Source organism: Pectobacterium quasiaquaticum, assembly GCF_014946775.2.
Taxonomy (GTDB): Bacteria; Pseudomonadota; Gammaproteobacteria; order Enterobacterales; family Enterobacteriaceae; genus Pectobacterium; species Pectobacterium aquaticum.
Genome location: NZ_CP065177.1, coordinates 1,669,116 through 1,726,613 on the forward strand (window position 1 = coordinate 1,669,116; position 57,498 = coordinate 1,726,613).

Here is a 57,498-nt window from a genome sequence, read left to right on the forward strand (position 1 = left end):
GATAATTCCACCTACGGCAACCGAGGGCTCCGCAGTGTGTTGATTTGCAGAAAACGATGACGACTCGATGTTGTGAGAGCCGATTGATTGCGTACGCATAATGAGTTCTACCCATAGTGTTACTGTATGAACATACAGTATCTGCTGTGTGCGTGAAAATCAACCTGATTTTTTGAAAGCGCTTCGCATATTCCTTATGCAAGAGACAGTAAACACATTTACTGTTTGAAGCTATATCGGAGCTGTGGTTAATTATTTGTTCCTGCTACAGATATTTTTAATCGTTCAGGAAGAGATCATTTCAATACTAAGGATTATGGCAATGAAGCAATTATGCAAAAAAAGGATTTTGCAATCTCAACAGTCTTTTTCATCTCTGGGGGACATCACGTCGCGTTCCCAATTTGGTGGCTACAGCATCGCAGCAAATAAAACGATTTTTGGACTGGTGTCTGAAGGAGAACTTTATCTTCGCGCCAGCAAGAAAGATGAAAAATATTTTCAACAGCGTGATATGCCTAATCTGATTTATACCAAGCGTGGCATGCCTGTTCCTTTGAATTACTTCCTTGTCGATGAAGCATTATGGCAAGAATCTGAGCAGCTACTGTATTTCGCCCGTTTGGCGCTGGGAGGTGCGCAGTATGATAGAGCAGTCAGAAGTACCAACGGTCGGTTAAAGGATCTTCCGAATCTTAACCATGATATCGAACGGCTGCTGTGGAAAGCGGGGATCAAGAATGTTGATGAGTTACAGCATTACGGTGCAAAAAACAGCTACCTCAAGTTGCGGAAGGTTCGCGCTAATCTGAGTGTCAATGTGCTATTGGCGCTTGCTGGTGCAATTTGTGGTACGCATCAAGCGGCACTCCCTCGCGGTATCCGCAACGAACTGTTGGAATGGTATAAAAATAATGCGGTATCCAAAGGGCCAAAGCACTAAGAAACGCACCTATTTTCACTGTGTCATCATGTCATTTTTTAGCTGTACGAGTTCAGGTAAGAGGCCGATCAGCAGGCCGATTTGCTGAATAATTAATGATTCTTTGCTGTCTGACTCGGGTGAAAGGGATTGAAGGCTGGCGGTAATGGTTTTCAATCCCTGATTGATACGCAAACTTTCCTCTTCGTCACAGTGTAGCGCATCATCAACATGGCAAACGGCATCATCCAGCAATTGCAGCGTTTCCGTTGAGGTAATTTTCCCTCGATGTGCGCCGAGCGTCGAAATATAGCTTAGCAACGTATGATTCAGGCACATGAAGCGGAATGCGCTGTCCAGCTTACCTCTGGTCGCATGAGGTTCTGAAGACATATTCGACACGACGGACGCCAGTTCTGCATCGCAGTTATGCGCATCGCGGCGGGCAATGCGATAAGGCAGGCTATTATCTTTCCCCTGATAATATTGAACCATGATCGCATCAAGATAACGGCAGTTGGCGTCCAATGTTTTATTGATGATGGTTGGCAGACCGCGGAAATTCCAGTCTGGCCAAATAAAGCTCACCGCCGCCCATGCGATGGCACACCCGAGTAGCGTATCAATAATGCGTGGCACCGCAACGTCAAAGCCTTCACCCAACAGGTTGAAACAAAGCAGGACAAGCAGCGTAATAAACATGGTTGCGTGGGCGTACTGCACGTTGCGAAAGGCGAAAAATAGTACGCCGCTAATAACGATCAACGTGAGCTGTCCTTCCAACGAAGGAACGAAGTACAGGATGGGCAGGCCGATCAAAATGCCAGTCAATGTCCCGATAATTCTCAACGTCAGCCGCCGCCGAGTGGCGTTATAGTTGGGCTGACAAACAAACAGGCTGGTGAGCAGAATCCAATAACCGTGTTGCAAGCCCGTGACCTGAATCAACGCGTATCCGCTACAGAGCAGCACGGACATACGGATGGCATGACGAAACAGTGCTGACTGCGGCGTCAGGTGGCGGCTAATACGTAAGTGGATGTCACTCCAGCCCGTGATTTTGTCGTCTGCCAGCGTGTTTTCTGGGTTGTTCTCTTGCTCAATGGCCTGTTCGGATTCGATAGTCGCCAACTGGGCATCAATGGCGCGTAAGTTATTTAAGAGATAGGTGAGCGCCTTAATTTGTGAGGCGTCCGCCATGTTGTTGGCCGCGATACGCGCAATAGCAGATTCGAGATGCACGAAAGCCCGTTCAATGCGGCTGTCATGCTGATATTTTTGGTGCAGCAGAATGGATTGCGACAACTGCTGACAGGCTTTGGCCTGCATACTCAGCAGGCGCTGAAAGCGAAATAGGACGTCGCTATAACGCAGTTTCTCACGCAATTGCGGATAGTAAACATGCGATGAACTGGCTCGTTCGTGAATATCCTGCGCGACGAAATAGTAGTGCAGTGTTTGACGCGTTCCACGCTGGCCGCGATCGCCCCGCAGGCGCGTTAACAGCGATGACTTGGTCTGATTGAGTGTCGTAACCAGTTGGCTGTTTGCCATCGCGACGTCAATCAAAGGCTTATCGGTTTCTTCTTCAATATCAGGATCGAAGAGGTTGGCTTTGGCATCCAGATAGTGGGCCAACTGCTGATAACACTGCGCGAGGTTGTCCTGTAACGGGCGGATGGGGAAGAGCAGATGGCCGAATAGCGTCAGCAGATTGTACCAGGAGGCCCCGATCAACAGCATGATGGGCTGCTGATACCAGTTGTCGTAAAGGGATATGCCCAGCATGGTGTAAATCGCGATCAGCAGTGCACCAAACGCGATGGTTGCATAGCGTTGCCCTAATGCGCCGAGCAGAATAAAACCGCACGTCGATACCGCCAGACCGATGCCAAACAGCCAAGGGTGTGGGAAAAGCAACTCGATTGAAACGGAAGCGACAAAAAAACAGGCTAGCGTAATGAACAAATTACGTAGACGCCCAGTGAGGCGATCGTCAAGGTCGGTGAGGGCGGCCGCGACGACGCCAAGCGTGACGGGGATTGTCGATGTTGGCTGACCCAGCCACCAGGGAACTGCTGCCGCACCACTCAGTGCAATGAGGATGCGAATGGTATACAGCCAACTGCTGTTATATACATAGCGGCGAATTCCCTGGGCGAAGGTGAACAACGTAATATCCTTAGATGCCGTTAGCGAAAGTGGCGGCGGGCATTATTTTCCCTTGCTGCCTGCGCCAGCTCGACGGAAACCACGCGACGCCCTACAGGCCACAGCGCGATGGCGGCAATTTTAAAATTGGCGATGCCAACAGGAATGCCAATGATCGTAATGCACTGTGCGATGCCGGTAATAATGTGCGACAGGCAAAGCCACCAGCCAAAGAAAATGAACCAGAAGATATTCAGCAGCGATCCGCCAGCGCTGAGAATTGTACTCTTTTCATCTGGGCGTAGCTCATCAACATGGATAGCCTCATTACCATAAGGTAAGAGCGACAACTTGGTTATTTCCCAGCATGAGCGTGTCAGCGGTAAGGTAAAAATCAGCAGCACACTGACGACTGTCGCCAGAAGCCAGGCTAACGTGGTGAAAAAACCACCTAATACGAAATTAAGGATGTTCAACACAGTACGCATAGTTTCTCCTGCACTTGTAAGGTCACCAGATAACGTCCCAAACTCGCTGATGGTAAAAGAATTATCACATTAAGCATCAGGATATCCTAACCTGTTTTTAAGGCTAGAGCGTGAAGTCCGATAACGGATAAACTAAGAATCAGATAAACGACAAAAAATGGATGAATATCCTCTCACATAGTCATGGCGCGAACATCATGGAACTGAAATCTACTTCGTTAGGTAAACATCTGGCCCAGCATCCTTACAACCGGGTGCGGTTACTGAATGCCGGTGTCGAAGTGAGTGGCGATAAACATCAATACCTGATCCCCTTTAATCAGTTGCTGAGTATTCACTGTAAAAGAGGGCTGGTGTGGGGAGAGCTGGAATTTGAATTGCCAGCCGGAAAAGTGGTGCGTCTGCACGGAACAGAGTGGCAGGAAACGCAGGCTTTTTACCGCCATCTTCTTAAATCCTGGCTCGACTGGAGCGAGGAGATGAGCCTGATTAGCGCTGAAGTTTTACAGCGCCAAACGGACAGCATTCAAACGCTGACGCAGCAGGATAAATGGTTTAGCCGTCAGACTCTGGCAACGTTGCAGAATGCCATTCGCGATTCGCTGGGAGCTTTGCCTCTTCCTGTGTCTCGTCTTGAAGCCTTTGATAACTGCCGTGATCACTACCAGCATTGCTTGCGCTGGCTTGAGCAGGGCGAGGAGACGCGCACTGCGGTGAATCAGGCATGGATGGATCGCACGCTGGCGGCAGAGCAGCCTTTCTTTGAAACGGTGGAGAACTCGCCATTAAATGTGTCGCAGAGTAAAGCGGTGATCAATGGCGAAGAAGGCGTACTGGTACTGGCGGGTGCAGGCAGCGGAAAAACCTCCGTGCTGGTGGCCAGAGCGGCGTGGTTAATTCACCGACAGGAGGCTGCGCCCGATCAGATTTTACTGCTGGCATTTGGTCGTAAAGCGGCAGAAGAGATGAACGAGCGCATCCGAGAGCGGCTCAACACGGATGAGATTCAGGCTAAGACGTTCCATGCGTTGGCATTGCACATTATTCAGCAGGCTAGCCGCAAGGCCCCGATGATAAGCCAACTGGAAAGTGATGCGAAACAGCGTCGCGAACTGCTGGTTTCTCACTGGCAACAGCAGTGTGCAGAGAAAAAAACGCACGCTAACGGGTGGCGACGCTGGTTAACGGAAGAGCTGGAATGGGATGTACCAGAAGGCGATTTCTGGAACGACCCGAAGCTGGCAGGGCGATTGGCCGGGCGACTTGAGCGCTGGTTAGGATTGATGCGTATGCACGGCGGCAGCCAGAGTGAAATGATTGAGCAGGCACCAGAATCCATTCGGGCAGAGTTTCAGCAACGCATTCGCCTGATGGCACCGCTGTTGAAAGCCTGGAAAAAAGCGCTTAAGGACGAGAACGCCGTCGACTTCTCTGGCCTTATCCATCAGGCCGTGAACTTGCTGGATAAAGGGCGCTTTGTCAGCCCTTGGAAGCACATTCTGGTGGACGAATTTCAGGATATTTCGCCACAGCGTGCGAGCTTACTTGCAGCACTGCGTCGACAAAATAGCCGTACTTGTCTTTTTGCCGTCGGGGATGACTGGCAGGCAATTTACCGTTTTAGCGGTGCTGAGCTGGCGTTGACGACGGCATTTGAACAGTATTTCGGCGTAGGTGAACAGTGCGCGCTGGATACCACCTATCGCTTTAATGAACGTATTGGTGAAATTGCGAATACGTTCATACAGCAAAATCCGTATCAGTTGAAGAAACCGCTTAATAGCCTGAGTAAAGGGGATAAAAAAGCGGTGACGATTCTACCTCAGGATCAGCTTGAGCCACTTCTGGATAAACTGAGCGGCTTTGTGAAAGCTGATGAGCGCATTCTTGTGCTGGCGCGTTATCACTATTTACGCCCAGCGATTTTGGAGAAGGCGGCAACCAAATGGCCGAATTTGCACATTGATTTCATGACGGTGCATGCCAGTAAAGGGCAGCAGGCGGCATATGTCATTATCGTAGGCATGCATGAAGGGAAGGACGGCTTCCCAGCGCCGACAAGAGAGTCAGTGATTGAGGCGGTGCTGTTACCTGAACCTGATGATTTCCCCGATGCGGAAGAACGTCGCTTACTATATGTGGCATTGACGAGAGCGAAACATCGCGTCTGGTTGCTACAGGATATAGCGAATCCATCGGTGTTTATTGAACATCTTCATCGTTTAGGTGTACCAATGGCGCGTAAGCCAGGATAACGAAAAGAGAGAAATATAACAGAAGAGACCAGCGTCGGTGTGTCACACGCCGCTGGTCCAGTATGATGTAGGGATATTATTTCAGACGATCTTGCAGGTAGCGCTGATAATCAGGAATGGCGATTGGAACCTGCTCGTTAAATAGCGCTGAATTAATCAGGAAATCCGCCGTTGCCCTGTTGGTAGCAACAGGAATGTTCCAAACCGTAGCCAGTCTCAGCAGCGCCTTCACATCGGGATCGTGTGGTACGGCATTCAGTGGATCCCAAAAGAAGATCATTAAATCGATTTTCCCTTCAGAAATGAGTGCGCCAACCTGCTGGTCACCCCCCATCGGTCCACTTAGCATGCTTTTTACGGGCAAGCCCGTGTTCAACTGAATCAGGTTGCCAGTGGTTCCAGTAGCGTAAAGCGTGTGCTCTGTGAGCTGTTGTTTATTCGTACCAACCCAATCCAGCAAAGATTGTTTACAGTGGTCGTGTGCGACCAGCGCGATATGTTTTTGCGCGGGGATGGTACGGGTGGTGAACTCCATGGTTACGTCCTTCAATCTGGTGTAATAAAGCTGACGCTAGGGTACAGACAGATTACGGAAACGTAGTTTCAGTGCAAAGCGATAAAAGCAGGAAAAGGCGAACGGGTATCAAAAATCAGATGTGACTGCGCGTAAAATCACCAGCTTACGGATTCATTCAGTGCGGTAGCAAAGCCCGCAACTGAAGCCCCGTTCGCCGCCGCGTTGTACTCGGACATTTTTCGCTCTATATCGAGTTGATCATTGTCTGCGAGCACAATCGCATCGGTACGCACGGAAATTGCCTGATTTTTTTCATCAAGCAACTGATACTGAGGTTGGGCAGTGAAGTTCTTGCGATCTTGCAGGGTTTGCAACGGTGGTAGCTTAAATGACACGGATGTCATTTTTTCTGTATTAAAGGCCGCAATAAATGTTGAGGGAAAATAGGTCGCTGGCGCTCCTGTTTGGGTGTCGACAGTATCGACCACCTTGAACAGAATCTGGTGTTGCCCACGGCTCAGTTCGAGACTATCGGCACCTTTCAGCAACGAGCCTGACATCCTCTGCCCATCAACCATAAGGAGATCGATTTTCCGATCTAATTTCAACGTTGTTGCCGCCATTGCAGAAGCACTTAAACCTGCAATAAAAAGGCAGACAGTGATGAAGCCGAATTTCATAATTTTCCCAGATGGCACGTAATCTGAGTATTGTTGAGGAATTGTCTGAATGTGTCAAAGGTTTCAATTTGAAACAGGGTGTTATGGCATTTTTCGCGCTATAAGGCACAGATGGCGGCGGTTTTAAGCCATTTCCTGCTATTCGTAAAATGTACGATACACTGTAATAAATCACGTAAGAGAGGTTGAATAGCATGAATGACAGAGATATTGAGTCTGTACTGAAAACGGTAAAAACCATTGCGGTAGTGGGAGCCAGTGATAATCCGTCCCGCCCGAGTTATGGTGTGATGGCGTATTTGCTTAAACAGGGCTACGAGGTTATCCCCATTAGTCCCAAACTATCTGGCCAGACACTTTTAGGTCAAAAAGCGTATGCCAGCTTAGCGGATATTCCTAAACCAGTTGATATGGTCGATGTCTTTCGCCAGCCGGAAGCGGCCTATGAGATAGCTAAAGAGGCCATCGCCATCGGTGCTACCGTTTTGTGGCTACAGATTGGTGTCATTAATGAGCAAGCGGCAATTTTGGCTCACGATGCCGGGCTGAAAGTCGTAATGGATCGCTGTCCGAAAATTGAAATCCCGCGGCTGGGGTTGGAAAAATAAGTTGCAGATAGTAGGCGATGCTGAATACCACAACATCGCCAATACTTGTCTTTGGTCGTCAGTATTTGCAAATTAATGGCGCAACTGTGGCGCACGGCGTCGAATGACCTCGGCTAATTCGTTTAGCGAAGGGTGCCCATGCTCAGAAAGCTCTTCTTTCATCAACTGCGCTTCTGCTAGATAAGTATGAATCGGTTGGCCTTCGTCATCTTCCATCACAACGTGATACCACGGCTCGGCGCGCGGCGTGTCATTGCCGCTAATTTCTTCCCAGGTGGGTGTGTCTAATGAATATTCGGGGTCGATATCAATCACAACCCCTGGAAATCCCAGCTGTCTATGACGAATCTGTTGTCCAATACCAAATTTACAGATGATCATATAATCCCCCCTTGGAAATAGATTATATTTTCTACTTATTGCGGATGGCGTGAAGGAAAAATGACCGCATCCGATAACGCCTTTTAGCGAACAGCGTTTTTCAAGTCATGTGCTTGTTGATGAGTCGCTGGCTAAACACATTATTAACAGTATGGTGTAAATTTTTAGAAGATACAGGTCTGCTAATGAAATGTTGTGTGGTTGCAGGGTAGGAAAAGGGGGAAAAGATGGCAAAGATAGCGACGGTCGCCTATGTCTATGGTGTGGTTCAGGGCGTCGGGTTTCGTTACAGCACGCAGCATCAGGCTAGGCAGCTTGGGCTCAATGGGTATGCACGCAATTGTGATGATGGCAGCGTGGAGGTGGTAGCAAGCGGTGAAGCTCATGCGGTAGACGCGTTGATTGAGTGGCTGAAGCAAGGGGGCCCACGAAGCGCCAGAGTGGATAAGGTGCTTATTGAGCCACATGGCAAGACGGACTATGAAGGATTTACGATCCGCTATTGAACTTGGGTGACGCTAGATGCATTTCACCGGTTTGGGTAAGCCGGCGATTTTAGTTGCCTGCTTGGCTGGCCCTTTTGGGAACAGCTTGTACAGGTAGCGACTATTTCCTTTCTCCTGACCATACTTTTTCTCCATCGCCTTAACCAACATGCGTATCGCGGGTGACGTATTGAACTCCTGATAAAAATTCCGCACAAACCGGACGACTTCCCAATGCGGTTCAGTCAATATGATGCCTTCATATTCCGCTAACACGGGAGCCAATGCTTCGCTCCATGCGGTGCTATCCATCAGGTAACCCTGCGCGTCAGTTGCGATTGTTCGCCCTTCAAACTCCAACATCTTCTCTCCGACTGCGATATCTCAGCCCGCAGTTTACCAAATTTTTCTGTTTGCGCCGGAATAAAAAAGGTTCATCTGGGGCTTTCTCGGTCTGGTGATGAACGAGACTTAGTCGTTACGCATGATGCCCAGAATGCTCAACAGGCTAACGAAGATATTGTATATCGCGACATACAGGCTAACCGTTGCCCGTATGTAGTTAGTTTCGCCACCGTGGATGATGTTGCTGGTTTCCCACAGGATGGCACCCGCAGAGAACAGAATAAACAAGGCGCTGATTGCCAGATGCAGGGCTGGAATCTGCAAGAACAGATTGGCGATGACGGCAACAAGCAGAACAACAAATCCTGCCATCATCATGCCAGACAGGAAGGACATATCCTTACGTGTCGTTAAGACATAGGCCGAACAACAGAAGAACACCACCGCCGTGCCGCCCAGAGCCAGCATGACAATGTCGCCTGCGCCGGAGGAAATCAGTGAACTTAACATCGGGCCCAGCGTATAACCCATGAATCCGGTCAGAGCGAAAGCTGCGAGAATACCCGCAGGGCTGTTAGCCAACTTGTGCGTCAGAAACATCAGACCATAAAACCCAACCAGCATCAGAATTAAGCCAGGGGCTGGCAGGTTAAGTAAGGTACTTGCCGTTGCGGTAACGGCGGAAAAACCCAGTGTCAGCGACAGTAGGAAATAAGTATTACGCAGCACTTTGTGAGTGCTGAGTAGCGAGCTTTCACGGGTAGAGGAAACAACAATACGATCCATAGTCAGCGACTCTCTCTTTAGAGTGGTATTATCCAATGCTAAAGAATAAATAGTTGCGCGACGTTATTAAAGACGGTTTACCCTTCTTTACGCTGAAAGTTTTTATCTTTCGGACCAGTGCTCATATTTTGCCCTGCATGTCGTGTGATGTTGGAGATAAATTGCACTATGTTATTTGTTGTGTGGCGGTTTTGCGTCCAGTTGCGTTGCGTTAGACTGTTTTTCAAGCAATTGAGCGCTGTGATGCTTTACAAGATCTCCTGCACTGTTTATAGTGCGCGTCATTGCGGAGGAGTGGCCGAGTGGTTGAAGGCACCGGTCTTGAAAACCGGCGACGCGAAAGTGTTCTAGAGTTCGAATCTCTACTCCTCCGCCAACAAACTAATAAAATCAATGACTAAAGTATAGTTTTTGATTTTGCACTACATGAAATACAGCAAAAAAGCTTCCTTAAACGGGAGCTTTTTTGTTTCTAGCTACCTGTTTTTCCTTTTGTTACCCCCCAATATTACCCACCCACCCACCCACCCACCCACACTCATCGATATCAGCTTCGCGCCGGCCAATGGCACGGTCTCCAGTGATACTGAACGGTGCGGGGAATTGGTCGTTTTCCCATTGGTTTTACCTATCGGAGCGCCTGCACCGGTACGTTTCCCGCCCTAGTCGGACGATCTTGATTGTTGGTTATGTTTTTGGTCGTCTGTCATGGCTGTGTAGCGGTTAGTCGGGATGTACGTTTGTTAAAGGTTATCCACCATCTTTAGGGTAAACGTCTGTGCGTATGAAAGACGCGCAGAATCTGGAGCATATTATCTTTCACACGGTAGGGGATGATGTAGGGATAGTGCGTTAACACCAGCTCACGCGTTCCTGGCACACGGCCTGGCCTTCCCATGGCTGGCTGTTGCGGTAGTAATTCCGTTAATCTTTGGACTTCATCTACGAAATGGCTGGCAGCCTGTGGATCGTCTTGCGCGATATAGAGGTATTCTGCTTCCAAATTGGCCGCGGCTTTACGCAGCCATTTAATTTCCATGTCTTGCCGTACCTAATTTCCTAAACAGGTTATTCATTTCATCGGATGAGACAACATCACTCGCATCGGCTTCTTTAATGGCCTGCTCAATCTCTGCTATCTGCCAGGCTTCCCGTGCAAGATAATCTTCAATGGCTTGTCCGGCCAGAAAAGAGCGGGTACGTCCTGTGGCTTTAGCCAGCGCATCAAGTTGCGCGGTTGTTTCATCATTTAAGCGAACGGACATGACGCCCATACAGTTGCCTCACTACATTGTGTGTTTTGTATACATTGTAATGATGTGAGAAGAGAGAGGCAAGTGGTTACTTAATGGTCGGTGGGATGTCGTTCTCTGGGCTGGTGTGAGTTAATCGCTGATCGTCTGTTAAGAGCGAACTATAGTCATTCGCACCCTGAGAATTACACTTTGAAGTGGTTCAGGGCATGCGCTTACTGGTTACGAATATCGAGCGAGAATCATGCGATGATCGCCGCTTTTCTTTCGAGCCAGCAGGTGCTCCACGTTCGCTAACGAATACTCAGGGCATGCAGACTAACTGCTCGGTGGATGTCAAAGGTGTTGAAGAGTTTCACGGATTAGTACAGGACGTATGTGATCATCAAGGGGCTTTGGTCTGCCCTGCTGGTTTTACCAAAGCTGCTTTACGGCGTGCTCAGAAATTACAGATTGCGCTTTACCGCTTTACTTATCAGCGCTTTTGCCGCTTCACGCCGTTGTCGGGCTTCTGCCAAAGAAACCGCAGGGAATGAACCAAAACTGATTAATGCACGTTTCTTTGTATCGGGGCGGTAATAGTTAAATCGCCAGATTTTAGAACTACTAGGTTTCACCAGCAGATACAACCCATCTCCGTCCTGTAGCGTGTATTCCTTCTCGGCAGGTTTGGCGGCTTTGATCTCGGTATTGGTCAGTGGTGTAGTCATGCGAGCCATCGTAGTTATACGCTTTTGTAGTTATATGGGGCGGTATAACTAAGCGTATGCCCAAACTTTCCGGCTGTAAACGGGGTATCCCGATAGATAACAGGCAACAAAAAACCCGCAAACTCAGTGAGGATGCGGGTTTCTGTGGGGTTTCCGGTAGTAAACGAAACTAACCGAATATGTATTTGGTCGGCACGAGAGGATTTGAACCTCCGACCCCCGACACCCCATGACGGTGCGCTACCAGGCTGCGCTACGTGCCGATGCTATGGGCATTTATACTACTGTTTCCTGACCTTATTGCAATAGCCGGATGAAACGACTGCTTTAGATTTAGGCAGTTAGTTGGCAATAAAGCGCCTTTCGTTCGTTAGTACCTGCAAGAGCAGGGCAAGTTGCGGTTTTTCATCATTCAGCCGATTTCCCGCCATGTCGTAAGCTCGGTAGTTGCCGTTGCTTTCCAACACGATAAGCTGATCCTGTGTGGTGATGAGCAGTGTGCCACCGTTGCCGTTAATCAACCACGGGTAGCGTCGTTGGGCTGAGAACAGGTCTTCACCTTGCGAATAATCATCCGTGCTGTTTTTAACGTGGAGCAGGCGCTGCATCAGCGTGGTCATGACGTCTTTGTTATCCGTCATTTTCGTAATAGTCTGCGCAGGCGTGTTCGGCCAGTGAACAATGAGCGGTGTTTGCCACTGAGTTCGGGCAAAACGTGCCGCGTTGCTGGCATTAGCATCCTGGTTTTGTGCCGTGGTCACGATGACGACCGTGTTATTCAGAATGTTTTTTTCCTGCAGGATATGAATGATTTGCCCAATCTGGCGATCGACGTCCTGAATATTCATGCGGCCGTTAGGCCCAGCATCTTTGCCATCTGAGGTTTTCGGTGCGCTGCTCAGTTCAACGTAAGAGAACCAGGGGGCTGGATTATTATCGCGGCTGAGCCATTCCTGCCATTGCGTGATGATGGCATCGCCGCTTTGCTGCTGCGGTGCAGGTAAGGAGAAATCAGAAAGCAGTGCCTGACGATAAAGCGGGCTGTTGAAGCCGTTCGCCGAAAATAGCCCGAACTGATAGCCCTGCTGGCTTAACGCGGTGATCAAGGCAGAAGGTTTGCGCGCGCTCAGAATGCCGTCCATATAGGTCGTCGAGAGGCCGTAAAACAGGTTAAACAAGGCGGCGTCTGGCTGAGATCCTGAATCGTAATGATCGCTAAAACGCACGTTTTCTGCGGCGAAACGTGACAGGTTTGGCATCCGGTTTTGTATAGCGTCGGGCTGCGTATCGTCGATCATCACCATCAGCAGGTTGTAGCTGCTGCCGCCATCGCGGAAAGTAATGCTACTGAGCGGATACTCCACCGTCATGGCTTCAGGATTACCCTGCTGCATCAGCCGACGCTGATATTCCTGTGCATCCAGCAGTCCATGTTTTTCCAGAAAACGACGTGCCGTCATCGGATAAGACAGTGGCAGGTTGGCGCGCTGCATGGTAATCGGGCGATAGAAGTTCGCATCGGCCCAGATATACATCAGATGTGACGCGAAGAACGCTGAGATAAAAACGCCCGCTAACGGTTTGCCAAAATGGCGACGGTTCAGGCTGCGGAGTTTTTGCCAGCACCATGTGCCGAACAGCATTTCTGCCATGAAAATCAATGGAATGCCGATAAACATCCACTGCCAGTCGCGGGCGATTTCACCCTGTCCCGGATTGACGACAAGTTCCCAAACGGTGCTATTAAGGTGCAAGTGAAAGCGTGTAAAGACTTCCACATCAACGAGCAGTATCGTTAGCCCAGCCGTTGCCAGCGCTGCAGACAGGAACCGTAGCAGGCGCTGTGACATCACAATAAATGTGAGCGGGAAGATAACCAGCAGATAGGCAGCAAAGACGATAAAGCTAAAATGACCAAGCCAGCTAACCAGCGCATAAAGTCGACCAAACAGGGAGGTCGGCCAATCGGCAACAAACAGGTAGCGGCTACCCAGCCCCAAAGTGAGCAAAATGTTGAATAAGGCGAACCAGTGTCCCCAACTGATCATCTGGGAGACTTTTTCGCGGTAGCGCTGACGGTTGGTTACCATACGTTGGTCAAGACTTAGTGAGCTTTATCGGCTTTTTTAATCGAAGCCTGTAGGGCTTCAGCGAAAGAACGTGCCAGAACCTGACGTTGTGCAGGTGCGATGCTGGTGTTAATCAGGTTCGTCACCATATTACCGAGCACCATCAAAGCAAGATCGGTTGGGGCGTGGTGCTTTTCCAGAACATTGACCATCTCAGAAAGCAGTTGTTCAACGTGTTCGTCACTATAACGGGATGATTGTGGCATAAAATGGCGTATCTCAAGCTGGTAAAGTCGCTTATCTTACCGTATAGGCTTATGCTTTTCTGCACTTTTATCATTAACGTACTTTTATCACTGACGTACTGTTATCAATAAGTAGTGTAGACGCCTAGCGCGCGTACAGATGTAAAGGGCCAGCTTTAATGTGTTGCGGGCCGTTCGTATCAGTGTTTGAATACGCGCCTTGCCAAAAGGAGAGTTTATCATGAGTCTGGATATCGCCCAGATTGCCCTGCATCAGCTAATTAAACGTGACGAACAAACGCTGGAAATGGTGTTACGTGATTCCCTATTGCCAACCAATGCGGCAGTAGAAGAGATGATGGCTGAACTGCATCGCGTCTACAGCGCCAAGAGTAAGGCCTATGGGCTGTTTAATGAGCAAAGCGAGCTAGCGGATGCACTGCGGGCTTGTCGCAAAGGGGATGAGGATTTTCTAAGTTTCTCACGCGCCGCGACCGGACGCTTGCGTGACGAGCTGGCGAAGTACCCGTTTGCTGAAGGCGGTATCGTGTTGTTCTGCCAGTATCGTTATCTGGCTGTCGAGTATTTGTTGATATCGGTGCTTAATAGCTGCAACAGTATGCGAGTTAATGAACAGTTGGATATCAGCACCACGCACTATCTGGATATCACTCATGCCGATATCGTTGCGCGTATCGATTTGACGGAATGGGAAGTTAATCCGGAATCCACCCGCTATCTGACGTTCCTTAAAGGCCGTGTTGGGCGCAAAGTCTCTGACTTCTTCATGGATTTTCTGGCCGCATCAGAAGGGCTGGACACCAAAGCACAAAACCGTGGCTTGCTGAAAGCCGTTGATGAGTATTGTGAAGAAGCCCAGTTAGATAAAAACGAGCGACAGAATTATCGCCAGCAGGTATATAGCTACTGCAATGAACAGTTGCAGTCCGGTGAGGAAATCGAGCTGGCGTCGCTGTCGCAGGAACTGCCACCGCTGGGCGAGAAAACCTTTCAGCAGTTTTCAACCGAGCAGGGCTATGAGTTGGAAGAGAGCTTCCCTGCCGATCGTGGAACACTGCGCCAGTTAACCAAATTTGCGGGCAGCGGTGGTGGCATCAGCCTGAATTTTGATGCGCTATTGCTCGGCGAGCGAATTTTCTGGGATCCGGCGACGGATACATTGACGATTAAAGGCACGCCACCGAACCTGCGCGATCAGCTACAGCGTCGGACAAGCAGCGGTAAGTCGTAGACATCGCACCAGAAGACGACTCTGCCCTTTTTCTGACTTCAGGAAAAGGGCAGCGGCTGATAGCGGGTTGAAACGATAGAGATTAGAAGTATTTAAGCCAGCGGATGTCTCTGCGGCGGGCTTTTAAGCGGGCAAACGCGCGAACGGGCGAAAATAACACGACCATCAGCACCAGAGTACACACCCACAATTGCCAGACGGCGGAAAAGCCGAACCATTCTCCCTGATTTTTCCCCCAGATCGCGACAGCGGTTAAATACATACCTTTTAAAACATACAGATGCAGTAGGTAGAAAAACATCGGTGCGGCACCGAAGCTCGCCAGTATAACGAGCCAGCGCCGTTTCTGCTGGCGTTCAAACACGGCAAGCAGGCAAAGTCCGATGCTAAGCGTCAGGCAGAGGAACAGCAGCGATGGCGGGTATTTCGTGATGTTGAAATAACTCATGAGCGTTTGCGTGATGACATCACCCTGCTGCCAGGGTTTTTCGCCATACAGATTGATGCTACGCAGAACGAAGAACAGCACTAGCGTGATCCCAGCCAGCGTGAGCAGGACTTTCTGGCGCTGAAGCGGAAATACCTCTTTTCGATATAGTGCTCCAGCGACGTAGCCAAGTGAAATGACGCCAATCCATGGCAATACTGGGTATGAAGTGCGCATACGGAATGTGTCGCCGATGTCTATCCAACCGCGATCGTGCAAAATCGCCCAGGGAATAGACCAGATGGAGCCTGCGGAAGCCTGCAAAGGGTCCAGCAGGTTATGTCCACCCACGATAACGATGCCCAGAATGAAAACCAGCCTAGCAGGAAGCCAGATCAGCGCGCTGAGAGCCAGCATGCTCATACCGATTGCCCAGATTACTTGTAAATAGATGACCTGTGGCGGGAACTGGAACGTCCACGCGAAGTTGATTAGCGTGAGTTCAAGAAGAATGAGAATGAAGCCGCGCTGGAACAAGAAGAGGGCGGTTTGTCGGCGATCTTGCACTTTCTGATGATAAAGCGCGGCAGAAAGCCCAGTTAAAAAGACAAACACGGGAGCACACAGATGTGCCAGCGTACGGTTGATGAATAGCAGGGGATCGGTACTGGTTACATCAATCGGATCGGCGAGTTGCAGGTGCAGATAAAAGGTTTCCCGCACATGGTCCAGTAGCATAAGTACCATAACCAGACCGCGCAGGGCATCGATAGCGATAAGTCGCTGTGAGATATCACGAGACATGTTCACATTCCTTTGTGAATGAATAAGTTGTTATAAAAAAAACGCCGCATAAGCGGCGTTCTTCTTTTCCGGCGTCCCGGAAAACGACTTCAGCGCAAACTAAACGCGAACGAAGTCGATGTGAGTCAGTTTTGGCTTGTAAACGTGACGTTGTACAGCCTGAACTTTAACTTTAACTTCTTTGCCATCGATAGACAGGATAACGGTTTCACCGTAGAAGCCTTCTTTCACTTCTTGGTTTTTTACTGAGTCGTGATCCAGTTCGATAGATACTGGTGCTTCTGAACCACCGTAAACGATGGCTGGGAATTTACCAGCTGAACGCAGGCGGCGGCTCGCACCCTTACCCTGACCTTGACGTGCTTCTGCTTTGATAGTAATCATTTTCTTCTCTACTTATATAAAGTAATCCTGCTACAGGCGACCCAGCAGCAGGTTGGGTTATTCAGCTTTTGCGAACAAAAGCGGGCTAAATTCTAGCGGAATATGGCTCTGCGGGCAAATGAATCCCAAAATTACTCGTCATACTTCAAGTTTCATGTGCGTTGGCTACGTTCATTCACCCGAATCACTTACTCAAGTAAGCTCATCGGGATTCCTTCTCTTGCCGCCTGCCTGAAACTCGAATTATTTAGAGTATACTTTAGCCGCGGAGCTCGTTGGCGCGGCGAAAGCGTCCCTGATAATCAAAGAGCTTTTCGCGTATTTGCCAGAATTTTCCGTGTTTGCGGGCGACGACAAAATCAGGCGCGCGTAATAAAGGTTGCTGTGAGATGACGTCAGCGGCATTTTGCCAGTTAAACGGCGTTCCCGGCGCGCGTTGGTGAACACGCAAAAATTGTTGCAGGAAAACGTGGCGCTGGGCGGTAGTGTGCAGGCGAAAACGTTCACTCACTTCGGCGCCTTCCTCATCGTGGTAGGTGATTTTTAGCCATTCACCTTTTGCATCCTGCCCCTGCTCGAAACTCATGCCGCTACAGCGCAGAACCAGCGCATCTTTCAGTTTCAACGCCGCTTTCAGCATATCGTCAGGATCGACCAATACCTCGTCACACTGGTGGCAGCGCCGCGCGGCAATATCATTTTCCGCGCCGCAGTGCGGACAGACTTTAAACCGAAACCGGAAATCACACTGCTTGCGTTGGCCACTTTCCGCCATTTCCCAGCCCTGACAGCGGCGGCCATAATGTTCGATGATGTCGCCGTCCGGGGTGGTTTTTCCCCAGAATAGATTGGCAAAGCCACATTCGGGGCAGAAGACCTGTACTGGCTGGCTGCCAGCATGCGGTTTGCTGTTGCCGACTTCTGGCGTATAGAGATCGTGCGGGTTGCCAGCGTAATCCAGAATCAGGCAGTCCGTTTTCCCTGGATACAACCGTAAACCGCGCCCGACGATTTGCTGATACAGGCTGACGGATTCTGTTGGTCGAAGGATAGCAATAAGGTCGACATGCGGGGCGTCAAACCCGGTCGTCAGCACCGCCACGTTGACCAGATACCGCAGCGACTGCTGTTTAAAGGCGTCAATCAGCGCATCACGCTCGGCCGCTGGCGTATCGGCGCTAACCAGTGCAGCCTGACCGTTTGGTAGCAAGGCCGTAATTTCTTTGGCATGTTCGACGGTGGACGCAAAAATCATCACGCCGCGCCGCGTTTGCGCATAATCGATGACCTGACTGATGATATGCGGCGTAATACGCTGCTGACGTTTGAGTTCGAGGTTCAGGTCGGCTTCGCTGAATAACCCGTTGCTGCGGGCGACGAGCTTACTGAAATCATATTGCACCACTGGCATATCCAATCGGTCAGGCGGCACCAGAAAGCCATGCTTGATCATATAACGCAGCGGCAGCTCGTAGATGCAGTCGCGGAACAAACTGCGTTCGTCGCCACGGATCATGCCGTGATAGTGATACTGATATATCCAGCCTTTGCCAAGCCGATAGGGCGTCGCCGTTAAGCCGAGCAGCCGCAGCTGTGGGTTAGTCTTTTGCAGATGCTGGATGATTTGTTGATATTGGCTGTTATCGTCGTCGCTAATACGGTGGCATTCATCAATGATCAGCAGAGAGAAGGCACTATCGAACTGGTCGAGATTACGCGCGACGGACTGTACGCTGCCAAAGACCACCTTTCCCTGACTCTCTCGCTGCTGTAGCCCTGCCGCGAAGATATCCGCTTCCAAATTCAAGGCGCAGTATTTGGCATGGTTTTGTGCGACCAGTTCCTTGACGTGTGCGAGCACCAATACTCGACCACGAGCAAGCCGCGCCAGTTCGGCAATGACCAGACTTTTCCCCGCACCGGTAGGCAAAACGATGACGGCCGGTTGGGTGTGACGGCGAAAATAGTCGAGTGTGGCGGAAACAGCCTCACGCTGGTAAGGCCGTAGCGTGAACGACATAACTAGTGCTGGCAGATTTTACTGGCGCTGGTGGTAAAGCCCGCATCGTGTGGGATGAATTTCCCGCGTTCAGACAGAAACTGTACCAGCATTGAGGCCGTCATATTTTCGGCGGAACAGGTGTGAAAACGCGCCTCGTTGCCGAAGCGAGTTTCTATCGTGCTAATCAGCTGTTCGGTGGTAAATGACTCACCGGATGTGAGCATCATTTGCAACACTTCATGACCGTGAATAGATGACATGGGGCTGTCCTTAAAATGTAAAAAATTGCCCTTATTATGCCTGTTGATAATACCTGGCGCGAGGGATAAGCAAGAGGCGTTGAAATTCAAGGTCGGCTAAAAAGAGCAACATATGAGCCGTGAATTGCAGGACGAGTAAACAAACCCCCGTTATACTACCCTCTCATAATTTAGGGTCTCACGATTTTGAGATATGCAGTTATTTGAGATAGGTAGTGAGTTTTAATGCGATTGGACAAATTTTTATCCCAGCAATTGGAAATTAGTCGTTCACTGGTGGCGCGCGAGCTCCACGCACAGCGTGTTACCGTCGATGGTGAAGTGGTAAAAAGCGGCGCGTTCAAGTTATCCCCTGAGCATAATGTCGAGTTTGATGGCGAACCGCTGAAACAACAGAGCGGTCCGCGCTATTTCATGTTGAATAAGCCTCAGGGCTACGTCTGTTCAACGGACGATCCCGATCATCCCACCATTCTGTATTTCATGGATGTCCCAGTGGCGTACAAACTGCACGCGGCGGGGCGTCTGGATATCGATACCACTGGACTGGTACTGCTAACTGATGACGGGCAATGGTCGCATCGCATTACTTCGCCTAAGCACCAGTGTGAAAAAACGTATCTGGTGACGCTGGAACAGCCGCTGGCCGAGGACACCGCCGCGCAATTTACGGCGGGCGTGCAACTGCATAACGAGAAGAACCTCACCAAACCCGCTACGCTTGAGAAGATAACGGATTATGTCGTTCGACTGACGATTAGCGAAGGCCGCTATCATCAGGTCAAAAGGATGTTCGCGGCAGTGGGGAATCGGGTCGTTGAGCTGCATCGCGAACGTATCGGTGGTATCTATCTGGATAGCGAACTGGAACCGGGGGAATACCGGGAGTTAAGTGCTGAGGAGATCGCCAGCGTAAAATAATGCTGCATAGCATGACCTTTTTTCTAATCTGGAGTTATTAGTGCAATTACGCCGCTCTTCTCATTTTGGGCTGATCTTTATTCTCGGCCTGATTTCGATGCTAATGCCGTTAGCTATCGATATGTATTTACCTGCGTTGCCGACCATTGCTAACGAATTTGGCGTGGGGGACGGGCATGTCCAAATGACGCTCAGCACCTATGTGCTGGGCTTTGCAATTGGCCAGATGTTTTACGGGCCAATGGCAGACAGCCTGGGACGTAAGCCTGTGATTCTCGGCGGTACGCTGGTTTTTGCGTTTGCAGGCGTGGCCTGTGCACTGGCACAAACGGTAGAGCAACTGATCTACATGCGTTTTCTGCACGGCGTCTCCGCTGCGGCGGCTGCGGTGGTGATTAATGCCCTGATGCGCGATATGTTCTCGCGGGATGATTTTTCTCGCATGATGTCGTTCGTCGTGTTGGTGATGACCGTCGCGCCGCTCATTGCGCCCATTGCCGGTGGCTGGCTGCTGCTGTGGTTTAGTTGGCATTCTATTTTCTGGACGATCTCTGGTGCGGCTTTTCTGGCGTCAGCGCTGATTTTCTTTTTTATCAAAGAAACCTTACAGCCTGCTAAGCGGCAGAAATTTCATCTGCGCACCACCATCGGGAATTTTGCCATCCTGTTCCGCCACAAGCGGGTGTTCAGCTATATGGTGGCAAGCGGGCTTTCGTTTTGCGGCATGTTCTCCTTCCTGAGTGCTGGGCCGTTTGTGTATATCAATCTGTATGGCGTTTCTCCTCAGAATTTTGGCTACTACTTTGCTCTGAACGTCGTCTTTCTCTTTGTGGTCACGTTGTTTAACAGCCGCAATGTGCGACGGTTGGGCGCAATGGCGATGTTCCGCACGGGGCTGGTCATTCAGTTTGTGATGGGAATATGGCTGGTGGTCGTCTGCCTGTTCGATCTCGGATTCTTGCCGCTGGTGTTTGGCGTGGCACTGTTTGTCGGCTGTATTGCGATGGTGGCGTCGAATGCGATGGCGGTGATTCTCGATGATTTCCCGCATATGGCAGGGACGGCCTCGTCGTTGGCTGGCACACTACGCTTCGGCCTGGGGGCGATTGTGGGGGGGATCCTCTCTCTGGCTTCATTCAACAGCGCCTGGCCGATGGTGCTATCAATGGCACTTTGTTCGATTGGTGGCTTTCTGCTGTATCTGTACGCAACCCGTTCTCCCGCATCCTGATTTTTCCTTCTTCTCAGATGCAGGAAAGATGTTCCTGCATCTGAGTCTGTTCTCTCTTATTCCTCATTTTCCTTCTTACGGCGATCCACATGCGTGGATTTTGTTTTATTAATGTAAAATATTTGACTAAAAAGTGAATGGATGAGCTGAAAAGGGTTGAGATATTAAATGGAAAAGGTTAAATATAGCCAGAAAAGAAGAAAGATTCGTGATCAATTTGGCATTAATAGTCCTTGCAATCAGTTCTGTTAACCACTATCGCGATATGAAAAAGCGAGTTTGTTGTTTTTTTGTTCATTAAAAGTGGCAAAAAATAGTGTGAACACGCTACTATGATAAATATGTTACTATTTTGTGAATTATTACCTGAGGAAAACAGTAGTGGACAGTTTCCAACTTTCGGTAGTTCATCGTTTGCCGCAAAGTTATCGCTGGTTATCGGGTTTTGCAGGTATCAATGTTGAACCGATTCCGCTGAGCGGCAGAGAAGAAGACAACAACCTGATTGGCCTCAAACTGTTGAGCCACGATGGCGATATCGCATGGAACATCATGCGCCAACTGAATCAATCCCTGTCTGAAATACAGGTTGAATGCGCCGTTCTGGAATGGGAAGGCGAGCCGTGTCTGTTTTTGCATCGTAATGATGAAAGCACAGCAATGTGCCGTCTGAAGAATGTCGGTGTCGCTATCGCTGAGTCCGTATCGGCACAATATCCCTTTTAAACCGCAGCGTCAGCAGATCGGCGCTGCGGTATTCTCTCATTTTATGCCGACTGCGTTTCTGCCGTGTAGGATGAGAACTGTAGCAGTTCCCGTGTGTAATGTTCGGCAGGGTGCGCGAATACCTGTTTGCATTCGCCCTGTTCGACCACTTCGCCTTGTCGCAACACAATAACCTGATGGCACAGAGAACGGATAACCTGTAAGTCATGGCTGATAAATAGGTAAGCGATTTGGTGCTTTTCCTGTAATGATTTCAGCAGCGCCAGAATTTGCGCCTGAACCGTTCTGTCCAGCGATGAGGTGGGCTCATCGAGGATCAGTAGCTCGGGTTGCAGTATCAGCGCACGAGCGATAGCGATACGCTGACGCTGGCCGCCGGAAAACTCGGAGGGATAGCGGTAGCGGGTCGTGGGATCCAGCCCGACTTCCTGCATCGCCTCAACCACACGCTGGTCGAGCGCCTCTTTGCTTAACTTATGATGGACGGTCAACCCCTCAGCAATGATTTGTTCCACATTCAGCCGTGGGTTCAGCGCAGAGTTCGGATCCTGAAAGACAACCTGAATCCGGTGGCGGAAAGGCAGCATTTGCTTACGGGTTAGCCCTTGCAAGGGCTGGCCGTCGAACCAGATATCGCCGCGTGATTGAATCAGGCGCAGCAACGCTAATCCGGTCGTACTTTTTCCTGAGCCGGATTCTCCCACCAGACCCAGACTTTCGCCGCGCCGTAAGGTGAAGTTGATATTGTTCACTACCTGCTTTTCGTCAACAGTACGGCGCAAAAGGCCACGTTTGATGGGAAACGAAACGTGCAATTTTTCCACCCGTAAAAGAGGGTCGCCGTCATCTGTTACCGGAAGTGGCTCGCCCGACGGTTCTGCATCCAGTAACTGGCGGGTGTAGGGATGCTGCGGTGTACTGAAAAGCTGCTGACAGCTATTATGCTCCACAGCCTGACCGGCTTTCATGACCGACACGTTATCTGCCAACTGACGGACAATATTCAGGTTGTGGGTGATGAATAGTAAACTCATCCCCAGTTCTTGCTTCAGCTCGTTCAGCAATTTTAATATTTGCGCCTGAACGGTCACGTCCAGTGCCGTTGTGGGTTCATCGGCAATCAGTAAATCCGGCTGTGTCAGCAGTGCCATCGCAATCATGACGCGCTGGCGTTCCCCGCCGGAAAGCTGGTGCGGGAAATCATTCAATCGACTCTTAGCTTGCCGAATACCCACGCGATCCAGACAGGTGATGACTTCGCTGCGGGCTGCCTCGGTGCGCATGCCACGGTGGAGCGAAAGCACTTCAATCAGCTGTTTCTCAATGCTTTGCAAAGGGTTAAGCGACACCATCGGTTCTTGAAAGATCATCGCGATCCGATTGCCACGTATCTGACGCAGTGTTTTTTCATCGGAATGCAGCAGCGACTGCCCTGCGAAGCGAATATCCCCTTGCGGATAAACCACGGGCGGGGAGGGGAGCAAACGCAACACCGACAGTGCGGTGACGCTTTTTCCGGAGCCTGATTCACCGACCAGCGCCAGCGTCTCACCCGCGTTCACCGCCAATGAAAGCTGGTCGACAACGCGTTGCTCCTGACCGCCTTTGCGGAAGGCAATGCTGAGATTATCTATCTGCAATAAAGGTGAACTGGACATATTAATGCGCCTTGCTGGGGTCAAAGGCGTCGCGTACCGCCTCGCCGATAAAAATGAGTAAGGAAAGCACGATGGAAAGCACCATAAACACGGTAATGCCCAGCCACGGCGCCTGAAGGTTATTTTTCCCTTCCAGCAATAAAGTGCCTAATGATGGCGAGCCCATCGGCAGACCAAAGCCGAGAAAATCCAGCGATGTTAGTGTAGTAATCGAACCGCAGAGAATAAAGGGCAGGTAGGTCAGCGTAGCGACCATCGCGTTTGGCAGCATGCAGTGGAACATAATGGCGCGGTCGCTGACCCCCATCGCCTGCGCGGCACGAATATAGTCAAAGTTGCGGGTACGCAAAAATTCCGCCCGTACCACACCAACCAGACTCATCCAGCCGAAAAGGACGGTAATGCCTAATAGCCACCAGAAATCCGGCTGAATCACGCTGGACAGCAAGATAATTAGAAACAGCGTCGGCATGCCGGACCAGACTTCGATAAAGCGTTGCCCCCACAGGTCGAGACGCCCGCCGTAATAGCCCTGTGTCGCACCGACGGCGATACCAATCACGCTGGACAGGATCGTGAGCGCCAGACCGAACAGCAGTGAGATACGGAAGCCATACAGGACTTGCGAGACCACATCTTTCCCTTGGCTGTCCGTGCCCAGCCAGTTCTGCCAGTTTGGTGCAGAGGGGAAGGACGCTGTAGTGGCGTAGTTTATGGTGTCGTAACTGTAGTGAATCAGCGGCCAGATTGCCCAGCCGTGGCTGCTGATACGTTCGGCGATATAAGGATCGCGGAAATCAGCGGTGGTATCCAACTGTCCGCCGAACGTCCTCTCGCTGTGGTCAATAAGCACCGGCGTATAAAACTGGCCGTCATACTTCACCAACAGCGGTTTGTCGTTGGCGATCAATTCGGAAAACAGGCTGACGATAAACAGCGCCATGAAAATCCACAGCGACCAGTAACCGCGACGATTACTTTTAAAACGCGCCCAGCGCGCCTGATTAATCGGGCTTAAGCGGCTCATTGGCGTCCCTCAAAATCGATACGCGGATCCACCAGCGTATAGGTTATGTCACTGACGATATTCAGCAATAAGCCGATCAGCGTGAAGATATACAGCGTACCGAACATGACGGGATAGTCACGTTGCAGCGTGGCGTCATAGCCCAACAGGCCCAGCCCGTTGAGCGAGAACATCACCTCAATCAGTAGCGAGCCGGTGAAAAACATACTGATAAACGTGGCGGGGAAGCCGGCAATCACCAACAACATGGCATTACGGAATACGTGACGGTAGAGAATGCTTTTTTCATCCAGCCCTTTAGCGCGCGCGGTAACAACGTACTGCTTACGAATCTCATCCATAAAGGAATTCTTGGTGAGCATCGTTAGCGTGGCGAAACCGCCAATGACGGAAGCCAGAACTGGTAAGGCGATATGCCACAAGTAGTCGGTAATCTTGCTGTACCACGGCAGGGTATCAAAATTGCTGGAGACTAGCCCTCGGAGCGGGAACCAGTCCAGGTAACTGCCGCCCGCGAATAGCACAATCAAAATGATCGCAAACAAAAACGCCGGAATGGCATAGCCGATAATGATTAACGTGCTGCTCCAGGTATCGAACGGTGTGCCGTTCTTCACGGCTTTTTTGATGCCAAGAGGAATGGAAATCAGGTAGACGATCAGCGTACTCCACAGCCCCAGCGTAATCGAAACCGGCATGCTCTCCTTAATAAGTTGTATCACCGAAGAACCACGGAACAGGCTATCGCCGAAGTCAAAGCGTACGTAATCCCACAGCAGCTTAAAATAACGTTCATGGATCGGCTTATCGAAGCCATAACGTTTGGTGATTTCCTCGATGACTTCCGGGTCGAGGCCACGTGAACCGCGATAAGCGTTCTCGATATTCGGTGCGCCGCTGGTGCCCGCCCGTGCCATACCGGCATCCATTCCGCTATTGGCGGTATAACCGCTGCCGTGGCCCATTTCAATCGCCGCAATGGCCTGATCCACCGGGCCGCCGGGGGCAATTTGTACAATGAAGAAATTAATTGTGATGATTGCCCACAGGGTTGGAATAACCAGCAAGAGGCGGCGTAACAGATACGTTCCCATTTTTATTCCTTAACGTCGCTCTGCGGGCAGCGTGGCCGCCTGTTTGGTATCGAACCACCAGCCGTCAAAACCAAGCGAATAGGCCGGGCGTACAGCAGGCATGGCAAACTTGTTCCAATAGGCGAAACGGTCATGATTGGAATACCACATCGGAATCATAAGCTGATTCCAGGTCAATACCCTGTCCAGTGCGCGGCCTAATGACAGCAACGGGACTTTCTGCCCCTGATGCTTAACGATTTCCGCGATGAGTGAATCAATCGCGGGATCGCTGACGCCGGAAGTATTGTAGGTTGAGTCGATATACTGCGAGCTCCAGCGCATTTGCAGGCTGTCATCGGGGTAGATGAACGCAGGGTACACTGTTGCCGTCATATCTAAATCGCGCTTGCGCAGGCGGCTGTTGAACTGCGTGCTGTCGATGTTACGCACGTTCATGGTGATACCGAGTTTTTTCAGGCTCTGTTGAAAAGGCAGGACATACTGCGAATTGCCAGCGCTTGGCAGCAGTAGTTCAAACGTAAATGGCTGTCCGGTTTTGTGATTGACCAGCTTTTGATCTTTCAATTCCCAACCGGCTTCTTCCAGCAGTTTGAGTGCCTTAAGCCAGTTTTGTCGATCATAGCCGCTGCCGTCGGAAGAGGGCGGTTGATAGCTGGGGCCAAAGACCTCGGCGGGTATCTTGTCTTTCAGCGGCGTCAGCCAAGCCAATTCTTCTGCGCTGGGTTCGCCTTTAGCGGCATACTCGGTGTTTTGAAAATAGCTGTTGGTACGCTGATAGGCGTTGTAATACAGCGCCTTGTTCATCCAGTTAAAGTCAAATGCCAGCGCTAATGCCTGACGCACGCGTCGATCCTGAAACAGTGGGCGTTGGGTATTGAATACCAGCCAGCGCGTAGACTGAGCGGATTGATTCACCTGATCTTGTTTGATGATGTAGCCGCGTGCAAAGTTGCCGCCCTGATATTGGGTTGCCCAGTTTTTTGGCGAACCTTCCTCACGCAGGTCGAAAGCGCCGGCTTTAAACGCCTCCAGCGCGACACTGTCATCCATATAGTAGTCGTAGCGAATTTTATCGAAATTGTATTGGCCTTTATTGACCGGCAGATCGGCACCCCAATAGTCTTTCACGCGAGAATAGGTGACATATTGTCCGGTACGATAGGCGGTGATGCGGTAAGGCCCACTGGCCGGAGGCGGATACGATAGCGGTTCGTTGAATTTATGATTCTTCCAGAATTTCTCCGGCATGATGGGCAATGTCAGCAGGCTGAACATGCGATTTTTGTCGGATACGGGAAAATCGAAGCGTATGGTCAGCGGTGCAACGGCCTTGGCGGTGATATCTTTAAAATAGATGCGGAACTGCGGCACGCCCTGCGTCATAAACATATTGTAGGTGAACGCGACGTCAGCGGCGGTGATTGGTGAGCCGTCATGAAAGCGGGCCTTGGGATTCATCTCGATTTCAATCCAGCGAAAATCCGCCGAATGGCGCGTCGTTAGGGCGACCAGCGGATAATAACTGCCGGGCTCGTCATCAGAGGAGACAAAGAGCGAATCATAGAGCCTTTCAGTTCGTGCCGCTGCCACGCCACGTAGCGCGTAACGGTTGAAGTTGTCAAAGGTCCCTAGTGCGCTGAGGGTGATGCTGCCGCCTTTGGGCGCATCAGGGTTGACATAATCAAAATGGCTGAAGTTCTCGGCATATTTGGGTTCACCCAACAGTGCAAAGCTGGTGCTGTTTTCAATCGTCTCGGCATGCACCCCAAAATGGGCCGTGCAAAGCAATACGGCAGCGATAACGCGTTTTAACATCTGACGGTAATCTCCTGCGAATGGACGTTATCTGGCTAGGCATCGTCTGATGTAGACACGCCATATCGTAACGTCAACAATGCCGATTTCCTCGGCATAAAGTTCTTGAAATAATTAACATTCCCATCGGGAAGCTGCACATTTTCTTTTTATCATGAAATCAGGTGATAAACCTACCTTAATCACGGTCTGTTAATGTTTCAGGTTGTTGAGTCAGTCATATTTTGCGCAGTGTGCCGCAGAAGGGGAGGATCTCGGTGGTATTCGGGTGAAAGCAGGCATAAAAAAACGTAGGGAACGTTTTTCAACGTTGCGCAGCAACGGCCCGCAGGGTGATGGACAAGGATGTCCGTCATAAAAAAACGCAGGGAACGTTTTTCAACGTTGCGCAGCAATGGCCCGCAGGGTGATGGACAAGGATGTCCATCATAAAAAAACGCCGCTTGTGGTCATAAGCGGCGTTGATGTCGTCTGGTTTCGTTGGCTAACAGCAAACTTCTTTCACTAACACACAGCAAGGGAGCGGTATGGTTTAGCTGGTTTTTCTTTTACTCAGGACACGACGTCCTTCCTGATAACGCTTATCCCAGTAGTCTTCTGTCATGTTGGAGATAATGACGCCACTGCTGGTTGATGCGTGGACGAATTGATCGTTGCCGAGATAAATGCCAACGTGGCGACCGGTTGAACCTGCACGGAACAAAACAAGATCGCCGACGCGCAATTTGTTGCGCTGAATTTGCTGGCCCATTTCTTGCTGTTCATAAGTTGAACGCGGTAAATCCATACCAAACTGTTCGCGGAACGTGCGCTGAACGAAAGCTGAGCAGTCAATGCCACGTCGACTATCACCGCCTAAACGGTAACGAACACCTTTCCAACTGGCATATTGGGTAAGTAACTTGGACTTGATATCCACGTTACGAACCAGTGCTTCAAATTCATCCTGAGAGGCTTGCAGTAAAAGACCATCTTTGTCATTAACTGCATGCATATCAGTTTGAGCTTTATTGTTGTATGCACTATTACTTCCACATGCGGAGAGCATCATTGCTACCGCAACGGCAGGCACTGCCCGCCAGATATATCTCAGAGTCGGTTGAGATTTGACCATTGTTGTTATGTTCCCTTGCTGTCCTTAACGATAATTATCGCTATGTAGTATCCCCATTTCACTGGGGGATAAATGCCAAACGAAAACGAGACTCAGACTAAATCAGAGTTTCTTCGTAGCCAAACACTCATCGGCGAAAGTGTGCCGGAATGCACATTATTTCTCTTGCCGCAGGGAGTTCAGTGTGCGCTAAAGAAGTAAACCCGAACGAGACTACCGTAACAGCAGCAGGATTGCGAGAAGTTTTAACCATTTTATTTATAAGATTTAATGATGTATTCAGCTAAAAAATGTCGATGTAAAAAATCTGAAATTATAGGGGTTTATACTGTCGGTTTTTTAGGTAATAGCCGATTTAACAGGGTAATAGCGGCATCGCTCGCTGGCGTTAATAACCACCAACTCAATCCGACCAGAACAACCGAGAGCGAGCCGACTGCAATATCGGTAAACCAATGTGCACCAATCATGATGCGAGGCAATGAGAAAATCACCAAGATGGTCAGGCCGATAGCGAAAGCGGTACGGGTAAAATAGCGCAGCATAAAAGCCGCAAAGATCATCAACATCATGCCGTGGTCGCCGGGGAAGCTATCCGATGACGCATCTTTGGTCGGAATACCGGTTAAGTCTGAAACGCGGTTGACGTCACTAAAATAGAGCGTTGGGCTGGCGTGTTGCACCGGTAATAAATGTCCAGCCTGATTCAGCACGACAGCTGTTAACAGCATGATAAAACCGATAATCAATAAACGGCGACGCTCTGTGGGCGTGGCTTGCAGATAAAATGACAAATACAGCAATCCCATTGCAACGAGTGCACAACCGTCAAAGGCGCGGTTATTGGTAACCGCTACCAGATGTAGAAACGCCGGACTATCGACCAAAAGATGGTTGAAATAGAAAAAGATATGGCTGTCGAGCGTGAACCAAAAGCCATGATTTTCCGGTAGATACCAGGATAAAAACAGGCCGATGCCCAACATATTGAGCGCTAAAATAGAACAAAAACGGGCAAATAACATAAGGCAAACTATCCAAACAAAGACGAAAAAATTCAGTTTACTCCACGTTAGCTAAACGAGCCTTTAACAACAAGGCTTGTAACGTATTCCATTCTGCCGGCGTTTCATTAATGACTTCGATACGGCTATCAATCGGTGCCACCGACCGGGTTTCTATATGAAGATCGTGGCCCTGACGGTTCACGACGAGCGTCCCTTCTTTTATACGCATCACCCCTTTAACCCGATTCACGGGAGAAAGGCGGACCCAGTCCAGCAGGGCTGCGGTATCAAAAGTGGTTTCAGGTGCGAATATCCAGCCACAGGCGTGGTAACCCTGTCCTTGATTGAGAGAGCGTCGCCAGGACTGCGCCTTTGGTAATTGCAACGCGGCCAAATTATTTTTTGGCTTATGTGCGTGGTGATGGTCGCCATCTGGAAGTTCGCGCATACGCTCTTGCGATGAAGGAGGGCGCGGTTGGTCGAGCAACTGCCAGTCAACATTTCCCTGACTAGCCTCGATAATTTGTCGACCATCGCTGTTTGCCTGCTGCCACTGCTGCAAGGCCGCGAGATCGTCGGCGGTATAAGTATCTCGTTTGTTAGCGATAATCACATCCGCGGCGGCAAGCTGATCGCGGAAGTTCTCATTTTCCGTATAGCGAGTATCACTCAATTGACGCGCATCCAGCAGACACAGCGTAGCCTGTAATGTCAGCCAGGGCTGATAGATATCACTCGTTAGCAAGGAGAGAATTTGTTTCGGATGGCCGAGCCCCGTGGGTTCGATGAGCAACCGATGGGGTTTCTTCTGTTGCAGCAGCATATTCAGGCCAACCTGCATCGGCAAGCCGTTTACGCAGCACATGCAGCCGCCGGGAATCTCTTTCAATACCGCACCGCTGTCCGCCAGTAGCGCACCGTCAATCCCCACTTCACCGAATTCGTTGACCAGCACCGCCCAGACTTCGTCTTCAGGCTTTTGCGACAGAAGGTGACGAATCGTGGTGGTTTTTCCACTACCCAGAAACCCTGTAATCAAATTGACTTTCGTTAGCATGGCAGGCTCCTAATCCGGGGAAGGTTGACGTGTGCCGGATAGGTCATCCGGCGACAAGTATTGTGCGGGAAGCACAATGTAGAATGTTAGTCTGCGCGACCCATGTAGCGACGTTCTGGAATATGAATACGGATCTTTTCACCCGCGCTCAGATATTCTGGAACGGGGATAACAAGACCGGTGCTCATGGTCGCAGGTTTGTTGCGTGAACTGGCTGAAGCGCCTTTAATGCCCGGTGCCGTCTCAACAATTTCCAGATCGACCGTTTGTGGCAGTTCCAGCGCGATGATTTGGCCGTCCCAGCTCAATACCTGAATTCCCGGCATGCCGCCTTCAGGGATAAACAGCAACTCTTCTTCTATTTGATCTTTTTTGAAGAGGTAAGGAGTGTAGTCCTCATCATCCATAAAGACGTATTCGTCGCCGTCAATATAGGAGAACGTGACCGTACGGCGCGTCAGTGTGATGGTATCGATAATGTCGTCGCCTTTAAAACGCTCTTCCACTTTCAAACCCGTGCGGACATCAGAAAAACGCATTTTGTACAGCGTGCTGGCTCCGCGGGCGCTAGGGCTCTGGACGTCGATGTCCTTTACCAGCAATAACTTGTCGTTATAGTTAACGACCATTCCGCGTTTAATCTCGTTCGCTCTTGCCATAAAAATTACCTGCTATTAGGAGTGTGATTTTTGTGGCGACACGTTACTCGCGCCGAAGAGTTCAGGCAAGTATAAGATGAAGGGGCTGATATTGGTTTTTGGTAGAAGGGCTGTTATGGTGGCGCTCTCTACTTCTTGTCAGCCCACCGGAGCTTGCTGATGGACTGTCGCCCCCATTGCGGTGCCTGCTGCATCGCGGCATCGATTTCAACGCCGATGCCTGGTTTGCCACACGGCAAGCCTGCAAACACACCCTGTATTCATCTTGATGAGGCGATGCGCTGCGGGCTGTTCCATTCTCCACTGCGGCCTGCGGTTTGCGCGGGGCTAAAGCCGCGCGCGGATATGTGTTTCAGCCATCGTGATGAGGCGATGATTTACCTGCTCAAACTGGAAGCCGACACCGCCCCTTAACGTATGGCGATCAGGCGTCTTTGATGCGCCACATACAATAAATGGAACCGGCGATCATCAGCAGCGCGAAAAAGAAGACGGCGTGATAGTTCCAGATTTCAGCAACAATTCCAGCCAGTGAGCCGGAGATGATCCAACCAACGCGCGTGGTATTGGTAAACAGCGTGGTTGCCGCGCCTGCCTGTCCGGGCATCAAGTCCTGAAAGTAAAGCATGCCTATTCCGGCCAGAATGCCAATAAAGATCGCGTTCAGCACCTGTAACGCCAGCAGCGCTATTTCGCTATCAAGAACCAGCAAGCCGCCGAAGAACAGTAGGCCGGAGGCAACAGCAAGCCGCATCAAGAAACGTTTACCGAAGCGTTTGGCAACGTAGCCAGCAATCAGCATCACCGGAATTTCCAGCCCGGCGGCCACACCCATCATGATACCTGCCAGCTTTTCCGGCAAATGCAGTTCATGCACCAGATACAGCGGCATATTAATGAGGTAAATGCCGTTGCAGGTCCACATCAAGGTACAGGCCACGAACAGCAAGAGCGTGTCCCGACGGTTGCGGCGCGGTGATTCCAGCGTGGAAGTGGTCTTTTCCACGGTCTTGGGCATGGAAGGCAGAAAGAGTTTGACCAGAATGCCGCACAAGATAAAGACGACCGCGGCGGTCAGATACATCGTCGTGAAGCCGAATCCCAGTGCCAGCGCAAAGGCGATAGGCGGGCCGACAACCCAGGCGAGAGAAATTTGCGCGCGGAGGATGGAGCTGAACATCGCCGCTTCACGACCCGTTTTATCCGCGTGCTCCCGCGCCAGCGCAAAAAGCTGCGGGTTAGCGGTCGAGCCAAAGCTGCTCAGCAACACGCCGATAAAGAGCAGAATAAAGTAGTTACGGTTCCAGGCAAACAGCATGCAGGCCAGTGCGCCCAGCAGGCAGCAGACGAAAATCAGCGATTTGCGATCGCCCTGACGGTCCGACCGCGTGGCCAGCATTTGGCTGACGACAATGCCGATAACCGCGCTGCCAGTATAAAACATCCCGACTAAGAAAGGACGAGCCTGTACTTCGCTGGAAAGAAAGAGGCTGAGCGTAGGAAGTTGCAGGGCACCGGCCGTTCCGGTCAGGAAGGCAATAACTAAAAATGCTGACGATGTCAGGTCGAGCGGACGTCGCGTTGTATGTGCAGGAGTGAACATAAGTTGATAGCGCTTTGAAAATAGGCAGAGGCTGTCGAGCGCGACATAGTACTCGGGTTTATAATGAAACAGAAATCTTGTTTCATTATTTTTCGTCAGCATGGCTTCAGCCATTTGATGATTTTTGTTGGCGGGCAGCGCATCATCCACGCTAAAATGTGCGTGATGTCAAAATTTTGTTACGTCAGCAGCGTAGAAAGCTTGCATAAATGACGTAATAGAATGAGACTTTTGAAACGTTTCAGCGGAATTTTTTTGAAACGCCCTAACAATCGACACATTTTTTTCTCATAAAAGCTGAAACGATTCAACCTTCAGCAAGAGAGGAGTGCCATGTTCCAGTTGTCACAGCAAGATATTCATTTGGGCGCAGCGGCCAGTACTAAGCAGGAAGCTATCCAGCTTGTTGCTTCAGCACTGACCGAGGCCGGGTGCGTTAACGCAGGGTATGTCGACGGCATGCTCCAGCGTGAACAGCAAACATCCACCTATTTGGGAAGCGGCATTGCTATCCCTCACGGCACAACCGATACCCGCGATCTGGTATTGAAGACCGGGGTTCAAGTATTTCAATTTCCTCAGGGTATTTCCTGGGGGGAAGATCAAACCGCCTATGTGGTGTTGGGGATTGCAGCCCGTTCTGATGAACACCTTGCGTTGCTGCGTCAACTGACTCACGTCCTGAGCGACGATCGCGTCGCAGCACGTTTGGCAAGCACAACCTCAGCAGAAGAATTACGTAGCCTGCTGATGGGCGAGCAGCAACTGGTGGAGTTCCGCTTTGATACCTCACTGATTGCGCTGGATGTGGCGACCGATAATCTGTTGACGCTCCAGGCGTTGAACGCGGGTCGTCTTCAGCAGGTCGGTGCAGCAGACGCCAGCTTCGTTAGTACCGCAGTCAGCAATAAACCGCTGAATCTGGGGCAAGGCGTGTGGTTCAGCGATAGCGCTGTTGGTAACCTCAGCAGCGCGGCTGCGGTGGCACGTCCTGCTACGCCGTTCAGCGTTGACGGCGAAAACGTCGCTTTACTGGTGACGGTCGCTGCGGCTGACGATCAGGCTTTTGCGCCGATTGGTTACCTGAGCAACCTGCTGATTGCACAAAAAGCGGAACGTTTGCTGACAGCTGACGCACCGACGCTGCTGGCTCTTTTGACCAGCGACGTACCGGAAGAAAGTGAAGTGCTGACGGCAGAATTTAGCATTCGCAACGAACACGGCCTGCACGCGCGTCCAGGCACCATGCTGGTGAACGTGATCAAGCAGTTCAGCAGTGACATCACTGTCACCAATCTGGATGGCACAGGCAAACCGGCAAATGGTCGCAGCCTGATGAAAGTCGTCGCGCTGGGCGTGAAGAAAGGTCACAAATTGCGTTTCACCGCGAGCGGTAGCGATGCAGAACAAGCACTGGCCGCGATTGGTGACGCGATTACGTCCGGTTTGGGCGAGGGGGCAGCATGAGCAGGAGAGTAGCCACAATCACCCTGAATCCAGCTTATGATCTGGTTGGCTATTGCCCAGAAGTTGAGAAAGGCGAAGTCAATCTGGTTCAGACAGCGGGTCTGCACGCCGCAGGCAAAGGTATTAACGTTGCCAAGGTGCTGAAAGATCTCGGGATTGATGTCACGGTAGGTGGCTTTCTGGGTAAAGACAATCAGGATGGTTTTCAGCAATTGTTCAGCGAGCTGGGCATTGCCAACCGTTTCCAGGTTGTACCAGGACGTACGCGTATTAATGTCAAATTAACCGAAAAAGATGGCGACGTAACCGACTTCAACTTTTCCGGTTTTGAAGTGACCCAGCAGGACTGGCAGCGTTTCGTCAATGATTCGCTGAGCTGGCTGGGGCAATTCGACATGGTCGCGGTGAGCGGCAGTCTGCCTGCTGGCGTCGATCCTGATGCCTTTACCGATTGGATGTCGCGTCTGCGCACGCAGTGTCCTTGCATTATTTTCGACAGCAGCCGTGAAGCGCTGGTGGCGGGACTGAAAGCCTCTCCTTGGTTGGTGAAACCAAACCGCCGGGAGCTGGAGATATGGGCTGGGCGTAAATTACCTACGCTGGCTGATGTGGTGGATGCCGCCCACGCACTGCGTGAGCAGGGTATCGCGCATGTTGTGATCTCACTGGGTGCGGAAGGTGCACTGTGGGTGAATGCATCGGGTGCGTGGCGGGCTTTGCCACCGGCTTGTGATGTGGTAAGTACGGTAGGTGCGGGCGACTCCATGGTTGGGGGGTTGATTTATGGCTTATTAATGCGTGAGTCCAGTGAGCACACTCTGCGTTTGGCGACGGCGGTTTCAGCGCTGGCCGTCAGCCAAAGTAATGTTGGTATTACCGATCGTCCTCAGTTGGCCGCGATGATGGCGCGTGTCGACCTCAAACCCTTTAACTGATACAGCAGGAGATAAACAATGAAAACGCTGCTGATTTTGGATAAATCACTGGGCCTGGCGAGAAGCCAACTGGTGAAGAACCTACTCGGTGCTGCCGCTGCGAAAGCAGGGGTGACGTTTACAGAACAGGCTAACGACGCTGAACTGGCGATCGTTCTGGGTGCATCCGCCGCGGCGGACAGCGCACTGAATGGCAAGCAGGTTTATGTCGGTGATATCGAACTGGCTGTTTCGCAGCCGGACGCTTTCTTGGCGAAAGCGCAGGCTGACGCCACGGTCTATCAGGCTGCGGCGTCAGCTCCCGTTCAGCAGCCCGCAGTTGCCAAGCGTATTGTGGCGATAACGGCGTGCCCGACGGGCGTCGCGCACACGTTTATGGCAGCAGAAGCGATTGAAAGCGAAGCAAAAAAACGCGGCTGGTGGGTCAAAGTGGAAACGCGCGGCTCCGTTGGTGCGGGCAACGCCATTACCCCTGAAGAAGTGGAACAGGCCGATCTGGTGATCGTGGCTGCGGACATTGAAGTCGATCTGGCGAAGTTTGCTGGTAAGAAGATGTATCGTACCTCGACGGGGCTGGCACTGAAGAAGACGGCGCAGGAGTTAGATAAAGCGCAGGCTGAAGCGAAAGTGTATCAGCCATCTGGGCAAGCCAGTGCGTCAAGCGCGAGCGAGTCTGGTCAGAAAGGCGGAGCGGGCCCGTATCGTCACCTGTTGACCGGCGTGTCTTACATGCTGCCGATGGTTGTCGCGGGTGGTTTGTGTATCGCCTTGTCGTTTGTCTTTGGTATTGAAGCCTTTAAACAGGAAGGTACGCTGGCAGCGGCGCTGATGAAGATCGGCGGCGGTTCTGCCTTTGCGCTGATGGTGCCAGTATTAGCGGGCTATATCGCGTTCTCCATTGCGGATCGTCCGGGCTTAACGCCAGGTCTGGTTGGCGGGATGTTGGCGGTGAGTACGGGGGCAGGCTTCCTCGGTGGGATCATTGCTGGTTTCCTGGCGGGGTATATTGCCAGAGCGATCAACAATAAACTGATTCTGCCGCAAAGTCTGACGGCGCTAAAACCGATCCTGATCATTCCGCTGTTCGCTACGTTGATCACCGGTCTTATCATGATTTACGTCGTTGGCACGCCAGTGGCGAAAATCCTGACTGGCCTGACAGGCTGGCTGCAATCCATGGGCACGGCGAATGCGGTGATTTTGGGTGCGATCCTGGGTGCGATGATGTGTACGGATATGGGCGGCCCAGTTAACAAGGTCGCTTACGTCTTCGGTACGACCTTACTCAGTAGCCAGATTTACGCGCCGATGGCCGCCGTCATGGCAGCGGGTATGGTGCCACCCTTGGCAATGGGTCTGGCGACGGTACTGGCAAGCAAGAAATTCAACCCGACCGAGCGTGAAGGGGGCAAAGCGGCGTTTGTACTGGGCCTGTGCTTTATCTCCGAAGGGGCGATTCCTTACGCGGCGCGTGACCCGATGCGCGTTCTGCCTTGCTGCATCATCGGTGGTGCACTGACTGGTGCGCTGTCAATGGCGGTGGGCGCTAAGTTAATGGCACCACACGGTGGTCTGTTCGTGCTGTTGATTCCTGGCGCGATTACCCCAGTTATCGGCTACCTGTTAGCGATCATTGCGGGAACCGCTGTGGCTGGCGTGCTTTACGCGCTGCTGAAACGCTCTGATGAACAACTGGCGAAGGCCGCATAAGCCCGACTATCGTCATGAATAAAAAGTAATGCCATAACACAAGGATGTGGATGAGAGAGCGCCAGATGGGTAAACCAACTGGCGCTTTTTTTAGCATTGGGCTTCGGACTTGAGCCAGGCGATTTCGTCGGCCCAGATATCGGGGTTGATCGTTTCCAGAATCATCGGGATGCCGTCAAAGCGGGAATCTTTCATGATATAGCTGAAAGCGGTTTTGCCGATATTGCCTTCCCCCAAGCTATGGTGTCGGTCAACGCGACTGGCGAACGCGCTTTTGGCATCATTCAAATGCATTCCGCGCAGGTAGTGAAACCCAACAATGCGATCGAATTCCGCGAAGGTAGCATCGCAATCCGCTTCTGTCCGCAGGTCGTAGCCACCGGCGAAGGCGTGACAGGTATCGATACAGACACCGACGCGGCTTTTATCGTCTACGCCATCGATGATGGCCGCCAACTGTTCAAAGCGGAACCCCAAATTGCTGCCTTGCCCCGCAGTGTTTTCAATCACGGCGGTGACGCCATCCGTTTCCGCCAGCGCGATGTTGATGGACTCGGATATACGTGCCAGACAGTCAGCTTCTTCTATCTGCTTTAGATGGCTACCGGGGTGAAAATTCAGCAGGCTTAGCCCAAGCTGCTGGCAGCGCGACATTTCATCAATAAATGCGCTGCGTGACTTCTCCAGCGCCTCGGCGTCTGGGTGACCCAGATTAATCAGATAGCTATCGTGCGGCAGAATTTGTGCTGATGTATAGGCGTACTGCTCACAGGCGGCTTTAAAACGATCGATAACCTCGGCGCTGAGCGGTGCGGCCTGCCACTGGCGCTGATTCTTGGTAAATAAAGCGAAAGCCGTCGCCTTTATCTCATGTGCGCGAATCACGGCCTGATCGACCCCGCCAGATGCGCTAACATGCGCCCCGATGTATTTCATGTTGGTCTCCTTTGGTAACGGAGACATTATGCAGGTTAATGAGACGTTAACAGGTAAATAATTTATCGTTAGCTGAATAAATGCTCGAAGAACAGATTGATGCCCGCACCGCCAACGACCAGCCAGAGAAACAGAATGAGTGCCAGCAGCAGCGGTTTTGTGCCGGCCTGACGGATGGCACTGAATCGGGTTGTGAGCCCCAGCGCCACCATCGCCATGGTCAACAGCACATTATCGAGTTGTACCAAGTGCGTGACGAGCGTGGGTGAAAGTAGCTGAAAGGAATTGAAGGCCGCTACGGCGATAAACCCCAGTGCAAACCACGGGAACATCAGTGGAATCACGTCTTGCGCGACATTTTTTTGCGCCGTTTTTTTCAGGTAAAACCCAAGAATGAGAAGGAAAGGAGCCAGCATCATCACGCGCAGCATTTTGCTGATGACGGCGATGTTTTCCGTCACACCATCGATGGCATGCCCAGCTGCAACGACCTGAGCAACTTCGTGTATCGTCGAACCGAAGTACAGACCGACGATCTGCGGTGTGACGTCAATCCAGTGATTTTCGATATTGAGTTGATAAAGCCACGGGTACAAAAACATCGCCGTCGTACCGAAAATCACCACGGTGGCAACGGAGACGGCAATCGCATTGCTGGACGCTTTGACCACGGGCGCGGTTGCCATGATCGCCGCCGCGCCGCAGATGCTGCTGCCAGCACTGATGAGAATCACGGTCTCATTGTCGAGTTTCAGCCAGCGCTTGCCTATCCAGCAGGCGAGTAAAAACGTCAACGTGACGACGGTAAGATCGACCGCAACACCGGTAAAGCCAACGGCAGTCACCTGCTGAAAGCTGAGGCGAAAACCATAAAGTATGATGCCCCACCGGAGTAAATGCTGTTTGGCCCACTGCACGCCTGGGTCACACAGCGGATGAAGATGCGGATAAACGCTATTTCCCAGTACGATCCCAATCAAGATCGCCAATGTCAGCGAACCTGGCCCCCAATGGGCGACTTTCGGAATATTTGCCAGCCAGAGAAGTGAAAAAGTTATTAAACTGACTAACAGTAGGCTAGGTAATCTCGCTTTTACTCCATCGGGTGGGGCTATTGTGTGTAATGTCGCAGGAAGAGCCATGGATTGGGTGCCTATTCTGACCGTACCGAAAATTGAGAAGCCAGCTTATAATCCACAAGATTAAAAGAGAAATTGATTATATATTTATAACCTATAAGTATTTCAGATAAAGAGCGCACTATGCATATCACGTTACGTCAACTGGAAGTCTTTGCCGAAGTTCTGAAAAGTGGTTCAACGACACAGGCTTCTGTTGTTCTTGCCCTGTCTCAATCGGCTGTCAGCGCGGCTTTGGCGGATTTAGAAGGGCAGTTGGGTGTCCAACTTTTCGACCGCGTGGGTAAACGTCTGGTGGTTAATGAACATGGCCGCCTGCTGTATCCCAAGGCACTGGCACTGCTTGAACAGTCGATGGAAATTGAGCAACTGTTCCGGCGTGATAATGGGGCGTTACGTGTGTATGCCAGCAGCACCATCGGCAACTATTTATTGCCTGCGATGATTGCCCGCTATCGTCATGACTACCCTGACATTCCGCTGGAGCTGCATGTTGGCAATACGAAAGATGTGATCACGCGCGTATCTGAATTCAGTGTTGATTTGGGCTTGATCGAAGGCCCTTGCCATCACCCAGATTTGATTACACAGCCTTGGCTGGAAGATGAGCTGGTGGTGTTTTGTTCTCCCGAACATCGGCTCAGCCGAGGTGCTGTCTCATTAACGGCGCTGGCGGATGCGCACTGGATCCTGCGCGAACGTGGTTCAGGCACGCGCGAAGTGCTGGATCATCTGCTGCTGACGCACCTGTCGCATTTCCATCTGGTGATGGAACTCGGTAATTCAGAGGCGATTAAGCATGCGGTTCGCCACGGGATTGGTATCAGTTGTCTATCGCGGCATGTCATTGCTGAACAGCTGGCGTCAGGTTCGCTGGTGGAGTTGAAGGTGCCGCTGCCTAAACTCACGCGGACGCTGTATCTGGTTCATCACCGACAGAAACATCTTTCAAATGTGCTACAGCGCTTCCTGAGTTATTGCTGCGAAACGCCATAGCGAAAATATTTTCTGCTGCTAATAATCGAGCACGAGTTATTAACCTCTCTTATAACTCGACGATCTTAACTATTCAGCACAACGCTATTTGCTACAATCCTGCCTCGATTTTTAGCACGAGCATGCAGGATAACAATGGCTCAGCACGATATTCAACAAACTACACAGGGCGCACCGACCCTGCGCCGTGAACTGAAAGCACGGCATTTAACGATGATCGCCATTGGCGGATCGATTGGCACCGGGTTATTTGTCGCGTCTGGTGCGACGGTTTCACAAGCAGGCCCAGGTGGCGCACTTCTGTCTTATGCCCTGATTGGACTGATGGTTTACTTCCTGATGACCAGTCTGGGTGAACTGGCTGCGTTTATGCCGGTTTCCGGTTCGTTCTCCAGCTACGGCTCCCGCTATGTAGAAGAAGGGTTCGGCTTCGCGCTGGGCTGGAACTACTGGTACAACTGGGCGGTGACCATCGCGGTCGATCTGGTGGCGGCGCAACTGGTGATGGGATATTGGTTCCCCGACGTCTCCGGCTGGATCTGGAGCGCGCTGTTCCTCGCGCTGATGTTCCTGCTTAACTACATTTCCGTGAAAGGATTTGGCGAGGCAGAATACTGGTTCTCACTGATTAAAGTGGTCACGGTCGTCGTTTTCATTGCTGTTGGCGTGATGATGATTACGGGCATCATGAGCGGCGCGGAAAATGCCGGATTCCACAACTGGGAGATTGGCGATGCACCGTTTGCTGGCGGCTTCTCTGCCATGATCGGTGTAGCGATGATCGTCGGCTTCTCTTTTCAGGGAACGGAACTGATCGGCGTGGCTGCGGGGGAATCTCAGGAACCAAGCAAAAACATTCCGCGTGCCATCCGTCAGGTTTTCTGGCGCATTCTGTTGTTCTACATCTTCGCGATTCTGATTATCAGCTTAATCATTCCTTATACCGATCCGAACCTGCTGCGTAATGACGTCAAAGACATTACGGTGAGCCCGTTCACGCTGGTGTTTGAGAACGCGGGCCTGCTGTCTGCGGCGGCGGTCATGAACGCGGTTATCCTGACGGCAGTGCTGTCGGCGGGTAACTCTGGGATGTATGCCTCGACGCGTATGCTGTTTACGCTGGCATCGGAAGGTAAAGCACCGCGCATTTTCGCCAGACTGTCAAAAGGCGGCGTGCCGCGTAATGCGCTGTACGCTACCACCGTGGTGGCGGCGCTGTGTTTCCTGTCTTCTTTATATGGCAACCAAACGGTTTATCTGTGGCTGTTGAATACCTCCGGCATGACAGGCTTTATTGCCTGGTTGGGGATCGCGATCAGCCATTATCGTTTCCGCCGCGGCTATGTCATGCAAGGTCACGATCTGAATCGCTTACCTTATTTATCAAGTTTCTTCCCGCTGGGGCCGATCTTTGCGTTTGTGCTCTGTCTGATCATTACGCTGGGGCAGAACTATCAGGCGTTTCTGGAAGATAAAATCGACTGGTATGGTGTGACGGCAACGTACATCGGTATTCCGCTGTTCCTGCTGATTTGGTTCGGTTATAAACTGTATCGTGGAACGCACTTCATCAAGTATCAAGAGATGACGTACCCCGATCATAAGGACTAATCGTAAGAACGCGGCTAACAGCTGCTTTTTACCTTGCCATTTCTTTTCACGCCGCTGATGAAATTTTCATTAGCGGCGTTTTTATTCGTAGTAATTTCTTTCTTATATACCGTTCTGATGGTTGCTTCCTGTTGAGTCTATTTATACGGCGAGAAATGTGGTCAACATTATGATCTTCGTCTACTTCCTATCTTCAACGACATGGCATCATTTTTGCCGTTTTTCTCGTGAATGTATTCTTTCTGATTAGCAACGGTGCTTAGTTTTGATCCGTTATTACGGGTATCTCATTGCCGATGTCATGATAACAATGAGCAGCAGACTTTATTGTTTTTGTGATATTTCTGAATGTCGACGCTAACAATGTCGGTGAATGAAATTCATTATATTAGGTATTGTTAATTGCTTTAATGCTGACTACGCTTCACGTTACGGAGTGATGGATTTCCGATGAGGCAGGAAGTGTAACGTTATTAATACGTTCGTTGTCTTGTGTCATACAGAGAGTTTAATTCATTATTTTTGTATGAGAATACCTGTCGTGATTGCCGACTGCGGAGTCCTTGATATCTGCAAACGGAAATTACTGTATAAATAGCAACCAGGGCACGATGATGTTAAAAATTACCTTTTTGGATAAAGGCTCACTGCCTGAAACCATTTTCCTGAAAAAGACGAGTTTTAGGCGTCCACAATGCCGCCATGAATGGATTGAATATAACTATACCTCGCCCGATCAGGTTATCGCCCGAGCAAAAGACACCCACGTTATCATCACGAATAAAGCCCTATTAACGCGAGACACCTTAGCCGCGTTGCCTGTGTTGAAGCTGATTGCTGTAACGGCAACAGGCACCGACAATATTGATCTTGTTGCTGCTAAAGAACTGGGTATCACGGTCAAAAATGTACCGGGCTACTCGACGCAAGCGGTATCCGAGCACGTGATTGCCATGATTTTTGCGCTAAAGCACAGCCTGATGGCGTGGTATCGCGATCAACTGAGTGACCGCTGGGCCAGCCAGTCGCAATTTGCTTATTTTGATCATCCAGTTAAAGACATTGCAGGCGCTACGCTGGGCATCATCGGCGCGGGTTCGATTGGGCGGGAAGTCGCGCGGCTGGCGCAGGCGCTGGGGATGAAGGTGATTTTTGCTGAGCGGAGAGGTGTATCTCAGTGCCGCGTGGGTTATCTGCCGTTTGAGGAGGTTCTGCGGCTGGCAAATGTGATTTCACTCAACTGCCCGCTGAATAAGAGTACGCAGCATCTGATTAATGCGGAGACGCTCGCCTTGTGTAAGCCCACCGCGTTTATTATTAACACCGCCAGAGGCGGGCTGATTGATGAGCGCGCTCTAGCAGAAGCCTTGCAGCAGCGCGTCATTGCTGGTGCTGCGCTAGACTGCCTGACACAGGAGCCGCCAGCAAAGGACAACCCATTAATGGTGGCAGCGAAAACCCTGCCTAATCTTCTTATTACCCCCCATATCTCTTGGACGTCTGCCTCATCGCTGCAACTGTTGATGGAAAAGATGATTGAAAATATTGATGAGTATGCTCAGCAAAACGGATACAAATAACGTGTAATTTGATTTCGCTGAGTATAAAGGAATATAGCTTGGCAGAAAAATGATGATATTCATCAATTTTAACTGATTATCAAAACTGAGCGTTTCATCAGATCGAATTTTTCGCTGTCGATTATTTCTGTCGCTCTCGCTATATCGGCAGGGAATGAAAGTGGCGCACGTCAGACCTAAAGTGAGAACGTTATTATTTGTGATTATTCTGAATCACTATTAATTGCATGAGAGAATATTTATTTTTTAATAATAACGTAAGTAAATAATAGACCGAGTGCAGCGATAGGTGTCGGCGGCAAAACGCGGCTTAATGAGAGAAGGCATTGGTGGGCTGTATTATGAATCCGCCCCGAATTCTGATGAATGGGGCGGAAATCAGAGAGTATCAGCGTTTCTGGATATACGTCATGGCTAGCGCGAGTGCCAGAACCAGACCTTTGATGATATCCATCGCGTAATAAGGCACGGAGAGCATCACCAGTCCATTCTGCAAGACGCCAAGAATAACGGCACCGAGCAGCGTACCCAGCGCGTTCGGCTTGCCGGATCCCGCCAGCGAGAAACCGATGTACGCCGCGGCAACTGCATCCATCAAATAGCCGCCCCCGGCATTGACCTGCGAAGAGCCGATGCGCGATGCCAGTAAGATCCCGCCCAGCGCCGCGAGTAGTGAAGAAAACACATACGCCTGTACCCGATAACGCGCCGTGCGGATGCCCGCCAGTCGCGCGGCTTCTGGGTTGCCGCCGATGGCATACATCCGGCGACCGTGCTTGGTAAGGGACAGATACAACTGCACCAATACCGTTACCGCAAGCATGATGACAACAATGACCGGTACCTGACCTAGCGTGGCAAAGAATTCAGGAATGACGCCTTCCGCTATTTCGCCGCTAGGCAGCACCATGTTCTGCGTGATGGAGCCGCCATAGCTGTAGGTCATCGCCACGCCCTGAATGACGAATAGGCTGGCGAGCGTTGCCAACATATCGGGAATCTTCAGCACGACGATGAGGAAGGCGTTGAATAGTCCGACCAGCGTACACAGCAGCAGCGTCAGGACAATCGCCCCAGTGGTGCCGAATCCATGCCAGACGAAAAGCGAGATAACCAGCGCATTAGCCAGCGAGGCAGTCGACCCTACGGAAAGATCGAAGCCGCCCACGGACAGCGAAATGGAGACGCCAATGGCAATCACCGTAACGATGGCGATAGAACGCAGGATATTGATGATGTTATACGGGTCGAGAAAGTTCTCCGACGCCAGCCCGAAAAGGGCAATCAGCGCAACAACCGTGATCAGCATGCCCCACTTATAGAGAAACTCGAAAACGTGGTGACGGAAGGGGATCGCCCCGTTAGATGAAAGTGGGTGACTCACGCGGGAGTTCCTCCAGTTGAATAGAAAAGTAGGGTTTCTTCGTCAATCTCAGCCGCGTTCAGCTCTGCGACAATGCGGCCATCCCATAGCACGCAGATGCGATCGCAGAGCCCGACCAGTTCGGAGAACTCGCCCGACGCATAAATAATGCCTTTGCCCTGACGGGCGAGGCCATCAATGAGGGTGAACAAGTCCTGTTTGGCCTTGATATCCACGCCTTTGGTGGGCTCGTCAAAAATCAGAACCTGTGCTTCACTGCGCAGCCACTTGCCGATAGCGACTTTCTGCTGATTCCCACCCGACAGACGCGCCAGCTTTTGCGCCGGACCGGTGGTGCGAACCGCCAGCCGTTCAACGATCTGTTTTGCCCAGCGCAATGCCTTGCCACGGCTGAATACACTCCAACGGGAAAAGCTGTCGGTGGCGGTGATGCTGAGATTCATGGTGACGGATTCATCAATAAAAATACCTTCTTTGCGCCGCTCTTCAGGAACCAGCGCCAGACCCTGTCCGACGGACCGGTGTGGCGAATGCGGTCGCCAGGGTTTACCACGATATTCTCCCAGAGCGATCTGGCAGGGTTCCGCGCCGAACAACGCTTTACATAGCTCGGTTTTCCCCGCACCAGCCAGCCCGGCAATGCCCAGAATTTCCCCTTTGCGCAGCGTAAGAGAAATATTGTGCAACAGCGTTTCGTCGTGCAAACCCGTAACCTGAAGCAGCGTCTCTGCGGCAGGTGTCGCTCGGCGCGGTGGGAAGATATCGTCAAGCCGGTGCCCCAACATTCTCTCTACGATCGCTTCGCCGCTGAGTCCCTGCATCGCACCGCTGCTGACAAACTCGCCGTCACGCAGAACGGTCAACGTATCGCAGATTTCGCTCAGTTCATGAATACGGTGGGAAATAAACACGATCCCGATGCCATCGGCCTGTAAACGGCGTACCACCTCGAAGAGGCGCGCGCTTTCGGCCTGATCCAGCGGAGCCGTGGGTTCATCCAAAATCAGGAAACGACATTCGTGGGATAACGCGCGGGCGAGCAGAATTTGCTGTTTCTCCGCGAGCGAGCAGGTATCCAGCCGTTGACGAACATTAAGGTGGACGCCAAGCTGGTCAAGCAGCGCCTGCGCCTGACGATAGATCTGCGGCCAACTCAGCAGATGTCCGTCCTGCGCCAGCGTATCTAGCATAATGTTTTCCGCCACGGACAGCGTGGGGACCAACGCAACATCGACCTCCTGCTGCACCAGATGAATGCCGTATCGCTTGGCATCACGCGGTGAATGCACATCGACCTGCTTGCCATTAATCAGAATGTCGCCCTGATAGTGATCGTAAGCACCCGACAGGATAGTCATCAGCGTGGATTTGCCTGCGCCGTTTGCGCCGGTCAGGGCATGAATCGAACCACCTTCCAGTGTGAAATTAACCTGCTTGAGGGCGTGGAAACCAGAAAAGGAGATGGAAATGTTGTGCATTTCCAGTCGGCTTTGGGAGGTAGGGATCATGGTCGGTAACGCTCTTGGCGGTCAAGGTCATGAAATAACGGAAAAGAAAGGTAGCACATATCCCCGCAAATTTAATACAGCTTCAAGTGTTTGAGAATCATTGGCTATGAACGAAAAGGCATAAATTAAATAAAAAAGTTCTTAAGCTGGCGCAGGCAAGTGAATAAGATGGGATTATCAATAGAGTAGCGCAGCAGATTCGGCTGTCAGACAAACATAAGATAAGAACCGTGTTCAAGAGAGGGCACGGCGAGGAAGATTCAAACATGCACACAACGACAGTCCGCGTACAGGTTGGCCCTGCTAACTATTTCTCTTTCTCTGGCGCTATCGATAAGCTACTGGAATTTTATCCACCAGATGTACTAAAAAACGCGCTGTGGATCTACGGCGAGCGGGCGATTGCGGCGGCTCGACCGTATTTACCGGCCGAGTTCGATGCGCCTTCAGCCCGCCGCGTTCAGTTTGGCGCGCATTGTAGCGAAGGGGAAGTTGCAAAGCTGGTGGCGCAAGCGGGTGATGAGTGTCAGGTCGTCATTGGCGTCGGTGGCGGGGCGGTATTGGATACCGCGAAGGTCGCCGCGCGTCATATTGGCGTGCCGCTGGTGGCGATTCCGACCATTGCGGCGACCTGTGCGGCCTGGACGCCGTTGTCCGTGTGGTATAACGATGCCGGTCAGGCACTACGCTTCGAGATTTTTACCGATGCTAACCATCTGGTGCTGGTGGAGCCGCGGATTATGCTGGCGGCACCGGTGGAATACTTACTGGCTGGCGTCGGTGATACGCTGGCGAAGTGGTATGAAGCCGTCGTTCTCAGTCCTCAGCCGGAAACGCTGCCGCTTTCTGTTCGGCTGGGCTTACAGGCCGCGCTGGATATCCGTAATGTGTTGCTGCAACAAAGTGCGGCAGCGCTGGAAGCCGTCGAGCGTGGTGAACTGACGCAGGATTTTCTGGATGTCGTAGATGCGATCATTGCCGGTGGCGGCATGGTTGGCGGGTTGGGTGAGCGCTATACCCGGGTGGCGGCGGCGCATGCGGTGCATAACGGTTTAACGGTGTTGCCACAAACTGAGCGCTTCCTGCACGGCACCAAGGTGGCTTATGGCATTCTGGTGCAAAGCGCTTTACTGGGCGATAGCGACACACTGCGCCAGTTGAAGGCGGCGTTTAAGGCATTCGGTTTGCCGACCTCACTCGCCGCACTGGACGTGGATATTCACGATCGCGCCGCGCTTCAGGCGGTTATTGCCCGCACCTTGCAGGCGGGGGAATCCATTCATTATCTGCCGTTGACGCTCAATGAAGACGTCCTGCTGGCGGCGTTTAACACCGTTGAATCTACCGGGGAATAACTAGATAGGAAGAGGAGGGCGGAGAGCATTCTCCGCCCCAAAGACTTTATCTTTAAAAACTACTGCGTTTTCTCGTAGGGGAATGAATTTTTGATAAAGCTGGCGTAGTAACGGTACTTTGTCTTGCTTGCCATCAGCTCTTCATAAATCATGCGTGCTACGCCGCTGTAGAGATAGATGCTCCCATTGAGCAATTCGACTTCCAATTGGCTTTTTTCTGCATCGTATCCGACTGAAAACAACTCTGCTGATGAAACTCGTTTTCTTTGCAAAATTAATCACTCCCAACGTGTCAATGCCGCATCCTGACGGTATACCGCCTTTGAGCTATAACGTGTTATAGCTCGAAATATATCGGGGGTAAACAGCAGCATATCGTTATTAGTTCATGAATAATCAGTAAACGCTCACAGAATTCTTGCTCTGTCGTCCATCGACCCGCTTTGTTTGTTGTTGATGGGGTGATAAGCCGATCGGATTGTTAATCTTGAGCGAGAGCCCGCTGAAAAGCAGGCTGGCTTTCTATCCGCTCAATGTATTGTTGGATATGCGGGTAGTGGCTGAGGTCCAGACGCGTTTTCGCCAACACCAGCGGGACGGCCATTTGGATATCGGCACCGCTGAGCGACTCCCCCGCAAACCAGTCTTGTTTACTCAAATGCTGTTCGATGAACTGAAGTTGCGTCGTCAGCCGCGGCACAATAAAGGCCTGCTCGATGCTTTGCACAATTTTGCGTGCGATAGGGCGGATGAAAAACGGCATCGGCGCGGACTCTGCTTTCGCCAATACCAGACGCATTACCAGCAGTGGCATGAGAGACCCTTCGGCAAAATGCAGCCAGAAACGATAATCCAGCAGCGCTTGTCCACTCTGTGGACGAAGTCTGCCATTGCCGTAAGTCTCAATCAGGTATTCCACGATTGCCCCGGATTCGGCAATCGTTAGCTCGCCATCGGTAATCACCGGCGATTTCCCTAGCGGGTGAATCTGCTTGAGCGACGCTGGGGCGCTAAACGTTTTTGGGTCACGGGCGTAGCGAATGACTTCATAGCCAACGCCCAGTTCTTCCAGTAGCCAGGTCGCGCGGGTTGAGCGGGATTTCTCGAGGTGATGGACGTGTATCATCAAGGTTTCCTTTTTGTTTGTCTTGGTTCCGTCATTCAGCACGGGCAGGTGTGTGATTGTTTTACTGAGAGTTGCTGTAACAGGGAAGTGAAAATAGCACTCGGGAGACGTCCCCCGAGTGCGGTTATCAGCGAGATGAGCATAGCCCATTATTCGTATCGTGATTATGCATACAACTATTTATGCGTAAAAATTTATGCGTACAAATAGTGGGCGTGGAAGCGCAGGTGATCTTCGATAAAACTGGCGATGAAGAAATAACTGTGGTCATAGCCAGACTGTGTCCGCAGCGTCAGCGGCCAGTCATACTGGCTTGCCAGTTCTTCCAGTTTCGCTGGTTGCAGCTGATCGGGAAGGAACTGATCGCAATCGCCCTGATCGACCAGCATGGGCAGCTTCTTCTGGCTATTTGCCAGTAAATGGCAGCTGTCATACTGCAACCATTGCGTTTCATCCTCACCGAGGTAGGCGGTTAGCGCCTTGCGTCCCCAGGGAACCTGACTTGGGTTAACGATCGGGGCGAACGCTGACGCAGACTGGAATTGATCCGGGTTGCGTAGCGCCAGCATCAGCGCGCCGTGGCCGCCCATCGAATGCCCACTGATGGACTGACGGCGATTCACATTAAAATGTTGCTGGATCAACGCCGGCAATTCACTGCTGATGTAGTCATACATCCGGTAGTGTGCCGCCCAGGGGGCTTGCGTGGCATTCACGTAGAATCCCGCCCCCTGACCCAGATCGTACCCCGCGTCGTCTGCTACGCCATCGCCGCGCGGGCTGGTGTCTGGCATGACCAGCACCAGACCCAGCTCGGAGGCAATGCGCTGTGCACCGGCTTTCGTCGTAAAGTTTTCGTCGTTGCAGGTTAACCCAGACAGCCAGTAAAGCACGGGCGGCGGCGTGTCATCCTGTGTCGGTGGCAGATAAATGCTGAACGTCATGGTAGTGTTCAGCGTTTCTGACACATGGCGGTAGCGCTGTTGCCAGCCGCCAAACATACGGTGTTCTTCCAGCAGTTCCAGTGATGAATTCATCGCTGTACAGCCTCCTCTATTCTGTTCCTGACAGTAGTGCAATTAACCGAAATGAATCACAGAGCGAATCGATTTGCCTTCGTGCATTAAATCGAATGCCGTGTTGATCTCGTCCAGCCCCATCGTGTGGGTGATGAAGTCATTCAGCGGGAATTCACCTTTCAGGTAACGATCGACAATGCCTGGCAGCTCGCTACGGCCTTTCACGCCGCCGAAAGCAGAGCCGCGCCATACGCGACCCGTCACCAGTTGGAACGGACGCGTGGCGATTTCTTCACCTGCACCCGCCACGCCGATGATGATGGATTCGCCCCAGCCTTTATGACAGCACTCTAGCGCGGAACGCATGACATTGACGTTACCGATACACTCGAAGGAGAAGTCCACGCCGCCATCGGTCAATTCAACGATGACGTCCTGAATCGGCTTATCGTAATCTTTCGGGTTAAGCAGATCGGTGGCACCCAGCTTACGCGCCAGATCAAATTTGCTGGTGTTGAGATCGATACCAATGATGCGTCCGGCCCCTGCCATTTGCGCACCGATAATCGCCGACAAACCAATGCCGCCGAGGCCGAAAATCGCAACCGTATCGCCCGCTTTCACTTTTGCGGTATTCAGCACAGCACCCATACCCGTGGTGACGCCACAGCCCAGCAGGCAAACTTCTTCCAGCGGTGCTTCTTTATTCACTTTCGCCAGCGAAATTTCAGGCACAACGGTGTGCTCTGCGAAGGTAGATGTGCCCATGTAATGGAAAATTGGCTGGCCATTTTTGGAGAAGCGAGTCGTGCCGTCCGGCATCAGGCCTTTACCCTGCGTGGAACGAATAGCCTGACACAGGTTGGTTTTGCCAGAGCGACAGAATTTACATTCGCCACATTCTGGGGTGTAAAGCGGAATAACGTGATCGCCAACGGCAACGCTGGTCACGCCTTCCCCGATGGCTTCGACAATCCCGCCGCCTTCATGGCCAAGAATCGCCGGGAACACGCCTTCAGGATCTTTGCCGGACAGCGTATAGGCATCCGTGTGGCATACGCCGGTTGCGACGATGCGCACCAACACTTCACCTTTCTGCGGTGGCATCAGATCCACTTCTTCAACCGACAGTGGCTGGTTGGGGCCCCAGGCGATGGCGGCACGGGTTTTAATCATTTGCATGGTGGTGACTCCTAATGGCATTCCGTTATGGATGGTAAATTGAATGACAGGACGTGGTATTCATCACGGTGTCGTCCTGTCTTGAAAATGGCTGCTCAGAGAAAATAATGGGTTCATTCCGACTGAGTGGGTGGTTCAATAATGCTGCCCTGTTCAATAATGAGCTTTTTAAGCGCCTCGACATTCGGGCCGAATGCGTCGCGTCGCCAGACGAGCCAGGTGGACGCGGCGGCGATGTCGGGTGGTAATTCATGTACCTGAACGCGCGTGCCTGCCGGCAGTGATTCGAGTACGGCATACGGGATCATGGCCAGCCCGGCACCGCTGGCGACACAGGCAAGCATGGCATGGTATGAGTGGATTTCCATGATCGTGCTGGGCACCACGCCATCCTGCCGGAACCAGTTCTCAAGGCGCTTTCTGTAGGAACAACTGGGGCGGAAGGCAAACAGCGTATCGTGGCTGGCATCCCGCGCATGGGTAATCGGCGCGTGCGCCGTGTCAGATATCAGCACGAGTCGTTCTGTAAAACACGAACAGCCATTCAGTTCATCGTAGACAACGGGTCCATCGACTAACGCTGCCGCTAATGTTCCCGCGCGCACGCGCTCAATGATTTCCCCCGATGTACCGGTATTCAGGGACAGCGAAACATTGGGGTAACGCTGGTGGTAAGCCGCTAATAGCGTAGGTAAACGGGTTGCCGCAGTGCTTTCCATCGAACCGAACGCGAAATTACCGGCGGGTTCCCCCGTGCGCGTCATGCTGATCGCTTCTTCGCTAAGTGCCAGGATGCGCTGTGCATAACATAAGAAATTGTGCCCAATAGGGGACAGGCGCAGGCGCTGTTTCTCACGGATAAACAGGTCGGTGCCCAGTTCCAGTTCCAACTGGCGCAACCGCGTGGTCAGATTGGAGGGCACCCGATGAAGCTGCTCTGCGGCGCGCGCGACGGAACCCGTTTCGGCGACGAGACAGAACATGCGGAGCTGGGTCAAATCCATGTCTTTCTCTTTTCGTAATGAACTGATGTCTGATTATTCATTTTTTGTGAAGTGTAGCGATAAGCTGTGCATTTCGCAACTGGCTTGGGTCATACGGACGGTGAACGCCACCTAAATCTGGCGATATGAAACAAACCCTGATTAAATTTACGTGCGTAATTATCATCAGAGTTAATATTTAGGATAAAGAAGCGATAGAATGGTCGTGTTCTGAATTAATAGCACCGTAACCAACTTTATTGCGAATAGATGCCTGTTTTTAAGATGAAAGTCTCTTATGAAAATAAGAATAATCACAAAAATAAAATTGTCTTTCTGTTTTAAAAAATGACGAATTAATAAAAGTCAAATTAAAACAAATGGTTAATTTTTTTGATGAGTAGACTGTAACCAAAGGATAGCCAACGCTATCGCAATTCTTCATTTTGATCGCATTTATTGATGTAAGGGCGTAAAGTGCTTATGTAAAGTGCCGATAATGTTAATGCGTGGTAAGAATATCCCATAGCTATTGTAATAAAATTTATTCTTTGTCATTAAACGAAAACAACGCTAACTAATGAGAGAATCAACTCTTCATTGAATGACTTAACGTGTGGTGTATTTCCAATTAAAAATGTGCAGCCATGTTGCGGAAAGCGAGAAGAAAAATCGCCAGATAATTTATAGGAGTCTTCTGTGAATTTTTTAAAAAATATTTCAATTAGAACAATGCTCTTAACAATATTGGGCCTGTTTTTGTTTTTATGGGGTAGTGCATCTTTCTTCACCACTACCTCATTAAACAACATGACTGGACTATTGGAATCAGGTGAAACTCAGCGCAAGAATGTCGAGATATTGGTAAAAGGCAATGATCAGTATTTTCGTACGGTTACTCGTCTGTTGCGGACAATGGATTTCAAGCAAACGAGTGAGGCTGCTGATGCTGAAAAGGTATTCACGGCAGCAACGGCCGCCTTTAAGATCACATCGGATCAATTGGCCTTGTTTAAAACGGTTAAACATATTGGTGTCGATAAAGAAACCGCAGACAATATGATCGCTGCATGGACCCAACTGCTGGATAACGGATTGACGCCGATGCTTAATGCCGCACGCGATAATCGCGCAGAGGAGTTTCGTCAGCTTTTCCGTAAAACCTATCCGCCGCTGAGCGTGGCGTTTGGCGTGAATATGGACAAATATCAGACTGCGATATTTTCGTCGACTGAAGTCTCAATGCGTGAAGTCCACGGTCTGGTTGATTGGAGTTATTACACTCTATTATGCGCAATGGTTCTTGGATTGCTTATCCTGCTGCTGACGGATCGCTATCTGGTTCACTATCTGGTCAAGCCGCTGAATATGATCAAAGGCTATTTCCAGGCGCTGTCTGGTGGACAGCTTGGCCATCCTATTACTGAATTTGGTAATAATAATGCAGGACAATTAATTCCTTATCTGAAAGAAATGCAGGACAGTCTGGTTAACACGGTATCCATTATCCGCGACAGTTCTGCATCGATTCATCAGGGTTCAAGCGAAATTAAAAGCGGTAACAACGATCTGTCCGCACGCACCGAGCAGCAGGCTTCTGCACTGGAACAGACTGCTGCCAGTATGGAAGAGCTGAGTGCGACGGTGAAACAGAATGCCGATAACGTTCATCAGGCCACCAAACTGGCGCAGGACGCGTCCGTTGCGGCGAAGAAAGGGGGCGATGTTACGGCAGATGTGATGGCGACGATGGCAAGTATTACGACCAGCTCGAAGAAAATTGCCGACATCACCAGCGTCATCAACGGTATTGCCTTCCAGACCAATATTCTGGCGTTGAACGCAGCGGTCGAAGCTGCTAGAGCCGGTGAACAAGGCCGTGGTTTTGCGGTCGTCGCGGGCGAAGTCCGTAATCTGGCGCAACGTAGTGCTCAGGCAGCGAAAGAAATTGAAAGCCTGATCACCGAATCGGTTGAACGTATTAACGTGGGATCGAGTCAGGTTACACAAACCGGTGAAGCGATGGATTCCATTATTTCCGCCATTACCCGAGTGAACGATCTGATGGGCGAAATCGCATCAGCATCGGATGAACAGAGTCGCGGTATTACCCAGATTGGTCAGGCTGTTACCGAGATGGATGGCGTCACACAGCAGAACTCCGCACTGGTACAGGAGTCTGCCGCTGCCGCCGCATCACTGGAAGATCAGGCTCGTCAGTTAACTGAAGCAGTATCGGTATTCCAGTTATCGGGTTCAGAGGCACTTCGCCGTCCACAGCCGCGTCTGGCGGATAAAGCGCCAACAGCGCAGAAACCGATGTTACTTGCGGGCACTGGCGGTAAAAAAGGTAATACCAACGACAACTGGGAAACCTTCTGATAACCCCACAACACGCGGTGTCAGGGCGCTGACGCCGTAAAAATCAGATAATTTATCGTTAAAAGCACTGGAATAGTCTCCCAGTGCTTTTTTGTTTATCACTGACTTTTGTTTATCACTGACTTTTATTTATCACTGAATCGTTACGACGGAATAGGCATTTTTTATGCATGCGATTAGGCCTTGTTACTGCGCACAGGCACATCCGCCACGCTTGATAACCTGAGTCTATTTCAACAATCATGACATACAATCGCTGGATAATCGTGACTCTCTCAACTAGAGTGTTGACGGCGCTAGGGTCTGACCAAGGCCGTGATAGTGCGATAGGCATAGTGACACCTGCAGGAGAATAATAATGTCATCACTAAGTAAAGAAGCCGTTATGGTGCATGAAGCGCTGCTGGCACGCGGTCTGGAAACGCCGCTGCGCGGGGCGTTATTGGATCGGGATACGCGTAAGCAACGTATTGCCGAGCATATGACGGAAATTATGAATTTGCTGAGCCTCGATCTGAGCGATGACAGTCTGGCTGAAACACCGACGCGTATCGCCAAAATGTACGTTGATGAAATATTCTCCGGTTTGGACTACGCCAACTTCCCCAAAATCACCATCATTGAAAACAAAATGAAGGTAGATGAGATGGTTACCGTACGGGATATTACGTTGACCAGCACCTGTGAACACCATTTCGTGACGATCGATGGGAAAGCGACGGTGGCGTATATTCCGAAAGATGGCGTCATTGGCTTGTCGAAGCTCAACCGGATCGTCCAATTTTTCTCTCAGCGCCCTCAGGTGCAGGAACGCTTAACGCAGCAGATTTTGGTCGCGCTACAAACGTTGTTGGGAACCAACAACGTTGCGGTCTCGATTGATGCGGTGCACTACTGCGTGAAGGCTCGCGGCATTCGTGATGCGACCAGCGCCACGACCACGACATCGCTCGGTGGTCTGTTTAAATCCAGCCAAAATACGCGTCAGGAATTCTTGCGCGCGGTACGTCACCACAATTAAGCCCTCTTATTGACGATGATGAAGAAAAATACACTTTGTCATCGTCAAATCGGTCATCGTCAAATCAGCAAGCATCTTCGCTTTTTCTCTGTATGTGCATACAATCGCTACTTCGATGATTTAAACATGTAATTTGTATGCCTTCGCACACTATACCGTCACCTCATTCGCCCCCCTCGCGGATCGTTGCGCTGGATTTTGCGCGCGGCGTCGCCATCTTGGGCATTTTACTGCTGAATATTACGGCGTTTGGTTTGCCGCATGCGGCCTACCTGAACCCGGCCTGGCAAGGGGAGCCTACGCTGTCTGATGTTTTAACCTGGGCAGCGATGGATCTGCTGGCGCAGGCGAAATTTCTGACGTTATTTTCTCTTCTTTTTGGCGCAGGGTTACAACTACTGCTACCTCGAGGGAAACGCTGGGTACATGCACGTCTGTTCTGGTTGATGCTCATTGGGCTGATTCATGCCATTTTCTTGTGGGATGGCGATATTTTACTCGACTATGCGCTGATTGGACTGGTGTGTTACGGCATGATTCGTCATGCGGAAAGCAGCCGGTTGCTAATGCGGACGGGGGCGGTTCTGTATCTGGTGGGCATCGGCGTACTGTTTGTGTTGAGCCAGATTCTGAGCCTGCAACCGGGGCGATTTTGGCTGCCGGGCATGGCGGATATCGCCTATGAAGCCTACTGGCGGGCGTTAGGTGGGCCGGAAGCGTGGGGGAATCGTGTCGATCTGCTAACGGAAAGCCTGTTGTCGCTGGGCGTGCAGTACGGCTGGCTACTAGCGGGATCGATGCTGCTGGGGGCAGGGTTAATGCGCAGCGGCTGGCTGAAAGGTGAATTCAGCACGGCACACTATCGTAAGGTTGCGCTGTGGCTGATTCCGCTGGGTGTGGCAATCAACAGCGTTGGCGTGGTAGGGCAGTGGCTGGTGGGGTGGGAATATCGCTGGAGCGGGCTGTTACTGCAGATTCCGCGTGAACTGAGTTCACCTTTGCAGGCGATAGGGTATCTGGCGCTGTGTTATGGTTTTTGGGCCACGCTGTGCCAATGGCGGATCACCTACTGGATTACGGATGTCGGGCGCATGGCGTTAACCAACTATTTGCTGCAAACGCTAATTTGCGTCGCGTTGTTTAATCAGCTTGGCCTGTTTATGGCGTTCAGCCGCCTGCAACTGCTGGCTCTGGTTCCCGCTATTTGGATCGTCAATCTGGTCTTTTCTCACTACTGGCTACGCTATTTCCGTCAGGGACCGCTCGAATGGCTATGGCGCACGCTCACTAATGCGATAGGGAAAACGGCGTAGAGAAAGACGTTACGGTGCGGCCTGCTCGTGGTGAGGTTCAGATTCGGGCTCGGGTTTCGCCAGTTGCTCTGGTTTAACCTGATGCCCAGGAGTTGGAAGCACCTGTTCCGGTGGGACAGCAGGATAATCTGGTGCATCGTCTGGAATGGTATGTTCAGCGGGAATCGGCACCTGCGGCCCTAAAAAGCGCGGTTCGCGTTTAAGGATATACAGATCGAACAGTGCGCCCAAACGAGCGCCAAATTCACGAACTCGCACGGTCATCATGTTTTTCGGGGAAGGTACGGCGTAACACTGTGCCTGAATGCCAAGGTGCAGTGCGATGAATAGTGCGCGTTCGCAATGGAAACGTTGGGTGATGATGGTGAAATCGTTGGTATCAAACACCTTGCGTGTTCTGACGATAGAATCCAGCGTACGGAACCCCGCATAGTCCAGCACGATATCCGAAGGCTGAACGCCTGCGGCGATCAAATCACGACGCATCGTCATCGGTTCATTGTAACTTTGCAGCGCGTTATCACCGCTGAGGAGCAGATAGCTGACTTTGCCGCTGTTGTAAGCGTTAATCGTCCCTTGCATACGGAACAGATAATACTGATTGATCACGCCTGTACGGTAATATTTTGCCGTTCCCAGCACGACGCCGACCTGCCGTTTCGGCAAGGCCTGAAGCTCATCATAAATAAAGGGCGCGGTTTTCCAACTGATCCAACGATCGAGGGCAAAAGCAGAGAGCAGCAGCACGCCAATGAGGGCTAACAAACCGAATGTCAGGCGTTTCCACATGCTTATGCCTCAGGTAAGGCGAGTAGACTAATCATGTCCCAAGGCTACTTTACCTGACAGGGGGACGCAAGACGAAGGCGAGGAACGGGCGGTTTATTGATTGAATTTTCAGCGTGCCGGACG

General features: G+C 51.2%; 55 protein-coding genes, 2 tRNA genes and 1 pseudogene (1 of these 58 cut by a window edge). 20 read left to right on the top strand and 38 right to left on the bottom strand.

Annotation, left to right across the window (positions count from 1 at the left end; all coding sequences use genetic code 11):
• On the bottom strand, positions 1-99 hold the 5' portion of the coding sequence (sulA, locus tag IG609_RS07720) for an SOS-induced cell division inhibitor SulA (RefSeq protein ID WP_193397617.1). 408 nt of this gene lie to the left of the window's left edge; 99 of the gene's 507 nt are visible here — the first part of the coding sequence; its start codon is at positions 97-99; its stop codon lies off the left edge, out of view.
• Positions 100-322: 223 nt separating this feature from the next.
• On the opposite strand from sulA, the gene IG609_RS07725 reads away from it, so the two are divergent.
• Positions 323-943 (top strand): TfoX/Sxy family DNA transformation protein, encoded by a 621-nt coding sequence (locus IG609_RS07725; RefSeq protein ID WP_193397618.1) that lies wholly within the window; start codon positions 323-325, stop codon positions 941-943.
• A 15-nt stretch (positions 944-958) separates the two neighbouring features.
• Here the strand turns inward: IG609_RS07725 and yccS are convergent, their stop codons facing one another.
• Positions 959-3,094 (bottom strand): YccS family putative transporter, encoded by a 2,136-nt coding sequence (gene yccS / locus IG609_RS07730; protein ID WP_193397619.1) that lies wholly within the window; start codon positions 3,092-3,094, stop codon positions 959-961.
• Between the two features lie 20 nt (positions 3,095-3,114).
• Positions 3,115-3,561, bottom strand: coding sequence for a YccF domain-containing protein (locus IG609_RS07735; protein ID WP_102118474.1), 447 nt, complete (start codon positions 3,559-3,561; stop codon positions 3,115-3,117).
• 197 nt (positions 3,562-3,758) lie between these two features.
• Between IG609_RS07735 and helD the strand changes: the two genes are divergently transcribed.
• Complete coding sequence (gene helD / locus IG609_RS07740) at positions 3,759-5,816, top strand: DNA helicase IV (RefSeq protein ID WP_193397620.1); 2,058 nt, start codon at positions 3,759-3,761, stop codon at positions 5,814-5,816.
• Positions 5,817-5,892: 76 nt separating this feature from the next.
• On the opposite strand, the gene IG609_RS07745 is transcribed toward helD, so the two are convergent.
• Positions 5,893-6,351 carry a methylglyoxal synthase gene (locus IG609_RS07745; RefSeq protein ID WP_193397621.1) on the bottom strand — a complete coding sequence of 153 codons (459 nt, stop codon included), beginning with the start codon at positions 6,349-6,351 and terminating at the stop codon, positions 5,893-5,895.
• A 137-nt stretch (positions 6,352-6,488) separates the two neighbouring features.
• The gene (locus IG609_RS07750; RefSeq protein WP_193397622.1) at positions 6,489-7,013 is read right to left on the bottom strand and encodes a DUF2057 family protein; all 525 of its coding nucleotides are present in this window, start codon (positions 7,011-7,013) and stop codon (positions 6,489-6,491) included.
• A gap of 194 nt (positions 7,014-7,207) precedes the next feature.
• Between IG609_RS07750 and IG609_RS07755 the strand changes: the two genes are divergently transcribed.
• The gene (locus IG609_RS07755; protein WP_193397623.1) at positions 7,208-7,621 is read left to right on the top strand and encodes a CoA-binding protein; all 414 of its coding nucleotides are present in this window, start codon (positions 7,208-7,210) and stop codon (positions 7,619-7,621) included.
• A gap of 72 nt (positions 7,622-7,693) precedes the next feature.
• Here the strand turns inward: IG609_RS07755 and hspQ are convergent, their stop codons facing one another.
• Positions 7,694-8,002: a heat shock protein HspQ gene (gene hspQ, locus IG609_RS07760; protein WP_102118479.1), complete on the bottom strand. Its 309-nt coding sequence runs from the start codon at positions 8,000-8,002 to the stop codon at positions 7,694-7,696.
• Between the two features lie 227 nt (positions 8,003-8,229).
• Here hspQ and yccX point away from each other — a divergent pair, with 227 nt between their 5' ends.
• A complete protein-coding gene (gene yccX / locus IG609_RS07765; protein WP_193397624.1) occupies positions 8,230-8,508 on the top strand; it encodes an acylphosphatase in 279 nt (92 codons plus the stop codon).
• Between the two features lie 12 nt (positions 8,509-8,520).
• Here yccX and tusE read toward each other — a convergent pair whose 3' ends face one another.
• Positions 8,521-8,850 carry a sulfurtransferase TusE gene (gene tusE, locus IG609_RS07770; protein WP_193397625.1) on the bottom strand — a complete coding sequence of 110 codons (330 nt, stop codon included), beginning with the start codon at positions 8,848-8,850 and terminating at the stop codon, positions 8,521-8,523.
• Between the two features lie 108 nt (positions 8,851-8,958).
• Complete coding sequence (gene yccA / locus IG609_RS07775; RefSeq protein ID WP_193397626.1) at positions 8,959-9,618, bottom strand: FtsH protease modulator YccA; 660 nt, start codon at positions 9,616-9,618, stop codon at positions 8,959-8,961.
• Between the two features lie 288 nt (positions 9,619-9,906).
• Between yccA and IG609_RS07780 the strand changes: the two genes are divergently transcribed.
• Positions 9,907-9,994, top strand: a tRNA-Ser gene (locus IG609_RS07780).
• Positions 9,995-10,381: 387 nt separating this feature from the next.
• Here the strand turns inward: IG609_RS07780 and IG609_RS07785 are convergent.
• The 6 genes and pseudogenes from IG609_RS07785 to IG609_RS07810 all read right to left on the bottom strand — a co-directional run bounded on the left by IG609_RS07785 (position 10,382) and on the right by IG609_RS07810 (position 13,916).
• A complete protein-coding gene (locus IG609_RS07785) occupies positions 10,382-10,657 on the bottom strand; it encodes a type II toxin-antitoxin system RelE/ParE family toxin (protein WP_193397627.1) in 276 nt (91 codons plus the stop codon).
• Complete coding sequence (gene relB, locus IG609_RS07790) at positions 10,647-10,892, bottom strand: type II toxin-antitoxin system RelB family antitoxin (RefSeq protein WP_193397628.1); 246 nt, start codon at positions 10,890-10,892, stop codon at positions 10,647-10,649. Before relB ends, IG609_RS07785 begins: the two co-directional genes overlap by 11 nt.
• 446 nt (positions 10,893-11,338) lie before the next feature.
• Positions 11,339-11,590 (bottom strand): annotated as a pseudogene (locus IG609_RS07795) (integrase arm-type DNA-binding domain-containing protein); the annotation flags it as partial.
• A gap of 177 nt (positions 11,591-11,767) precedes the next feature.
• A tRNA-Pro gene (locus IG609_RS07800) sits at positions 11,768-11,844 on the bottom strand.
• Between the two features lie 78 nt (positions 11,845-11,922).
• Positions 11,923-13,671, bottom strand: a complete 1,749-nt coding sequence (gene yejM / locus IG609_RS07805) for an LPS biosynthesis-modulating metalloenzyme YejM (RefSeq protein ID WP_193400394.1) — start codon at positions 13,669-13,671, stop codon at positions 11,923-11,925.
• Between the two features lie 14 nt (positions 13,672-13,685).
• Entirely contained in the window at positions 13,686-13,916 is a 231-nt protein-coding gene (locus IG609_RS07810; protein WP_005967239.1) for a YejL family protein, read from the bottom strand.
• A gap of 220 nt (positions 13,917-14,136) precedes the next feature.
• Here IG609_RS07810 and yejK point away from each other — a divergent pair, with 220 nt between their 5' ends.
• Complete coding sequence (yejK, locus tag IG609_RS07815; protein WP_193397630.1) at positions 14,137-15,147, top strand: nucleoid-associated protein YejK; 1,011 nt, start codon at positions 14,137-14,139, stop codon at positions 15,145-15,147.
• An 82-nt stretch (positions 15,148-15,229) separates the two neighbouring features.
• Here yejK and IG609_RS07820 read toward each other — a convergent pair whose 3' ends face one another.
• The 4 genes from IG609_RS07820 to IG609_RS07835 all read right to left on the bottom strand — a co-directional run bounded on the left by IG609_RS07820 (position 15,230) and on the right by IG609_RS07835 (position 19,024).
• A complete protein-coding gene (locus IG609_RS07820) occupies positions 15,230-16,378 on the bottom strand; it encodes an acetyltransferase domain-containing protein (RefSeq protein ID WP_193397631.1) in 1,149 nt (382 codons plus the stop codon).
• Positions 16,379-16,477: 99 nt separating this feature from the next.
• Positions 16,478-16,762 (bottom strand): 50S ribosomal protein L25, encoded by a 285-nt coding sequence (gene rplY / locus IG609_RS07825; RefSeq protein ID WP_010277411.1) that lies wholly within the window; start codon positions 16,760-16,762, stop codon positions 16,478-16,480.
• Between the two features lie 259 nt (positions 16,763-17,021).
• A complete protein-coding gene (gene radD, locus IG609_RS07830) occupies positions 17,022-18,782 on the bottom strand; it encodes a DNA repair helicase RadD (RefSeq protein ID WP_193400396.1) in 1,761 nt (586 codons plus the stop codon).
• A 2-nt stretch (positions 18,783-18,784) separates the two neighbouring features.
• Positions 18,785-19,024 (bottom strand): YecH family metal-binding protein, encoded by a 240-nt coding sequence (locus IG609_RS07835; protein ID WP_193397633.1) that lies wholly within the window; start codon positions 19,022-19,024, stop codon positions 18,785-18,787.
• Between the two features lie 225 nt (positions 19,025-19,249).
• Between IG609_RS07835 and rsuA the strand changes: the two genes are divergently transcribed.
• The 3 genes from rsuA to IG609_RS07850 all read left to right on the top strand — a co-directional run bounded on the left by rsuA (position 19,250) and on the right by IG609_RS07850 (position 21,902).
• The gene (gene rsuA, locus IG609_RS07840) at positions 19,250-19,945 is read left to right on the top strand and encodes a 16S rRNA pseudouridine(516) synthase RsuA (RefSeq protein ID WP_116227206.1); all 696 of its coding nucleotides are present in this window, start codon (positions 19,250-19,252) and stop codon (positions 19,943-19,945) included.
• Positions 19,946-19,985: 40 nt separating this feature from the next.
• On the top strand, positions 19,986-21,176 hold the full coding sequence (locus IG609_RS07845) for a Bcr/CflA family multidrug efflux MFS transporter (RefSeq protein ID WP_193400398.1): 1,191 nt from the start codon (positions 19,986-19,988) through the stop codon (positions 21,174-21,176).
• A 381-nt stretch (positions 21,177-21,557) separates the two neighbouring features.
• Entirely contained in the window at positions 21,558-21,902 is a 345-nt protein-coding gene (locus IG609_RS07850) for a YejG family protein (protein ID WP_039485625.1), read from the top strand.
• 41 nt (positions 21,903-21,943) lie between these two features.
• On the opposite strand, the gene yejF is transcribed toward IG609_RS07850, so the two are convergent.
• From yejF to yeiP, 8 genes are all read right to left on the bottom strand, one after another.
• Positions 21,944-23,560 carry a microcin C ABC transporter ATP-binding protein YejF gene (gene yejF / locus IG609_RS07855; RefSeq protein ID WP_193397634.1) on the bottom strand — a complete coding sequence of 539 codons (1,617 nt, stop codon included), beginning with the start codon at positions 23,558-23,560 and terminating at the stop codon, positions 21,944-21,946.
• A gap of 1 nt (position 23,561) precedes the next feature.
• A complete protein-coding gene (locus IG609_RS07860) occupies positions 23,562-24,587 on the bottom strand; it encodes an ABC transporter permease (protein WP_193397635.1) in 1,026 nt (341 codons plus the stop codon).
• Complete coding sequence (locus IG609_RS07865; protein WP_193400400.1) at positions 24,584-25,681, bottom strand: microcin C ABC transporter permease YejB; 1,098 nt, start codon at positions 25,679-25,681, stop codon at positions 24,584-24,586. The genes IG609_RS07860 and IG609_RS07865 overlap by 4 nt, the downstream gene beginning before the upstream one ends.
• A 9-nt stretch (positions 25,682-25,690) precedes the next feature.
• The gene (locus tag IG609_RS07870) at positions 25,691-27,499 is read right to left on the bottom strand and encodes an extracellular solute-binding protein (protein WP_193400402.1); all 1,809 of its coding nucleotides are present in this window, start codon (positions 27,497-27,499) and stop codon (positions 25,691-25,693) included.
• Between the two features lie 532 nt (positions 27,500-28,031).
• Positions 28,032-28,613 carry a bifunctional murein DD-endopeptidase/murein LD-carboxypeptidase gene (mepS, locus tag IG609_RS07875; RefSeq protein ID WP_180786065.1) on the bottom strand — a complete coding sequence of 194 codons (582 nt, stop codon included), beginning with the start codon at positions 28,611-28,613 and terminating at the stop codon, positions 28,032-28,034.
• A 323-nt stretch (positions 28,614-28,936) separates the two neighbouring features.
• Entirely contained in the window at positions 28,937-29,638 is a 702-nt protein-coding gene (locus tag IG609_RS07880; protein ID WP_193397638.1) for a phosphatase PAP2 family protein, read from the bottom strand.
• A 37-nt stretch (positions 29,639-29,675) separates the two neighbouring features.
• A complete protein-coding gene (locus tag IG609_RS07885) occupies positions 29,676-30,677 on the bottom strand; it encodes a CobW family GTP-binding protein (protein WP_193397639.1) in 1,002 nt (333 codons plus the stop codon).
• Between the two features lie 86 nt (positions 30,678-30,763).
• Positions 30,764-31,336 carry an elongation factor P-like protein YeiP gene (gene yeiP / locus IG609_RS07890; protein ID WP_010277377.1) on the bottom strand — a complete coding sequence of 191 codons (573 nt, stop codon included), beginning with the start codon at positions 31,334-31,336 and terminating at the stop codon, positions 30,764-30,766.
• 159 nt (positions 31,337-31,495) lie between these two features.
• Between yeiP and IG609_RS07895 the strand changes: the two genes are divergently transcribed.
• Positions 31,496-31,750, top strand: a complete 255-nt coding sequence (locus IG609_RS07895) for a hypothetical protein (protein ID WP_005967276.1) — start codon at positions 31,496-31,498, stop codon at positions 31,748-31,750.
• Between the two features lie 10 nt (positions 31,751-31,760).
• On the opposite strand, the gene setB is transcribed toward IG609_RS07895, so the two are convergent.
• The gene (gene setB / locus IG609_RS07900; RefSeq protein WP_193400404.1) at positions 31,761-32,939 is read right to left on the bottom strand and encodes a sugar efflux transporter SetB; all 1,179 of its coding nucleotides are present in this window, start codon (positions 32,937-32,939) and stop codon (positions 31,761-31,763) included.
• Between the two features lie 333 nt (positions 32,940-33,272).
• Between setB and fruB the strand changes: the two genes are divergently transcribed.
• The 3 genes from fruB to fruA are packed head-to-tail and all read left to right on the top strand — an operon-like array spanning position 33,273 to position 37,051.
• Entirely contained in the window at positions 33,273-34,406 is a 1,134-nt protein-coding gene (fruB, locus tag IG609_RS07905; RefSeq protein ID WP_102118847.1) for a fused PTS fructose transporter subunit IIA/HPr protein, read from the top strand.
• Positions 34,403-35,341 carry a 1-phosphofructokinase gene (gene fruK, locus IG609_RS07910; RefSeq protein WP_014699594.1) on the top strand — a complete coding sequence of 313 codons (939 nt, stop codon included), beginning with the start codon at positions 34,403-34,405 and terminating at the stop codon, positions 35,339-35,341. Before fruB ends, fruK begins: the two co-directional genes overlap by 4 nt.
• Positions 35,342-35,359: 18 nt before the next feature.
• Positions 35,360-37,051, top strand: coding sequence for a PTS fructose transporter subunit IIBC (gene fruA, locus IG609_RS07915; protein ID WP_102118846.1), 1,692 nt, complete (start codon positions 35,360-35,362; stop codon positions 37,049-37,051).
• A gap of 90 nt (positions 37,052-37,141) precedes the next feature.
• On the opposite strand, the gene nfo is transcribed toward fruA, so the two are convergent.
• Together nfo and IG609_RS07925 are read right to left on the bottom strand one after the other, a co-directional pair.
• Entirely contained in the window at positions 37,142-37,987 is an 846-nt protein-coding gene (nfo, locus tag IG609_RS07920; RefSeq protein WP_193400406.1) for a deoxyribonuclease IV, read from the bottom strand.
• Between the two features lie 68 nt (positions 37,988-38,055).
• Positions 38,056-39,129, bottom strand: coding sequence for a YeiH family protein (locus tag IG609_RS07925; RefSeq protein WP_193400408.1), 1,074 nt, complete (start codon positions 39,127-39,129; stop codon positions 38,056-38,058).
• Positions 39,130-39,249: 120 nt separating this feature from the next.
• On the opposite strand from IG609_RS07925, the gene yieE reads away from it, so the two are divergent.
• The 3 genes from yieE to IG609_RS07940 all read left to right on the top strand — a co-directional run bounded on the left by yieE (position 39,250) and on the right by IG609_RS07940 (position 43,313).
• A complete protein-coding gene (gene yieE / locus IG609_RS07930) occupies positions 39,250-40,122 on the top strand; it encodes a DNA-binding transcriptional regulator YeiE (RefSeq protein WP_193397644.1) in 873 nt (290 codons plus the stop codon).
• A gap of 135 nt (positions 40,123-40,257) precedes the next feature.
• Positions 40,258-41,733: an amino acid permease gene (locus tag IG609_RS07935; protein WP_193397645.1), complete on the top strand. Its 1,476-nt coding sequence runs from the start codon at positions 40,258-40,260 to the stop codon at positions 41,731-41,733.
• A 611-nt stretch (positions 41,734-42,344) separates the two neighbouring features.
• A complete protein-coding gene (locus IG609_RS07940) occupies positions 42,345-43,313 on the top strand; it encodes a 2-hydroxyacid dehydrogenase (RefSeq protein ID WP_205562930.1) in 969 nt (322 codons plus the stop codon).
• Positions 43,314-43,701: 388 nt separating this feature from the next.
• Here IG609_RS07940 and IG609_RS07945 read toward each other — a convergent pair whose 3' ends face one another.
• Positions 43,702-44,622, bottom strand: a complete 921-nt coding sequence (locus tag IG609_RS07945) for an ABC transporter permease (protein ID WP_226374070.1) — start codon at positions 44,620-44,622, stop codon at positions 43,702-43,704.
• Between the two features lie 71 nt (positions 44,623-44,693).
• A complete protein-coding gene (locus IG609_RS07950) occupies positions 44,694-46,205 on the bottom strand; it encodes a sugar ABC transporter ATP-binding protein (RefSeq protein ID WP_193400410.1) in 1,512 nt (503 codons plus the stop codon).
• Between the two features lie 266 nt (positions 46,206-46,471).
• On the opposite strand from IG609_RS07950, the gene IG609_RS07955 reads away from it, so the two are divergent.
• Positions 46,472-47,560, top strand: coding sequence for an oxidoreductase (locus IG609_RS07955; RefSeq protein WP_193397649.1), 1,089 nt, complete (start codon positions 46,472-46,474; stop codon positions 47,558-47,560).
• Positions 47,561-47,619: 59 nt separating this feature from the next.
• Here the strand turns inward: IG609_RS07955 and IG609_RS07960 are convergent, their stop codons facing one another.
• The 6 genes from IG609_RS07960 to IG609_RS07985 all read right to left on the bottom strand — a co-directional run bounded on the left by IG609_RS07960 (position 47,620) and on the right by IG609_RS07985 (position 52,661).
• Positions 47,620-47,832 carry a KTSC domain-containing protein gene (locus tag IG609_RS07960; protein ID WP_102118839.1) on the bottom strand — a complete coding sequence of 71 codons (213 nt, stop codon included), beginning with the start codon at positions 47,830-47,832 and terminating at the stop codon, positions 47,620-47,622.
• A gap of 209 nt (positions 47,833-48,041) precedes the next feature.
• The gene (locus tag IG609_RS07965) at positions 48,042-48,686 is read right to left on the bottom strand and encodes a glutathione S-transferase (RefSeq protein WP_193397650.1); all 645 of its coding nucleotides are present in this window, start codon (positions 48,684-48,686) and stop codon (positions 48,042-48,044) included.
• Between the two features lie 194 nt (positions 48,687-48,880).
• Positions 48,881-49,723 (bottom strand): S-formylglutathione hydrolase, encoded by an 843-nt coding sequence (fghA, locus tag IG609_RS07970; protein ID WP_284070734.1) that lies wholly within the window; start codon positions 49,721-49,723, stop codon positions 48,881-48,883.
• A 42-nt stretch (positions 49,724-49,765) separates the two neighbouring features.
• Positions 49,766-50,887: an S-(hydroxymethyl)glutathione dehydrogenase/class III alcohol dehydrogenase gene (locus tag IG609_RS07975; protein WP_193397651.1), complete on the bottom strand. Its 1,122-nt coding sequence runs from the start codon at positions 50,885-50,887 to the stop codon at positions 49,766-49,768.
• Between the two features lie 113 nt (positions 50,888-51,000).
• Positions 51,001-51,891 (bottom strand): putrescine utilization regulator PtrR, encoded by an 891-nt coding sequence (ptrR, locus tag IG609_RS07980; protein WP_193400412.1) that lies wholly within the window; start codon positions 51,889-51,891, stop codon positions 51,001-51,003.
• A 536-nt stretch (positions 51,892-52,427) separates the two neighbouring features.
• Entirely contained in the window at positions 52,428-52,661 is a 234-nt protein-coding gene (locus tag IG609_RS07985) for a hypothetical protein (protein ID WP_193397688.1), read from the bottom strand.
• On the opposite strand from IG609_RS07985, the gene IG609_RS07990 reads away from it, so the two are divergent.
• The 3 genes from IG609_RS07990 (at position 52,570) to yeiB (ending at position 56,586) form a co-directional block, all read left to right on the top strand.
• Positions 52,570-54,252 (top strand): methyl-accepting chemotaxis protein, encoded by a 1,683-nt coding sequence (locus tag IG609_RS07990; RefSeq protein WP_193400414.1) that lies wholly within the window; start codon positions 52,570-52,572, stop codon positions 54,250-54,252. The genes IG609_RS07985 and IG609_RS07990 overlap by 92 nt on opposite strands.
• A 358-nt stretch (positions 54,253-54,610) precedes the next feature.
• Positions 54,611-55,273 carry a GTP cyclohydrolase I FolE gene (gene folE / locus IG609_RS07995; RefSeq protein WP_005967317.1) on the top strand — a complete coding sequence of 221 codons (663 nt, stop codon included), beginning with the start codon at positions 54,611-54,613 and terminating at the stop codon, positions 55,271-55,273.
• A gap of 137 nt (positions 55,274-55,410) precedes the next feature.
• Positions 55,411-56,586 (top strand): DUF418 domain-containing protein YeiB, encoded by a 1,176-nt coding sequence (gene yeiB / locus IG609_RS08000; protein WP_193400416.1) that lies wholly within the window; start codon positions 55,411-55,413, stop codon positions 56,584-56,586.
• A 9-nt stretch (positions 56,587-56,595) separates the two neighbouring features.
• On the opposite strand, the gene sanA is transcribed toward yeiB, so the two are convergent.
• Entirely contained in the window at positions 56,596-57,375 is a 780-nt protein-coding gene (gene sanA, locus IG609_RS08005; RefSeq protein WP_193397655.1) for an outer membrane permeability protein SanA, read from the bottom strand.
• Between the last annotated feature and the right edge of the window lie 123 nt (positions 57,376-57,498).

Bases quoted from the DNA above. Each gene is read 5' to 3' on its own strand.
- IG609_RS07725 (WP_193397618.1), top strand. From the start codon at position 323: ATGAAGCAATTATGCAAAAAAAGGATTTTGCAATCTCAACAGTCTTTT.
- IG609_RS07735 (WP_102118474.1), bottom strand. From the start codon at position 3,561: ATGCGTACTGTGTTGAACATCCTTAATTTCGTATTAGGTGGTTTTTTC.
- helD (WP_193397620.1), top strand. From the start codon at position 3,759: ATGGAACTGAAATCTACTTCGTTAGGTAAACATCTGGCCCAGCATCCT.
- IG609_RS07745 (WP_193397621.1), bottom strand. From the start codon at position 6,351: ATGGAGTTCACCACCCGTACCATCCCCGCGCAAAAACATATCGCGCTG.
- IG609_RS07750 (WP_193397622.1), bottom strand. From the start codon at position 7,013: ATGAAATTCGGCTTCATCACTGTCTGCCTTTTTATTGCAGGTTTAAGT.
- IG609_RS07755 (WP_193397623.1), top strand. From the start codon at position 7,208: ATGAATGACAGAGATATTGAGTCTGTACTGAAAACGGTAAAAACCATT.
- hspQ (WP_102118479.1), bottom strand. From the start codon at position 8,002: ATGATCATCTGTAAATTTGGTATTGGACAACAGATTCGTCATAGACAG.
- yccX (WP_193397624.1), top strand. From the start codon at position 8,230: ATGGCAAAGATAGCGACGGTCGCCTATGTCTATGGTGTGGTTCAGGGC.
- tusE (WP_193397625.1), bottom strand. From the start codon at position 8,850: ATGTTGGAGTTTGAAGGGCGAACAATCGCAACTGACGCGCAGGGTTAC.
- yccA (WP_193397626.1), bottom strand. From the start codon at position 9,618: ATGGATCGTATTGTTGTTTCCTCTACCCGTGAAAGCTCGCTACTCAGC.
- IG609_RS07785 (WP_193397627.1), bottom strand. From the start codon at position 10,657: ATGGAAATTAAATGGCTGCGTAAAGCCGCGGCCAATTTGGAAGCAGAA.
- relB (WP_193397628.1), bottom strand. From the start codon at position 10,892: ATGGGCGTCATGTCCGTTCGCTTAAATGATGAAACAACCGCGCAACTT.
- yejM (WP_193400394.1), bottom strand. From the start codon at position 13,671: ATGGTAACCAACCGTCAGCGCTACCGCGAAAAAGTCTCCCAGATGATC.
- IG609_RS07810 (WP_005967239.1), bottom strand. From the start codon at position 13,916: ATGCCACAATCATCCCGTTATAGTGACGAACACGTTGAACAACTGCTT.
- yejK (WP_193397630.1), top strand. From the start codon at position 14,137: ATGAGTCTGGATATCGCCCAGATTGCCCTGCATCAGCTAATTAAACGT.
- IG609_RS07820 (WP_193397631.1), bottom strand. From the start codon at position 16,378: ATGTCTCGTGATATCTCACAGCGACTTATCGCTATCGATGCCCTGCGC.
- rplY (WP_010277411.1), bottom strand. From the start codon at position 16,762: ATGATTACTATCAAAGCAGAAGCACGTCAAGGTCAGGGTAAGGGTGCG.
- radD (WP_193400396.1), bottom strand. From the start codon at position 18,782: ATGTCGTTCACGCTACGGCCTTACCAGCGTGAGGCTGTTTCCGCCACA.
- IG609_RS07835 (WP_193397633.1), bottom strand. From the start codon at position 19,024: ATGTCATCTATTCACGGTCATGAAGTGTTGCAAATGATGCTCACATCC.
- rsuA (WP_116227206.1), top strand. From the start codon at position 19,250: ATGCGATTGGACAAATTTTTATCCCAGCAATTGGAAATTAGTCGTTCA.
- yejF (WP_193397634.1), bottom strand. From the start codon at position 23,560: ATGTCCAGTTCACCTTTATTGCAGATAGATAATCTCAGCATTGCCTTC.
- IG609_RS07860 (WP_193397635.1), bottom strand. From the start codon at position 24,587: ATGAGCCGCTTAAGCCCGATTAATCAGGCGCGCTGGGCGCGTTTTAAA.
- IG609_RS07865 (WP_193400400.1), bottom strand. From the start codon at position 25,681: ATGGGAACGTATCTGTTACGCCGCCTCTTGCTGGTTATTCCAACCCTG.
- IG609_RS07870 (WP_193400402.1), bottom strand. From the start codon at position 27,499: ATGTTAAAACGCGTTATCGCTGCCGTATTGCTTTGCACGGCCCATTTT.
- mepS (WP_180786065.1), bottom strand. From the start codon at position 28,613: ATGGTCAAATCTCAACCGACTCTGAGATATATCTGGCGGGCAGTGCCT.
- IG609_RS07880 (WP_193397638.1), bottom strand. From the start codon at position 29,638: ATGTTATTTGCCCGTTTTTGTTCTATTTTAGCGCTCAATATGTTGGGC.
- IG609_RS07885 (WP_193397639.1), bottom strand. From the start codon at position 30,677: ATGCTAACGAAAGTCAATTTGATTACAGGGTTTCTGGGTAGTGGAAAA.
- yeiP (WP_010277377.1), bottom strand. From the start codon at position 31,336: ATGGCAAGAGCGAACGAGATTAAACGCGGAATGGTCGTTAACTATAAC.
- IG609_RS07895 (WP_005967276.1), top strand. From the start codon at position 31,496: ATGGACTGTCGCCCCCATTGCGGTGCCTGCTGCATCGCGGCATCGATT.
- setB (WP_193400404.1), bottom strand. From the start codon at position 32,939: ATGTTCACTCCTGCACATACAACGCGACGTCCGCTCGACCTGACATCG.
- fruB (WP_102118847.1), top strand. From the start codon at position 33,273: ATGTTCCAGTTGTCACAGCAAGATATTCATTTGGGCGCAGCGGCCAGT.
- fruK (WP_014699594.1), top strand. From the start codon at position 34,403: ATGAGCAGGAGAGTAGCCACAATCACCCTGAATCCAGCTTATGATCTG.
- fruA (WP_102118846.1), top strand. From the start codon at position 35,360: ATGAAAACGCTGCTGATTTTGGATAAATCACTGGGCCTGGCGAGAAGC.
- nfo (WP_193400406.1), bottom strand. From the start codon at position 37,987: ATGAAATACATCGGGGCGCATGTTAGCGCATCTGGCGGGGTCGATCAG.
- IG609_RS07925 (WP_193400408.1), bottom strand. From the start codon at position 39,129: ATGGCTCTTCCTGCGACATTACACACAATAGCCCCACCCGATGGAGTA.
- yieE (WP_193397644.1), top strand. From the start codon at position 39,250: ATGCATATCACGTTACGTCAACTGGAAGTCTTTGCCGAAGTTCTGAAA.
- IG609_RS07935 (WP_193397645.1), top strand. From the start codon at position 40,258: ATGGCTCAGCACGATATTCAACAAACTACACAGGGCGCACCGACCCTG.
- IG609_RS07940 (WP_205562930.1), top strand. From the start codon at position 42,345: ATGATGTTAAAAATTACCTTTTTGGATAAAGGCTCACTGCCTGAAACC.
- IG609_RS07945 (WP_226374070.1), bottom strand. From the start codon at position 44,622: ATGCTGATCACGGTTGTTGCGCTGATTGCCCTTTTCGGGCTGGCGTCG.
- IG609_RS07950 (WP_193400410.1), bottom strand. From the start codon at position 46,205: ATGATCCCTACCTCCCAAAGCCGACTGGAAATGCACAACATTTCCATC.
- IG609_RS07955 (WP_193397649.1), top strand. From the start codon at position 46,472: ATGCACACAACGACAGTCCGCGTACAGGTTGGCCCTGCTAACTATTTC.
- IG609_RS07965 (WP_193397650.1), bottom strand. From the start codon at position 48,686: ATGATACACGTCCATCACCTCGAGAAATCCCGCTCAACCCGCGCGACC.
- fghA (WP_284070734.1), bottom strand. From the start codon at position 49,723: ATGAATTCATCACTGGAACTGCTGGAAGAACACCGTATGTTTGGCGGC.
- IG609_RS07975 (WP_193397651.1), bottom strand. From the start codon at position 50,887: ATGCAAATGATTAAAACCCGTGCCGCCATCGCCTGGGGCCCCAACCAG.
- ptrR (WP_193400412.1), bottom strand. From the start codon at position 51,891: ATGGATTTGACCCAGCTCCGCATGTTCTGTCTCGTCGCCGAAACGGGT.
- folE (WP_005967317.1), top strand. From the start codon at position 54,611: ATGTCATCACTAAGTAAAGAAGCCGTTATGGTGCATGAAGCGCTGCTG.
- yeiB (WP_193400416.1), top strand. From the start codon at position 55,411: ATGCCTTCGCACACTATACCGTCACCTCATTCGCCCCCCTCGCGGATC.
- sanA (WP_193397655.1), bottom strand. From the start codon at position 57,375: ATGTGGAAACGCCTGACATTCGGTTTGTTAGCCCTCATTGGCGTGCTG.